The organism is Tamilnaduibacter salinus, from assembly GCF_003096655.1.
GTDB lineage: Bacteria > Pseudomonadota > Gammaproteobacteria > Pseudomonadales > Oleiphilaceae > Tamilnaduibacter > Tamilnaduibacter salinus.
The window spans coordinates 228,061-285,180 of record NZ_QEKQ01000005.1; the positions used below are offsets into that span (position 1 = coordinate 228,061).

The following is a 57,120-nucleotide window of genomic DNA, read 5'->3' on the forward strand; positions in this document are numbered from 1 at the left end:
AACAGTGAGCGTCGGCACCAGCGTGGCAGGCGGGTGCGATTGATCAGCATGCTGGGCTGATGGCCGCAGGCGGACAGCTCCGTCAGCAGCTCCTGCAGGTCCCGCTCGACGCGGGGCGGAATCAGGGTCGGCTCGCGGGCATTCATCGTTCGGCTCCCTGGCTCGCCTGGAGCTGTTCGTCCAGTGCCCGCAGCCGTTCGGGCGTGCCGATGTCGTGCCATTGTCCCGAGTGGTGCCATCCGGCGACGCGGTCGTTCGCCATCGCCTCGCGCAGGATGGGGGCCAGCTTGCGCACACCCGGGCCGACGCCGTCGAAGAGGCGTTTATGCAGCAGGCTGATGCCCGCGAACGTCAGCCGCGGTTCGCCGTCGGCGCGGACCCGGCCGGCGTCCGTCAGGTGGAAATCGCCGTCGGGGTGCTGGGGCGGGTTGTCCGTCAGCACCAGCAGGGCATCGGCGTCGTCCGGTGGCGAGAGCCGGCTGAGGTCCAGATCGCACCAGATGTCGCCGTTGATCACCAGGAACCAGTCGCTGAGCAGGGGCAGTGCCTTCTGGATGCCGCCGGCGGTTTCCAGCGGCTCGCCTTCCCGCGACCACTCAATCTGCAGGCCCTGACGGCGCCCATCGCCCAGGTGCGCCTCGATCCGGTCGCCGAGCCAGGCGTGGTTAATGACCAGCTCGCGAAAACCGGCGGTGCGCAGGCGTTCAATGTGCCAGTCGATCAGCGCCCGTCCCCCGACCGTCAGCAGCGGCTTGGGGTTGGTGAGGGTCAGTGGGCGCATGCGCTCGCCCTTTCCGGCGGCGAGAATCATGGCCTTCACGATGGGTCTGGCTCCCCGGTCAGGGCTGGAATGACCCGGTCGGTCAGCCAGTCGTGAAAATGTCGCAGGGCGGGCTGGCGTTCACTGGCCTGGCGGAGGTAGTTCACGGTCCGGGGAATGTCTGCCAGATACCGGTCCTTGCCATCACGGCGGTAGAGCCGGGCAAAAATGCCGGACGCCTTGAGGTGGCGCTGCATGCCCATCAGTTCCGTCCACTGGCGGAAGGTGTCCGCGTCGGCGGCGTGCAGACCGGCGTCGCGGCTTTGCTGTCGGAACTGTTCGATCCAGCCGCTGACCCGCTCTTCCGGCCAGGCGATGTAGCAATCCTTGACCAGCGACACCAAATCGTAGGTGACCGGCCCCATGACGGCATCCTGAAAATCGATGATGCCCGGATCGTCGGGCGCGTCGGTGATCAGCAGGTTGCGCGAATGGTAGTCCCGGTGGACCGGGGCCTGCGGCTGGGCCAGCGCGGATTCGCGCAGGAAGTTGAAGGTGGTGTCGAGTAGGCAGTGGTCCTGATCGGTCAGTGCCAGACCCAGGTGCTCGGTCAGCAGCCAGTCCCGGAACAGGTTCATTTCCCGGTCCAGCAGTGCCTCGTCGTAGGGCGGCAGTGGGTAGCCTGCCGGCTCGGTGGTCTGCTGGATGGCACACAGGCTGTTCAGCGCGTCGCTGTAGTGCCGGTCCGCGTTGTCCGGGGTCAGCTCGTCCAGCAGCAGCCGGTCGCCGAAGTCCTCAAGCAGGATCAGCCCCTGGGGTTCGTCGGCGTCGATAATGGCCGGTACGCGTACGCCCTCGGCGCGCCAGTGGCGGGCCACGGCAAGAAACTCCGATGTGCTTTCCTTGCCGGGTGGGGCGTCCATGACGATCCGGGGCTGGCCGTCGGTGTCACGGACCCGGAAATAGCGGCGGAAGCTGGCGTCGCCGGCCACGGGTGCGGGCTCGGCGTCAGCCAGTCCGGCGTGCGCGCGCACCCAGTCGGTAAGCTGTGACAGTCGACGGTCCATGATGCAGTGATTTCCCGGTTCGCGATGGGTTGGGAGGAACGTATCAGAACCCGCGAAAACCGGCAAAGGAACTCTGGGTGGCGCGTCGGTAACCGTGACGTTTCCGGTCGTGCTCTGTAAACTACGGCCTCTCTTCGTCATGTCTTTTTCCAGGGGTTTGAGCAAGGTGTCCTCCCGTTCCGCAGACAGGTGGCCAGACCGGGCCCGGCGGGGGCTGGCCGGTATCGTCCTGGCCCTGCCCCTGGCTGCCCATGCCGGTCCGCCGCCGACCGCCGCCGGGATCGACTGGCGCGAGCGGTCCGAGCTGCCGCCGGCGCAGGCGGCTGCCCTGCCGGAATACTGCAGTGGCGCTTATCTCCCGCCCGACGGCCCGTCCACAACGGTGCCAGGCTTGCCCGGGCAGTCACCCGATTCGGACCGGGAGGCGCCGATTGAGGCCAGCGGGCAGGCCGCGCGTTACGAAATGGACACGTCCCTGACGCTGACCGGTGACGTCCACGTCCGGCAGGGGGCGTTTTCGGCCCAGGGCAGTCAGCTGCGCTACGACCAGACTTCGGGGCAGATGGCGCTGGACGGGCCCATGCGGAGTCGCGGCGAGGGGGTGCTGCTGACCGGCGAGTCCGCGACCTATCAGTCCGACACCGGCAACATGCGGATCAATACCGCCAGTTTTCTGGTGCATGCCAATGAGATGCGCGGCCAGGCGGCGTCGCTGAGCCGCCCTTCGGAAAATCGGCTGCTGATCGAGGAGGGTCGGTTTACCACCTGCGCGCCGGACAGCAATGCCTGGCAGGTGCGCGCCTCGCAGATTGACCTCGACCGGGCCGAAGGCTTTGGCACCGCACGCCATGTCCGCCTGGAAGTGAAGGATGTGCCGGTCTTCTATTGGCCGTGGATCTCCTTCCCGATCGATGACCGCCGCAAGACCGGCTTCCTCTACCCGTCCTTTGGGACGTCCAATGCCGGTGGCGGGGCCTATGTGTCGGTGCCGTATTACCTGAATCTGGCGCCGCATTACGACGCGACGCTGACGCCGCAGTACATCCACGGTCGCGGGCTGTTCACGGAAGTGGAGGGGCGTTACCTGAGTGATTTCGGCCAGTCCGATCTTCAGTTGGGCTATATCGCTGACGACGATGAGTTTGTCTCCGAAAACCCGGGCGTGGATAACGGCGAACGCTGGGGACTGGACTTCCGCAGTCGCGCATCGTTTGGCAGTGGCTGGCGCGGCTATGCCGACTATTCGGCCGTCTCCGACAATGACTATCTTGGCGACCTGAACCGCTCACTGGACATCAACACGGCCACCCATCTGCGCCGCCGGGGCGGTGTCCGTTACGACGGTGGTCGGCAGTACTTTGAGGCCTATGCCAACGGCTACCAGACCGTGCGGGACAACTTTCCGCTGGCCAACAAGCCCTACGACCAGCTCCCTGAGATTCTGTACGGCGCCGATCTGGACTGGGGCGTGCCCGAGCTGCTGGTGGAATCCCAGTACACCTATTTCCACCGGGATAACACCGGGCTCACCGGCTTGGACCGGGCCAATGGCCACCGCTGGCGTGTCGCGCCGGAACTGGCCCTGAATGCCAGTGAAGTGTGGGGGTACGTCCGTCCGTCGGTGACACTGGATCACACGCTGTATCAACTTGAGGACCTGCCGGGGCAGACCGAGCGCATCGACCGCACGGTGCCAATCTACGAGTGGGACTCCGGGCTGTACTTCGATCGCCAGTCCTCGCTGTTCGGGACGCGTTACAACCAGTCGCTCGAACCCCGCCTCTACTACGCCTACTCCGAGGCCGAGGACCAGAGCGACATCCCCGATTTCGACACCGCGCTCAAGTCCTTCAGCTTCGATCAGCTCTTCAGTCCGCATCGGTTCAGCGGCGGTGACCGGGTGTCCGATAACAACCGCCTGACCGCCGCCGTGACAACGCGTTTCAACGACCTGGAAACGGGCGCGGAGCGGGCCCGATTGAGCGTCGGCCAGGTGTATTATTACGATGACCGCGAGGTCGGGCTGAACGGGGGTGGAACCGGCACAGGCGCCGAGTCGCCGCTGGCGGGTGAGGCACTGCTGCGGCCGCTGGATAATCTGGGCATTCGCGCCTCCGGGCTCTGGGACCCGCAGACCGGGGAAACCGTCCAGGGGCGCAGCCAGCTCGTCTATCATTCGCCCGGCTACCGCTATCTGGCCACGCTGGGGCACACCTATGACAAAGACGGCCTGGAACAGTCGGACATCGGTGCTGTCGTTCCCGTGACGGATCAGGTCAGCCTGATCGGCCGCTGGGTGTATGATGCCGAAAACGACCAGACCGTCGGCAGTCTGGCCGGTGTGGAGTACACCGACTGCTGCTGGAGCGCGCAGGTGGTGGCCCAGAGCTACCAGACGACCGACCGCCAGCTTGATCATCGCATCCTGTTCCAGATCCGGCTCAAGGGGCTGGGCGGCAGCGGGGGTGCGGGCGATCGCATTGGCGACGCCATCTACGGCTACGAGCAGCGCGAGGAGCGCCGGTATGGCCGGTGACCGTGAGACGACATGAATTCGATGACTGAGGTGTTTATGACGCGCAACCGCCATTTTCTGGCCAGCCTGATTCTGGGGCTGGTGGCCGTGCTGGGCGCCGGTACGGCACTGGCGGAACGACAGCCCCTGGACCGGGTGATCGCCATCGTCAACGACGGCGTGATCCTGCAGTCCGAGCTGGAAAACCGGATCAAGACGGTGACCTCTCGCCTGCGGGGGCAGGGGACCGGCGTGCCGCCCCGGGACGTGCTCGAGGAACGCGTGCTGGATCAGCTCATCCAGGACGCCATTCAGCTCCAGATGGCCGACCGGGCGGGGATGCGCATCAGTGATAACGAACTCAACGACACCATGCGCAATATCGCCAGCCGCAACAACATGACGCTCGACGAGTTCGAGGCGCAGCTCAACCGCGAAGGCCTGAGCTACCAGCAGGCCCGGGAGCAGATCCGGCGCGAAATGCTGATCAGCCGCGTCCAGCAGCGCCAGGTCGGCAGTCGGGTACGGGTGACCCAGCGCGAGATCGACAACTTCAACGCGTCGCGTGCCGACCAGGCCCAGTCCAGCACCGAGTACAAGCTGGCCCATATTCTTGTCGCGGTCGACGACACCAATGACGAGGCCGAGATGGCCGAGGCCCGTGAAAAGATCGAGCGGTTGCGCCAACGCATCGAGTCGGGCACCGGGTTTCAGCAGGTGGCGGTGGCCGAATCCGACGGCACCAACGCGCTGGAGGGCGGCATACTGGGGTGGCGTCAGGAAGGTCAGTTGCCATCGCTGGTTTCTGACGTGGTGCCGTCGCTGCCGGTTGGCGAGACGTCCAGCGTGCTGGAGAGTGGCAGCGGCTTTCACCTGGTTCAGGTCGTGGACAAGCGGGGTGGTGACCAGAGCCAGTCCCGGATGGTGGAGCAGCATCAGGTGCGCCACATCCTGATCCGCCCCCAGGAGGCCGGGTCCCCGCAGGAGGCCCGGGCCACCATCGAGGATCTTTATCAGCGCATCGGGAATGGCGCCAGCTTCGCCACGCTGGCCCGGGAATACTCCGACGATAAGGTTTCGGGCAATGAAGGCGGTCGCCTTGGTTGGGTCAGCCCCGGTGAGATGGTCCCGGCGTTCGAGGAGCAGATGATGCAGGCACCGGTGGGCGTGGTGACCGAGCCGTTCCGTTCCCGGTTTGGGTGGCACATTCTGGAAGTCCGGGACGAGCGCGAGAAAGACATGACGCGCCAGATCCAGACCAATAAAGCGCGGCAGGCCCTGTACCAGCGCAAGTTCGATTCGGAGCTTCAGACCTGGCTGCGGGAGATCCGCGCCGAGGCCTTCATCGAGATCAAATCCGACAAGTTGGCCGACGATCGCAAGCAGGACGACAGTGGCGCACCGGATGGGGAGGACGCCGCCTGATGCGTCCTCCCGTGCTGGCGCTTACCGCCGGTGAACCGGCGGGCATCGGTCCGGATCTGTGTCTCTCACTGGCAACGCAGGCTCGTGACGCCGGCCTGGTGGTCGTGGCTGACCGGGATCTGCTGGCCGAGCGGGCCGCGCAGTTGGGTCTGGATGTGACCCTGAACGACTGGTCGGATGGTGACACCCCCGCCATGGCGGCCGGGCAGCTTTCGGTGCTGACGGTGCCGGGGCTGGCCAGCCGCCAGGCAGGCACACTCGATGCCGCCAACAGCGCCTATGTGCTTCGCACGCTCGAAACCGCCGTTCAGGGGTGCCAGAGCGGGCGCTTCGACGGCATGGTGACTGCGCCGGTGCACAAGGGGGTGATCAACGAGGCGGGCATTGCGTTCAGTGGGCACACGGAGTTCCTGCAGGCGCAGTGTGGCGTCGACCGGGTCGTGATGATGCTGGCCACTGAAGGGCTGCGGGTGGCGCTGGTGACCACACACCTGCCGCTGCGGGATGTGGCCGATGCGGTGACCCCCGAGCGACTGACGCAGGTCACCCGGATCCTCGATCAGGATCTCCGCCGCTTTTTCGGGCTCGCATCGCCGCGGATTCTCGTGGCCGGACTCAACCCCCACGCTGGAGAAGGCGGTCATCTGGGGCGCGAGGAAATGGACACCATCGAACCGACACTGGCGCAGCTCCGGAGTGAGGGCATTGCGTTGACCGGACCACTGCCGGCCGACACGCTCTTCACGCCCAAGTGGCTGGATGAGGCCGACGCGGTGCTGGCGATGTATCACGATCAGGGCCTGCCGGTGCTCAAGTTCAAGGGCTTCGGTCGGGCTGTGAACATCACCCTGGGGCTGCCCATCGTGCGCACTTCGGTGGATCACGGCACCGCTCTGGATCTGGCGGGCACCGGGCAGGCGGACAGTGGCAGCCTGCACACCGCCATCGATTACGCGGTCCACATGGCCCGCCAACACAGGAACCAACGCCGTGGCTAAACCGCACCAGGCCCGAAAGCGCTTCGGGCAGAATTTCCTGCACGATCAAGGCGTCATTGAGCGCATTGTCCGGTCGATTCATCCGAAGCCGGAGGACGCGCTGGTGGAAATCGGTCCGGGGCAGGGCGCGTTGACCGAGGAGCTGATTCAGGAAGCGCCGGCGCTGCAGGTGATCGAACTGGACCGGGATCTGGTGCCCGTTCTGCGCACCCGCTTCTTCAACTATCCGGAGTTCCGGATTCACGAAGCGGACGCGCTGACCCTGGATTTCGCGGCGCTGGCGCCGGCGGGCAAGCGCCTGCGGGTGGTTGGCAACCTGCCTTACAACATCTCGACGCCCCTGATTTTTCACCTGCTCGGCCAGGCGGAGACGGTGGAAGACATGCATTTCATGCTGCAGAAGGAGGTGGTGCAGCGTCTGGCCGCCGTGCCGGGTGATCCGCACTATGGCCGGCTGAGTATCATGACATCGTACCATTGCCGGGTGCAGCCACTGTTCGAAGTGGGGCCGGGAGCGTTCCGGCCGTCGCCGAAAGTCGATTCGGCCATCGTCCGACTGATCCCGCATCGCGAGCTGCCGCATCCGACGACGGATTATAAGCAACTGCAGATCGTTGTCCGTACCGCCTTCAACGCCCGGCGAAAAACCCTGCGCAAGGCGCTGGGGGCGCTGGTATCGGCAGAGACGCTGCAGTCGCTGGGCATTGACGATGGCCTGCGCCCGGAAAACCTGACGCTCCAGCAGTACGTTGCCATTGCGGACTGGCTGGCCGATCACGCACCTGATACTGACACCTGATATGACGGATTACGCAGTAGGCGATATTCACGGCTGTTTGCCCGCCCTGGAGCGGATGCTCGACCGGGTCGGTTTCTCCCCGTCCCGGGATTGCCTCTGGTCGGTGGGCGATCTGATCAACCGGGGGCCGGATTCGCTCGGGACCCTGCGTTACTTCGAACGGCTCGGTAACGCCACGAAGGTGGTGCTTGGCAACCACGACCTGCATCTGCTGGCGGCCGTTTTCGGCGGTCATGGCGTTCGCTCCAAGGACACGATCGGGCCGATTCTTGAGGCGGAGGACGCCGACCGACTCGTGGGCTGGTTGCGGCATCAGCGGGTGATGGAATATGACGCCAACCGCGATCTGGCGATGGTGCATGCCGGGCTGCCTCACGTCTGGTCTGTGGATGCCGCTCAGCGGTATGCGCGGGAACTGGAAGCGGTGATTCAGGGGCCTGAGGCCGAGGCGTTCTTCCGTGAGATGTATGGCAACGAGCCGGGTCGCTGGGACGACGGTCTCGCGGGTGTGGCGCGGTGGCGGCTGATCACCAATTACTTCACGCGCATGCGGTTCATTGCGGCCGATGGCACCCTGGATTTGGCCACCAAGGAAACCGGCACCGATGGCCCGGCCGGTTACGCACCCTGGTTCCAGTATGAGCGCCCCGACCAGACGCGAGTCGTCTTCGGGCACTGGGCCGCCCTTAACGGCGCGACCAACAGCGACCGCTATATTGGCCTGGATACCGGCTGTGTCTGGGGCGGTCGACTGAGTCTGATGAATCTGGACACCGGCGAGCGGCTGTATGAACCCGGGCGCTGATGCCGTCCCGCGCTGGATGGTGGTGGTCGCGGCGCTGCTGGGGCTGACCGGCGTCGTTGCGGGCGCCTTCGGTGCTCATGGGCTGGACGGTGCGGTGGCGCCGGACCGGCTGTCGGCGTTTGAAACCGGCGCCCGTTATCAGGTGTTTCATGCCCTCGCATTGCTGGCCGTTGGCGTGCTGGCGGGGCAGGGGCTGGCAGGCCGTTGGCTGACGGCATCGGCCCTGTGTTTCACTGTGGGTGTGGGGCTGTTCAGTGGCAGCCTGTATGGCCTGGTATTGTTGAACTGGGCGTTTCTCGGCCCCATAACACCCCTTGGCGGCCTGTTGTTGATGGCCGGCTGGCTGCTGCTCGCAGTCGCAACCCTGACATCCCAATCACATTCCGGAGGTGAGCGCCGGTGAAGATCGAACTGAACGGCGAAGCCCATGAATGCCCGGACCAGACGTCCGTCGCGGCCCTGCTGGATCAACTGTCACTGACCGGCCGTCGGGTGGCCGTCGAAGTCAACGAGGACATTGTGCCGCGCAGCCGGCACAGCGATCACGCCCTGAACCCGGGTGACCGGGTGGAAGTGGTGCACGCCATCGGCGGCGGCTGAACGCCGCCCAGCCCAGCGCGGATCAAACCAAACGAGAGGACCCCTTATGACCGATGCGGCGCATGATATGCCCCTGACCGTTGCCGGCCGGACCTACCAGTCCCGTTTGCTGGTGGGTACGGGCAAGTATCGCGATCTGGAACAGACCGGCCAGGCGCTTGAGGCCAGTGGCACCGAGATCGTCACGGTCGCGGTGCGGCGCAGCAACATTGGTCAGAATCCCGACGAACCGAATCTGCTAGATGTGGTGTCTCCGGACCGCTACACCATCCTTCCGAACACCGCCGGGTGCTTCAACGCCAAGGACGCGGTCCGGACCTGTCGGCTGGCGCGCGAGCTGCTGGATGGTCACAACCTGGTGAAGCTGGAAGTGCTGGGGGAGGAAAAGACGCTCTACCCGAACATGCCCGAGACCCTGTCGGCGGCCCAGACGCTGATCGACGACGGCTTCGAGGTGATGGTCTACACCAACGACGACCCGATTCTTTGCAAGCGCCTCGAAGAGATGGGCTGTGTGGCGGTCATGCCACTCGGCGCCCCGATCGGCTCCGGGCTGGGCATCCAGAACCGCTACAACATCCGCATGATCGTCGAGAACGCCAACGTCCCGATTCTCGTGGACGCGGGCGTTGGCACCGCCTCGGACGCCTCCCTGGCCATGGAGCTGGGCTGCGACGGCGTGCTCATGAACACTGCCATTGCCGGCGCCAAAGATCCCATTCTGATGGCCCGCGCCATGAAAAACGCCATCCAGGCCGGCCGCGACGCCTACCTGGCCGGGCGCATCCCGAAGAAAGCCTACGGGAGCGCGTCGTCGCCGATTGAGGGGACGTTCTTCTAAAGACGTTTGTCGCCGCGGAAACCGCGGAAGGACGCGGAAGAAAAGACAAAGAGTGAATGGGCCACTGAAACCACTGAAGAACACGGAAAAACGACAAAACGATCGTGTGCCCCGGCTCAAATGACACCCGGTATTCATCGGGCCCAAAACAGGCACTTGCGACCTCTAACTTGTCACTGTCTTTCCGCGTCCAAAGGACGCTTTCCGTGTTATTCCGTGTCTTCCGTGGCTAACCCATTCTTTCTCTTTTCTTCCGCGTCGTTCCGCGGTTTCCGCGGCGAATCCCTCCTCACTCCTCCGCCAACAACCCCCGAATGGCGTCATACACCCCCGGCGCGGCAATGAGGATGTCCTGCCCCCAGAGGTCTTCCGGCTGGCCCTCGGGCACCGGGCTGAAGTGGCCTGCCCTCGCACCCGCTTCCAGGGCGATCAGGCGGGCGGCGGCGAAGTCCCAGGGGCTGACGGACTCGTAGTAGGCATCCAGCCGGCCGCAGGCCACCCAGCAGATATCCAGTGCCGCCGAGCCGATACGGCGCAGGTCCCGGCAGTGGTGGATCATGGTCTCCAGTCGCTGGAGCAGGGGCGCGAGATTGTCTTTGCCATAGGGAAAGCCGGTGGCGAACAGCGATTGGCGGGGGTCCGTGGCGCCGCTGTGCCGGATTGGATGCCGGTTGAGGGTCGCGCTGTCTCCGCGCACCGCGCGGAAGGTTTCGTCACTGAATGGCGCATGGACAACGCCGACCCGCACATGGCCCTGATCGGCATACGCCACCGACACGGCGACCTGGGGATGCCCGTAGGCGTAGTTCACGGTGCCGTCGATGGGATCAATGATCCACAGCGGCGTGTCGAGATCATCGGCGAGTTCCCGATTGGGGGCCGTTTCCTCGGACAGGATGCGGTGGTCGGGATACCGCGCGCGAATCGCTGCCGTGATTTTCCGGTCCGCCATGACATCCGCGTGGGTCACCAGTTCGGTGTTCTGCTTGTAATTGGTCTTGAGCCGGTCGCCGTCGCGTTCGCGCCGGATCAGTTCGCCGGCTTCCCGGGCGATGGTTTCAGCAAAGTCGGCAATCTCGGTGAGTGACAAGGGGCACCCTTCGTTTTGGGAAATGGTACCCCTACTATGCCAGAGATGAGCGTCAGAGGCGTTCCAGCCAACCTTCGAGTTTGTCCATCGCCAGTTTCAGGCGCGGGCAGGCGCGGTCGATGAAGGCCTCATCGAGTGGTTTGTCGGCATACTCGCCGCCGGCCAGTTCCAGCGCCTCACCACCGTTGAAATCCACGAACGCCAGCCGTGCACTGAGCTTGTCGGGCACAAACCCGAAGTCGCTGGCGGGCAGTACGGCAATGCCGGTGTCTTCCAGCAGCGCCGTACACAGGGCCTGACTGGTTTTGATGTCCCAGCGGGCCAGAGCGTCCTGATAGTGGGAGAAGTCCGGGAACAGGTAGAAGGCCCCCTGGGGCTTCTGGGCCCAAACCTTCATCTTTTCCAGGCGGTGATGCAGGTACTCCCCAACCAGCTTCAGCACCCGGCGTGACTGGATCAGATAGTCGTCCAGATCCTCGCCACCGTCGAACGCCGCGATCGCCGCGTGCTGGATCGGCGAGGCGGTGGCGGTATAGGTCTCGCTGGCGATGATTGCCATGGCGTCCTGAAGTGGGCGCAGTTCTTCCGGGAACACGAAGCAGCCCAGGCGCCAGCCCCCGGCGCCGGCCCACTTGCTCAGGCCGGTGCTGATGATGGTGCCTTCCGGGTAGTAGCGGGCAATGGACTTATGCTGTCCCTCGAAGTGCACCTCGCCGTAGATCTCGTCGGACAGGAGGATGACGCCATACTTGCGGGCCACGTTGGAGATGGCCAGCAGCTGGTCATCGGTATAGGAGCAGCCGGTCGGGTTGCACGGGTAGTTCAGCACCAGAATGCGCGGGCGCGTCGGGTCGTCCCGGCAGATGATGTCCAGCTCTTCGGCGGTGAGCTGCCAGTTGTTCTCGGCATGGGTCGGCAGCCAGTGCACGGACCGGCCGATGATTCGCGCCTGGGGCGCATAGGAGACCCAGCTCGGGCGCGGGATCAGCAGGTCGCCGTAGTACGCCAGCTGCAGGATGAAGAGCAGCTCCTTGGAACCCGGACCGATGAGCACGTCTTCCCAGGTAAAGCGCATCTTTTCGCTGCGGTTGATGTAGCCGGCGATGGATTCACGCAGCCCCCGCAGCCCTTTCACCGGCAGGTAGTCCTTCTCGTTGGCATGATCCCGGAGCGCCTGGGTCACCCGTTCCGGCACCGGGAATGGCGACTGGCCAAGCCCCAGCTTGATGATGTCCCGGCCCCCGGCCTTGAGTTCGTTGGAGAGTTCGTTGATGCGAAGGGTGGCGGACGGCTGGATGCCCCGCACGTTCAGGTTGATCGCGTAGCGATGGTCGGTCTGGATATCCATGATCCCGGAAGTGTGTCAGATGCGTTTCGGGGCAAGCCCCTACGGCGTCCGGTCAACGTCGGTAAGCCCGCGTTTGCCGGGGCCTCACAAATCAGTATAGGCAAAGGCCGGAAAACGCCGCGTAGGGGATTGCCGTAAGGGAGGCCGCGTTTGCCGCGGAAGCGCGCGGAAAAGAACAGTGATTGACGTGGCCACGGAAAGTCACGGACGAACACGGAAGCGTCCTGCGGACGCGAAGAGCAATCGGTTAGGGCGAAAGAAGAAAGCCCAACACGGCCGTCGTGCCGCTCCATGGTGTGTTGGGATCCCTTAGTCAGCCGAACCGACGCCACGTCTTTTCGCGTCCGCAGGACGCTTTCCGTGTTGTTCCGTGGCAAATACCCCCATCAAAGCTGACAGGTCAGGTTCGCCAACTCTTCATTGAACACCCGCTGGTTCTCGCTGTAGTCCACCGGCACGTCCACCAGATGCACGCCGCCGGCATTGAGGGCATTGCTCAGCGTGTCGGACAGTCCGTCCGCGCTGGTGACTCGGTGGCCGGTGGCGCCGTAGGCGTGGGCGTAGTCGACAAAATCCGGGTTGTCGTAATCGAGGCCGTAGTCTGGGAACCCGTCCTGGGCCTGCTTCCACTTGATCATGCCGTAGGCGCTGTCGTTGATGACCAGGATGACCAGGTTGAGATTGAGCCGGACGGCCGTTTCCAGTTCCTGGCTGTTCATCATGAACCCGCCGTCGCCGCAGACCGCCATGATTTTCTGATGCGGGTAGAGCATGGCCGCGGCCATGGCACTGGGCAGGCCCGCGCCCATGGAGGCCAGTGCGTTGTCCAGAAGGACGGTGTTGTTGTCGTAGGCCTTGTAGTTGCGCGCGAACCAGATCTTGTACATGCCGTTGTCGAGGGCAATGATGCCGTCCTCGGGCATGACCTCGCGAACGTCGTGCACGATCCGCTGGGGAATGATCGGGAAGCGGTCGTCGTGGATGCGCTCGGACAGGTGCTCTTCCACCGACCGTTTGACCGACATGAACGAGCCGAAATCGTGGTTCTCGCAGGTGCCACAGTGCTCGGCGAGCCATTCAACGCTATTGGCGATGTCACCGACGACTTCCAGCTGCGGGAAGTAGACCGGGTCCACGTCAGCGCCACTGAAGTTGATGTGAATGACTTCCTTGCCGCCCGGCTGCATGAAGAAGGGCGGTTTCTCGACCACGTCATGCCCGACGTTGACCACCAGGTCCGCATGGTCGATCGCACAGTGCAGGAAATCGCCAGCCGACAGGGCCGCATTGCCCAGATAGCGCGGATGGCGTTCGTCCACGACGCCTTTGCCCATTTGTGTGGTGAAAAACGGAATGCCAGTGCTTTCCACAAAGTGGATCAGCGCCCGTGATACCCGTTTGCGGTTGGCACCGGCACCGATCATGATCAGCGGTCGCCGGGCGCCCCGGATCATGTCGGCTGCCCGTTCAAGACTCTTGACGCTGGCCGTGGGGCGGCGGGCATCGCTGGGGTTGAAGATGTGGGTGTCCGTTTCCGCATGTTCCGCCGCGATGTCCTCAGGCAGTTCCAGGTGCACCGCGCCCGGGCGCTCTTCCTGAGCCAGCCGCACCGCCTCGCGCAACTTCGCGGGGATGGTGTTGGCGTTACTGATCTGCCGGGTGTACTTGGTCAGCGGCCGCATCAGGTCGACCGTGTCGATGATCTGGAACAGCCCCTGTTTGGAGGATTTGATGGGCTTCTGGCCGGAGATCATCAGCATCGGCATGCCACCGAGCTGGGCGTAGGCGGCGGCGGTGACCAGGTTGGTGGCGCCGGGGCCGAGCGTGGACAGACAGACCCCGACTCGACCGGTCAGCCGTCCATAGGTGGCGGCCATGAACCCGGCGGCCTGCTCGTGACGGTTAATGATCAATTCGATGCTGGAGTTTCGGAGCGATTCCAGCAGGTCCAGATTCTCCTCGCCCGGAACGGCGAAAATGTACTGGACGCCTTCGTTTTCCAGCGCCCGGACAAACAGATCGGAACCTTTCAGGGGCATGCGTTATTCCTCCGGCGGGTCAGCGTGTTGCTTACTATGGTGCAGATAACAGGCGGCGCACAAGTACGACGGCGGCTCAGGATTCGGGCATCCGGTGGGCGTCCAGCTCGATGTTGAGGATGCGGCTGCCGAGCATGATGATCCGGCCCTGATAGCGTTCCTCCCCGGTGGAGGTGAAATCGAACAGGAACCGTCGCCAGACACGGAGTCGCCCCTCGTGGTCGCGCTTGAACCAGACGCCTCGCAGATAGACCGCATCGTCGAGCAGCATCACATCCATGGTCCGGCAGTGGCGCCGGGCCGCCGTCAGTACAAAATCACTGATGGCCTTGGCGCGCCACCAGTACCACGCCAGGAAAAAGGCCAGGAACAGGAAAAACAGGGTCTGGAGCGTCATGAGCGGATCACATCACCTCGACGCGGACGCGGACCGAGCCCGTGTCCCGCTCCGACCCGGTGGTCTTGCGCACGATGCCCGTCTGGCTGCCGGACTGGGTGGTCTGGCGCTGCCCCAGCATCACCCAGTCGCCCGGGGCGGCGCGGCGTTTGGTCATGACCGCCTCCGTCTCGTAGCCGTCCGGCACTTCGTCGCTCTGGACGTTGTCGAACGCGTAGATGGTCAGGGCGACCTGCTCGTCTGAGAGGACCCGGGCACTGACCAGAAAGCCCGATCGAATGGCGACCTGGTCGAGAATGGCGGCCGGGTTTCGTCCGCCCTGAATGGCGACCGGCAGCGTGCGGACCTGTCCGGAGGTGATGTGCGCGTACTGACCCTCCTGCACCACCAGTGTGCGTTCGCGGTTGCGACGGGTGGTGGTGACCTTGCTCTCGGCCCCCACACGCACCTCGCCATCCGAGATGGACACCCCGCCGCTGGTGCGCTGCTGATCCGTGCTCGTCCCAGACCGCACCGTGACACGGAGCTGGCGGGGCGCGACGTCAATGGTCTCTAGCAGTGTATCAATCTCCTGTTGCACCGACGGCTCGGCGCGGATGACCAGGGACTGGCCCTGGGCGGTTGCTGTCATGGCGTCGTCCGGGTAGAGCTGGCGCAACTGCTCGGCGACGTCCGATGCGGGACGGTTCTGCAGCGTGTGAGTCTGCAGTTCCGGCGCCGCGAAGGCGACTCCTGAAACCAACAGAAGTAAGAGGGTCAGGATGCGGGGCATGGATACTCCGGTGTTGCAAAACCGTGTGTCTGCGTTATGATCTCAGACATGATGACATTATCCACAGTCCATACGTTAATCAATGCGATCACTGCTGGTGTTCCGGCGGGTGCGCGTGCGACTGTGTATTTTGCGTGGTTTGGCTTCTATTTTAGCGGAACGCCGGGCCACGCGTAGCGACCTCACACCCCAGGAGGCGGCCCGGCACAGACCGAGGCTGCCACCGGACCGAAAAGACCCCGACTGGCAGCCAGCCGTCGGGGTTTTTTATTGGTATCGGAGAACGGAGCAACACCATGAACATGGCATTGATGGACACCACGGAACCGGCCTCGACGGCCAGTCGGGCACTGCCGACCCCGGCGCAACTGCGGGAGTCGCAGCCGCGGCCAGCGGCTTTGGCGGAGCAGATCGAAGGGCATCGACGCGCCATTCGCCGGATTCTCACTGGCGAGGACGACCGGCTTCTGATCGTGGTCGGCCCCTGTTCCGTCCACGACGAGGTCGCCGCACTTGAATACGGTGAGCGACTGGCGACGCTGGCGGATCAGGTCAGCGACCGGTGCCTGCTGGTGATGCGCGCCTACCTCGAAAAGCCTCGCACGACCGTGGGCTGGAAAGGGCTGCTGTACGATCCGGAGCGCAATGGTGAGGGCGATCTGGAGCAGGGGTTGATCCGCTCGCGCCGGCTGCTACTGAATCTGGCCGAGCTGGGCCTGCCGCTGGCGACCGAGGCGCTCAATCCCATTGCGGCCGATTACCTGGGGGATCTGGTGAGCTGGACGGCGATTGGAGCCCGCACCACCGAGTCGCAGATCCATCGGGAAATGGCGAGCCAGATGCCCATGCCGGTCGGTTTCAAGAACGGTACGGACGGCACGCACGGGATGGCCCTCAATGCCATGAAGTCGGCTGCCGGTTCTCACCATCGGTTGGCAACCGACGAGCACGGCCGTCCGGCCATGCTCCGGACCCCGGGGAACCCCGATACGCATCTGGTACTGCGCGGCGGACGGGGCATCACCAACTACGACGCCGACAGCGTCGCGGCGGCCACCGCTCAACTGCGCGAGTCCGGCCTGAATCCGGCGGTGATGGTCGACTGCAGCCACGACAATGCCTGCAAGGATCACGAACGCCAAGCGCTGATCGCCAGGGACGTCATGGCCCAGAGACAGGCGGGCAATCGCGACCTGGTCGGGCTGATGCTTGAAAGCTTCCTGGTACCGGGCAAGCAGAAAGACGAGGGAGAACTGACCTACGGCCAGTCCATCACCGACCCGTGTCTGGGGTGGGAAGCGACCGAGGCGTTGATTCGCGAGCTGGGGTGAGTGGTTGGTTTCAATGTAGCCGATGTCTCCGACTTCGGAGTCGCCCACCAGGGCGACCGGTTTCGGCTCTCGACGAAGGTGCCTGGGACCGGCTGGTAATCATTGCCTACGCTGCATGCGTGCCCCGTTTGGTCCATCTGCCAATCGCCTGACCAATGCTGAGGGCGCTGGACAAGGCGCCTGTCCGCAGGTGTGGTGGCGCCACATCAAGGGCAGGCAACGCAGTCCAGCGTCCTCAGCATTGGGCCCTTTGGGAGCCTCTGAGAACCTCGATAGCTGCGTTGTGCGTTCTCGGTTTGGAACCACCAAACCGTCGCCCCCACGCCTTGCTCTCAAGGTTCTCAGAGGCTCAGGCGGTTGGCAGATGGACCAAACGGGGCACTTGGTCGTCCCTGACGCCAAATGCGACCGCGACATCCCTGTCGCTCCTCCGGCAATGACCACCAGCCGATCCCGATCAGACAACGGAGTTACCGCTGGGAGGTGCCTTTAACAACACCCTCTAAATGTTCGGTTACATTTGACGTGATCGTTGTCCGTGCTTTCCCTGTCTTTCAGTGGCTGATTCTTTCTTTCCGCGTCCTTCAGCGGATGCCGCGGCGAACAATCACTCCCCCGCCGACACACTCGACATCACCAGCCGCCCGGCCAGCAGCAGCAACACGCCGCCCATCAGCCGGTCCAACCAGTGCCCGAACCGGGCGAATGCCCGACGAACCGCCGGCAGCGTGAAGAACAGCGCGACCAGGGCGAACCACAGCCCCGTGGCCAGCGCCATGTAGACGCCGTAAAAGGTCTGGGTGGCGATCGGTGTGGCCGGGCTGATGACCACCGAGAACAGGGAGACGAAGAACAGGGTGGCCTTCGGGTTGAGCAGGTTGGTGAGAAACCCGAGCCGGAACGCTTTGCCGGCGCTCTGGGCCGTCGGCATTGTCTCGCCCGTGTCGAGTGTTGCCGGACCGGAGCGCAGGCACTGGATCGCGATCCACGTCAGGTACAGCGCCCCCACGGTTTTCAGCGCCGTGAACAACATGACCGACTGCTGGATGATCAGCCCGATGCCGAGCAGCGAATACGCCACGTGCACGAGAATGCCGAGACCAATCCCGACGGCGGTCCAGAGCGCGTTGGCCCGGTGCTGCATCAGGGCCTGACGCAACACCACCGCAAAGTCCGGCCCCGGACTGGCCACCGCGAGCAGGTGAACCAGGGCGACCGTGGCGAATTCCGCTCCGTCGATTGGCATCTCTCTTCCTGTATAAGTTTATGGTCGGGCAAATGTCGCCGCACTCTTTTGAAAGGTCTCGCCGTCTTTGACGTGGCCGAACATTTCGAGGGAGTTGCAAGCGGCGCTGCCCAGGCACCTTCGCCGAGAGCCGAGACCGGTCGCCCTACGGGCGACTCCGAAGTCGGAGACATCGGCTACATGTTCACCGATGGTCTTTTGCAACATCCTCTCTATGTCCGGCTACGTGGATGGCGTCAGGGCTGGTCGCGTCTCATCCATCAATCCGGTACGGCGCGCCGTGTTCCGCCCACTGGCTGTCCGGCACCACCACGATTTTCCCGAGATAGCGGCTGCCCCGGTCCACGAAGTATGCCTCCGCCTGGTGCAGTTCGGACAGCCGGAAGGCACCGTGCAGAACCGGCTTGAGCTGACCGCTGCGAATCCACTCAATGAGCTGATCGGCTTCCTCCCGGGTGCCGTGGGAGACCCCAAAGATCTGAACCTGATACAGATAGATCCGGGTCCAGAGAATCTCACTGATGTTACCACCACTTGCGCCCGCGATGCTCAGGCGCGGGTAGGTGCTGCGGGCGTTCATGTCGAAGATCATGGCGTCGATGAAGCGGTCGGTCATCTCCCCGCCCACCAGATCCATGACCGCATCGATGGGCTGGTCGCCGGTTTCGGCCTTCACGCGATCCACGAACCCCTCGATGTGGGAGCGGTCAAAGACGGCTTTCGCACCCAGTTCCAGCAACTGGTCCGCCTTTTCGGGCTTGCTCAGGGCATACGGGATCGCGCCCATAATGCGGCAGAGCTGGATCAGCGCGGTGCCGACACCCCCGCTGGCGCCGGTGACCAGCACCCGCTCACCGGCCCGCACGTTGGCGGAGGTGAGCATGTGCATGGCAGTCTGGTAGGAGCACATTCCCATGGCGGCCAGTTCCGCATCGGCCAGCGCCTCGTTGGGCACGTGATGAAACTGGTCGGAGGGCAGGGCCACGTACTCGGCATACCCGCCATCGGCCCCGTGTCCGTAGTAGTCCGGCGTCAGATTGATGTCGCGCCGGTCGTTGGCGTACAGGTTGAAGTCCAGCAGGCCGCGTTCGCCAACGCGGCTCTCGTCAACGCCGTCACCCACGGCGACGACCCGACCGGCAATGTCTGCGCCCTGGATGCGTGGGAACGTCAGGGTCGGCTTGCCCCCCATCTGGAACGACGTCATTTCCCCTTTCTTTGTCGGGTACAGACCCTCCCGGGCCTTGCGGTCGGTGTTGTTCTTGGCCGTTGCGGTCACCTGAACCAGCACCTGACCCGGCCCGGGTTGCGGGGTGGGGACGTCCTGGTATTCCAGTTTGTCGATACCACCGTGACCGGTGAGAACCATGGCTTTCATCGTCTCGGGAATCATGGCTGCTCGGCCTCCGTCGCCTGATCAGTGGGTATCCGTTCAGGATAGGTGAGTCCGACGGGGGTGTCAGGAGGGGTGCGGGAATTCCACTATTTGGTCGAGAAGCGGACTCCCTGGTCGAAATCATAATAATCCAAGCTGCTCGCCGCCGGGCCGGCGGAACCGGTCCGTGCGGAGTGGCTCGGCCTCGTGCAGGCCGAAGCCGAGGTCGCGGGCCTTTTTGTTGAAGCGTTGGCGGATCAGGTCGGCGTAAAGGCCCTGACCGGTCATCCGTGTGCCAAATCGGGCGTCGTTCGTTTTTCCGCTGCGCAGGTCACGAATGCGGTTCAGCACATGGTCTTTCCGGTCCGGAAAGTGCCGCTCCAGCCAATCGGTAAACAGGTCCGTCAGTTCCAGCGGCAGCCGCAGCATGATCCAGCTGGCGCGGGTCGCTCCGGCCTCGGCGGCCGCCTCCAGCAGCCGCTCAATCTCATGGTCATTGATGAACGGAATCACCGGCCCGAGGATGATGCCGGTGGGCACGCCCGCTTCGCTCAGCGACCGCAGGATCTTCAGTCGGGCTTTGGGGCCGGCGGTGCGTGGCTCCAGCCGGCGTTTTAGGTCACTGTCCATCGTGGTCAGGCTGACGCGCACCGAACACAGGCCTTCCGCTGCCATGTCGGCCAGAATATCCCGGTCCCGCAGGATCAGTCGCCCCTTGGTGATGATCGAGACCGGGTGGTGGTAGTCCCGAAGCACCTCCAGAACCTCCCGTGTGATGCCGCGCTGTTTCTCCAGCGGCTGATAGGCGTCGGTGTTCACTCCGAGGGCAATCGGGGAGACCTGATAGTCGGGGTGGTCGAGGCTCTCGCGCAATCGCCGTGCGGCATTGGGCTTGGCGATCAGCCGGGTCTCGAAGTCGAGGCCCGGTGACATGTCCCAATAGGTGTGGGTCGGACGGGCGAAGCAGTACACGCAGCCGTGCTCGCACCCACGGTAGGGATTGATGGACTGATCGAACGGCACGTCCGGCGACTGGTTGCGGCTGATGATCGACCGCACGGACTCGTCAATGACCTGCGTCGCCAGACTGTCCGGCGAGAGCTGGTCGTCCGGGTCCTGATACCAGCCGTCGTCCCAGTCCCGGTCGGTCGCGATCGGCTGGAACCGGTTATTGGGATTCCGCGCTGTGCCTCGGGTGCGCATACGGCCTCAACAAAGCTGTATTTATATACAGTATATGGTGAACCGCACCGCGCGACAACCCGCATTCAATGACGGACGCCGGGGATCGCGTTACGGTGGGAGAAAGAATGCCAACGGGAGGTCGTCGCCATGACCGCACACCATGATCCGCTGATCGTTTTCTACGATGGCGACTGCCCTGGCTGCGTCTCGGACCGGCGGCGTTACGAATGGCTGGCCGGTCGCGCCGGCGACTCGGTGACCTGGTTCGATATCACCGATCAGGATGAGACGCTGCGGGCCCGGGGCATCGACCCGCTGCGCGCCTTGCAGGAATTGCACGTGCAGGACGCGGACGGCGTCATCCACAGCGAAATGGATGCCTATATCCTGCTGATGCGACGCGTCCCGGTCCTCAAACCGCTCGCCGTCCTGATCAGCCTCCCCATCATCCGCCCGGCGCTCGCACGGTGGTATCACGCCTGGGTCGAGCGGCGATTACGACGTCGCGGGGTTTTGTCGGATGGGTAAAAGAGGTATTGGCCGCGGAAACCACGGATTGGCGTTATGTCCCGCGTTGGGCTTCCCCCGTCAGCCCAACCTACGTTCTTGCTACTTTTTTCTGTGTCCTTCCGTGGTTTCCGTGGCAAATAAGTCCGTTTCCGCGTTGTTCAGCGGATTCCGCGGCGAACCCCTCACCCAGCCATCAACCCCTGCCACAGCCCCACCGCACTGATCGTCAGCAACACCCCGCCCAGCACCCGGAAGAAGACCGGCGTTTCGGCTTTCAGGATGCGTGCGTGGGCCTGAAGGCCAATGATGTGACCGATGGCGGCACAGGGCAGGAGCCAGGTGTGGTGAATCAGCTGCAGGTCCACACCCACGTAGATGAACGCGGCCATCTTGATGGTGACGAGGATGAACCAGAGCGCGAACAGCGAGTCCCGCAGTTGCTCCTTTTTCAGGTGTTGCGCGGCGACGGCGATGATCAGCGGCGCACCGATCAGCGAGGTGCCGCTGATGTAGCCGCCGAGCATCAGGAAGACCGTGTCCAGCGCCCGGCTGTTGCTGCGGAATGGGCGGTTCAGCAGGTAGGAGAGGGAATAGACCGCCACGATCGTGAAGATGATGACGCTCATGATTGTGTTCGGCAGCGTGATCAGGCCAAACACGCCGACCAGTTTTGGCACGATCATGATCGCCAGGATGCGGCCCAGATAACGCCAGTCGACCGTACCGCCAGCCGGTCGCCCGGCGTTTGATCCGGATCGGTTGTTCATGGCGATGGTCAGGGACGAGAACACCAGCAGGTGGACCGAGATGATCGGCAGGTACGCCAGCGGATCATTGTGAATGAGCAGCAGGAACGGCAGCGACAGGACGGCGCCGCCAAAGCCGAGCCCCGAGCGGACGAACCCGCTCCAGACAAACGTCAGTCCGATCAGCACATACTGAATCATCGACAGGTCGGCCATGGCGTTCTCCGGCTGGCAGGCGGGAAAAGGGCGGTATTCTACGCGGCTATCCTGCCGTCGCCCAGACGGCCCTGTCCTTGGACCGCACCGCCGGCTGGGGCAGAATACCCGCCATGTTGCCCATCGACGATGTTCTGCCCGAACTGCTTGCCACCTTCGAAGACCGGACGACGGCGCTGCTTCAGGCCCCGCCGGGTGCTGGTAAGACAACGCGCGTTCCGTTGGCGCTGTTGTCGGCCGGCTGGCGCGGTGAGGGCCGTATTCTCATGCTGGAACCACGCCGGCTGGCGGCCCGGTCGGCGGCCCGTTTCATGGCGCATCAGTTGGGGGAGTCGCCGGGAGAGACAGTGGGGTATCGCACCCGGCTGGACACCCGGGTGTCCGCCCGAACCCGCATTGAGGTGGTGACCGAGGGCATCCTGACCCGTCTGATCCAGTCCGATCCGGCGCTGGAGGGCTACGCCGCTGTTCTGTTCGATGAATTCCACGAACGATCTCTTCAGGCGGATCTCGGGCTGGCACTGGTCCGGGAATCCCAGCAGGCCCTTCGGGACGATCTGAGGCTGCTGGTGATGTCGGCGACGCTGGACACCGAGCCGTTGGCGCAGTTGCTGGGAGGCGCGCCGGTGATCACCAGTGAGGGGCGGGCGTTTCCGGTGGATGTGTTCTACCGGCCGGCGCCCCGTCAGCGATCACTGCCCGACCATGTTGCGGCGACGGTGTCCGACGCCCTGTCGGAGCAGGCTGGCTCGGTGCTGGTGTTCCTGCCCGGGGCCGGCGAAATACGACGCGTTGCCCGGGCGCTGGACGGCGCGGTGCCAGAGGACGTACAGGTGATGCCCCTTTACGGCAGCCTGAAAGCGGCGCAGCAGGATGCCGCCATTGCCCCGGCGACTTCGGGCACCCGCAAGGTGGTACTGGCCACCGCCATTGCTGAAACCAGTCTGACGATCGAGGGCATTCGCGTGGTCGTGGACGCGGGACTGTCCCGCCGTGCCCGTTTCGACCCCAACAGCGGCATGACACGACTGACCACGGACCGGCTGTCCCGCTCATCCGCTGAACAGCGCCGGGGCCGGGCGGGGCGTGTCGAGCCGGGCGTCTGTTACCGCCTCTGGAGCGAGACGGAACATCAGGGGCTGGCCGGGCAGGCGCCACCGGAGATTGCCGAGGCCGATCTGGCCGCGCTCGTGCTGGAGCTGGCCGGCTGGGGTGCCCGGTCGCCGGACGATCTGGACTGGCTCGATCCGCCGCCGGAGGCCCACTGGCGACAGGCCCGTGACCTCCTGCAGTGGCTGGACCTCGTGGATAAGGACGGCGGCGTGACCGAAGCGGGACGTCAGGCGCTGGTGCTTGGCGTTCACCCACGGCTCGCGCACATGGTGCTGCGGGGACGTGAGTGGGGGTATCCGGTGACGGCGGCACGTCTGGCGGCGCTGCTGGGCGAACGTGATCCGCTGGGCCCCGGCGCGGGCGCGGATCTGGAACACCGTCTGAGGGCGATGACCGGGGAGTACGAGACCCGGGCTGACCTGAAACCGATCCGCCATGCCACCGCGCGCCTGATGCGCCGAGGCGATCAGGATATCGATGACCGGATGCCGGTCGGTCGCCTGCTGTCACAGGCCTATCCCGACCGGGTTGCCCATCGGCGTCCGGGTGACGCCAGCCGCTATCGGCTGAGCAATGGTCGTGGGGCCCGTCTGCGTGACGATGACCCAATGGGCCGGGAAACCTGGCTGGTGGCGGCGGAGCTGGACGGTCAGGCGCGGGAAGCCCTGATCTATCGGGCAGCGGTTATTGATCGTCCGACGCTGGATGAGGCGCTGGCGTCCCATATCCGAACGTCCGACGAGGTGGGTTGGGACGACCGGAAAGGCACGGTCGTGGCCCGACGGGTGACGCGCCTAGGTGCACTGGTTCTGGAGGAGACGTCGCTGCCAACGCCCGGACCGGAGCGTGTCGCGGAGGGGCTGCTGGATGCGGTGCGTCAAAAAGGCCTGGCGGCGCTGCCGTGGACAGATGCGGCGCGGCAGTGGCAGGCCCGGGTGCAGACATTGGCCACCGTTTGGCCGGACGACTGGCCCGATGTGGGCGATGCGACACTGCTCGCCTCTCTCCCGGAGTGGCTGGGGCCGTTTCTGGCGGGCGTGGGGGACTGGCAGGGCGTTCAGCGTCTGAACCTGATAGACGCGCTCACCAGTTGCCTGCCCTGGGACGGGCAATCGGCGCTATCGCGGCTGGCCCCCGAACGACTGACGATCCCAACGGGCCAGTCCGTCCGGCTGGATTACACCGGTGAGCAGAGCCCGGTGCTGGCCACCAAGCTTCAGACCGTGTTCGGCTGGACGGACACACCGACCATTGCGGACGGACGCCTGCCGGTGGTGCTGCATCTGTTGTCTCCGGCGGGCCGGCCGCTGGCGGTCACCAGCGACCTGTCGAGCTTCTGGCGCCAGGCTTACCCGGAGGTCCGCAAGGACATGCGCGGTCGATACCCAAAGCACCCGTGGCCGGAAGACCCGTTCACCGCCGAGCCGGCCATGGGCACCAAGAAGTCGGGCCGATAGTGGTCGGTTGGGCTGCTCATTTTTCCGTGTTCTTCCGTGTTTTCCGTGGCCAATAAATCCGTTTCTTCGGCAGCCCAACCGACGGCCCCGCTTTATAGGGCCTGTGCATGATGCGCAATATGGTCCTCGATAAAGCTCGAGATGAAGAAGTACGAATGATCGTACCCCGGTTGCATCCGCAGATTGAGATCCACGCCCGCCTGTGAACAGGCGTACTGCAGCGCCTCGGGTCGGAGCTGGCCGTCGCGCAGGAAGTTGTCGTCGTCCCCCTGATCCACAAGAATCGGCAGCTCGCTGCCGTGAGCGGCGATCAGTTCGGAGGCGTCCCATTGTTTCCAGGCCTCGCGATCATCGCCCAGATAACCGGAGAAGGCTTTCTCCCCCCACGGGCACTGCACGGGATTGCAGATTGGAGCAAAGGCAGACACCGAGCTGTATCGCGCCGGGTTGCGCAGGGCGCAGACCAGCGCGCCATGACCGCCCATGGAGTGGCCACTGATGGCCTCCCGGCCATTGAGCGGGAAATGGGCTTGCACCAGCGCGGGGAGTTCCTGGGTGACGTAGTCATACATCCGGTAGTGACGGCTCCAGGGCGACTGAGTGGCGTTGACGTAGAAGCCGGCGCCGGAGCCGAAGTCGTAGGCCTCATGCTCGCCGGGCAGGTCGGTGCCGCGCGGGCTGGTGTCCGGGCCGATCAGGGCGATGCCCGCTTCGGCGGCCGCCCGGTGGGCACCGGCCTTCTGCATGAAGTTCTCGTCGGTGCAGGTCAGCCCCGACAGCCACCAGAGCGCCGGCACCTTGCGGTGTTCGGCGGCCGGCGGCAGGTAGACCGCGAAGGTCATGTCGCAGTTCTGGACGCCACTCCAGTGGCGGTAGCGGCCGTGCCAGCCGCCAAAGCTTTTCGTCAATGACAGACGTTCCGGTTGGGTCGGGGCCATAGTCGTCCTCAGAAGTGAATGACCGAGCGGATGCTCTTGCCTTCGTGCATCAGGTCGAAGGCGGTGTTGATCTCATCGAGCGGCAGATCGTGGGTGACGAATTCGTCGATCTTGATCCTGCCCTGCATGTAATCCTCAACGTAGCCAGGCAGTTCGGTGCGCCCCTTCACGCCGCCAAAGGCGGAGCCGCGCCAGACCCGGCCGGTGACCAGCTGGAACGGGCGGGTGCTGATTTCCTCACCGGCGCCCGCCACGCCGATGATGATGGACTCGCCCCAGCCCTTGTGACAACACTCCAGCGCCGAGCGCATGACGTTGACGTTGCCGATGCACTCGAAGGAGTAATCGACACCGCCATCGGTCTTATCAACGATGACGGCCTGAATGGGGTCGTCATACTCGGTCGGATTGATAAAGTCGGTCGCGCCGAACTGTCTGGCGAGGGGTTCCTTGTTGTTATTGATATCGATGGCGATGATGCGCTCTGCACCAGCCATCACGGCGCCCTGGATGACGGACAGGCCGATCGCGCCGAGGCCGAACACGGCAATGGAGGAACCCGGCTCGACTTTCGCCGTGTTCCGCACCGCGCCGATGCCGGTGGTGATGCCGCAGCCCAGCAGGCAGACCTTGTCCAGCGGGGCGGTCTTGCTGACTTTCGCCAGTGACACCTCCGCCACCACGGTGTACTCGGAGAAGGTGCTGGTGCCCATGTAATGATTCAGCTCGGTGCCGTTCAGGGAGAACCGGCGGGTGCCGTCCGGCATCACACCCCGACCCTGGGTCGCGCGCACGCTGGAACACAGGTTGGTCTTGCCCGAGCGGCAGAACTTGCACTCGCCGCACTCGGCGGTGTAGAGCGGAATAACATGATCGCCCGGCTGAACGCTGGTCACGCCCGGACCGACGTCTTCAACGATGCCGGCCCCTTCGTGACCAAAAACGGAGGGGAACAGCCCTTCGGGGTCTTTGCCCGAGATCGTAAACGCATCGGTGTGGCAGACGCCGGTCGCGACGATTCGCACCAGAACTTCGCCCGCTTTCGGGCCCTGCACGTCGATGTCTTCAATAGTCAGGGGTTGGCCGGCTTCCCAGCCAACGGCGGCTCGCGATTTCATGGTGGTTCTCCTTTTCCGGGCAGGATGACATCCAATCAGTGTAGTTCGTGTGTCCGTTTTGTCCGTCTTGTGGTGTGCGAGTTCCGCTGTGGGAAAAACGATTGTCGTTTCTGGTGGATCGGCACAAAAAAGGGGCGACGCTGGCAGCGCCGCCCCCTTTTCGGTCATGCCCTGGCGATCAGAAACTGACCGGTTCCTTGCTTGCGCAGACGGTCTGCACGTTGTACTCGTTCAAAAGGGTTAGAAGGCCTCCGGTGCCGCCGTTGATGACCTCGACGCTGTCGAAGCGCCGGGAAGTCTGGAACACCAGATAGTCCCTTCCGTCATTGCCGATCAGTCCCAGCAGGTCCAGATCCACGCCGGCTTCGCCGCCGCTGCTCTCCTGAACCGTGCCGTCCAGCAGGGTTCGCACGACGAGTTCGCCACTGGTCAGCAGGTCCAGCTGCAGAATCGGGCTCCCCTCCTCAATGGCAACGCCAACGGCATTCTGTGCAGGGTACGCAAAGCCATCGGTCTTCGTGACGCTGAGGCTGGACTGACCTCCGAGCAGGCCACCGAGAAGTGCCGTGTTGATCAGGGTTGCCGAGTTGTTGAGGTCGGCATCAATGACCGCCTCTGGGTTATCCACCCGGCATGTCAGTCCGAGGCCGACCTGGCATTCGGACTCGTCTTCGGACACAAGAGCGTTGTCACTCGCCAGGAAGGGAGAGAAAGTTTCGTCTCCAGTTCCGCAGGCGTATTCATCGTTATTGACGACGTCGCAGGCATCCCCAATGCCGTCACCATCCGTGTCGGTCTGATTCGGGTTCGGGATGGTCGGGCAGTTGTCGTTGCCGTTGTCAGTCCCGTCGCCGTCTGCATCCGAATCGCAGGCGTCACCCGCGCCGTCATCGTCAAAGTCGGACTGGCTTTCATTGGCGGCCGCCGGGCAGTTGTCCTGACTGTTGGCAACACCGTCGCCATCGTCGTCATGAGTTGCCTCGCAGTCGTCTCCTGTGCCATCCCCGTCAGAGTCGGTCTGGTCGGCATTGGCCGTTCGTGGGCAGTTGTCGGCGTCGTTGTTGACGTTGTCGCCATCAAGGTCGTCGTCACAGGGGTTTCCGGTGCCGTCTCCGTCAATATCGGCCTGTGTCGGGTTGGCATTCACTGGGCAGTTATCCGCTCCATCCTCAACGCCATCCCCATCATTGTCCGCGTCGCAGGCATCCCCTGCGGGGTCCTGGTCCGAGTTCGTCTGGTTGGGGTTGGCGGTGTTCGGACAGTTATCGGGGCCATTCAGAACGTCATCCCTGTCCACATCGTCGCTGTTCGCGATGGATTCGTCACAGGCATCGTCAATCCCATCGGCATCCTGATCCCGACCGCTGTTGACGGTGTTTGGACAGGAATCCTGATTGTCGGCAATGCCGTCGTTATCCGAGTCCACGGTCTGGCTCTCGGCTTCGTCGATCGCATCCTGCAGACTGTTGGAATTGCAGCCGGCCAGCGCCAGCCCACCCATGATCGCCAGCGCGATCAGTCCTTGCTTCCAGATTGTTGTTGTCATGGCGACCTCCTGGTCATTGCTATTGCCCGTCGTCCCGGACGCCGGTTGTACGTGTCACGGTTTTCTCGACAACTTTCGTCTTCTCGCGGACCACGGTCTTACGCTCGGTCACACCCAACGGCACTGTGATTCCCAGACCGATCTGGACGTCCTGCATGTCGCTGTCGAAGGTGTCGTGTAGGTAACTCTATTTTTAAGTGCCATGGACCTACACGCTGAATACCTGTGTCTGGTTCCGGTTGTTTCGCTTGGCCTGGTACAGGGCCTCATCGGCCTGGTTAATGAGGGTGGTGGGCTCCATCCGATGGGAGGGTGTCGCCGCGGCAACGCCGAGCGAGACGGTAACCACCTCGTCGTCCGGCATCGGGATGCCGATGCTCCAGACCGACTGCCGGATGCTTTCGGCGACTTTCACGGCGCCTTCGGTGTCGGCATCCGGCAGGACCAGCAGGAACTCCTCGCCGCCGAGACGGGCAGCCAGATCCCCAGGGCGACCGGCGGCATTGTCGATCACCGCGGCCACTTGTTTCAGGCATTGGTCGCCCTCTCCGTGACCATAGGTGTCGTTGAAGATCTTGAAGTGGTCAATGTCGATCATGATGAGCGCGACCGGACGCTGGTCTCGCTGGTTGCGTTGCCAGATCAGGTTGATGGATTGCTCGAAGTGCCGCCGGTTGGAGAGGCCGGTCAGCGGGTCCCGGAACGAGAGTTCGGTCATCTGGGAGGCGTACTCGGCGGTTCTCTCCACGTTCAGCGATAGCGCCGCCGCCTGCAGGAAGTTGCGCCGATGGCTCATGTCGAGCGTGTAGGCGATCATCATGGCAATCAGGCTGCTGCCAACATAGCTGCGTAACAGCACTTCCCAATTCGGCGTGCCATCGGCCACAAGGGTTCCCAGAATGCCGACGAGTCCACCAGACCAGGCGGCCAGCGTGGCGGTCAGGAACGAGAGACCGACCAGTGGGTAGATGATGAAGACCGCGTACATGATGGCGGCATGGGTCAGTTGATTGGCGAGCGCCGACTCCGCCAGGCCCGATGCCACTATGGAAATGGCGATAGCGACCGCGCTGCCAATCCCGGCGTAGACGGGAAACCAATGGTGCCAGCGGGAGACCGTCGTCAGCAGGGCAAGCATCAGAATGATTGCGCCGACCCAGCCATACAGGGAAAGCCACTCCAGGCGTTCTGCCTCCGGCATCAACTGGTAGATGCCGGCGCTCAGGAACACGTAGATGCCGGCAATGAAGAGCGAGCGCGCCCGGAAGCCCTGGGCGGCCTCGTTGCGCTGTCGCCAGCGGTAGGCGGCTTTGAGGTGATCCGGAATCCGAACCCAGAAGCGACCGTCTTCCAGGTTCGTGTTGATGGCCGCCAATTGACTGGCCATGCGGTCCTCTGATCGGGAATGACGCCTCACATCCATGGCTCAACTCTGACGCGATTCACATCGGTTTTACGAGGACTTTAGGACGCTTGTTCCAGGAATGCCATCGACCTTACAGATTGTCACCAAGGGGCAACCCAACGTTATTCAGCGATGGGTGAGGGCGCCCGCCCCGGCGCGTCGCATCATCGGCATGTGCGTGTCAGAATGGCCGGGCAATCTCTCCCCGGTGATTCAGGAGTCTGTGGATGAACATTGCCGTGTTCTGTGGTTCCAGCGAGGGTCATGATGCGGTCTATCGCCTTGAGGCAGAGCGGCTTGGAAGCTGGCTGGCCGGAGCCGGTGTCCACCTTGTGTTTGGTGGGGGGCGTGTGGGCCTGATGGGCGCGATTGCGGATGCGGTTCTGGCCGGTGGTGGTGAAGTGACCGGGGTTATCCCGGCATCGCTGGCGGAGAAGGAAATCGCGCACGAGGGGCTGACGGACCTGAAAGTGGTGCCGGATATGCACACTCGCAAGGCCACCATGGCGCAACTGGCTGATGCGTTCATCGCCATGCCGGGAGGTGCCGGCACGCTGGAGGAACTGTTTGAGGTGTGGACATGGGCCCAGCTCGGCTATCACGGTAAGGCCTGTGCGCTGTTCAACGTCAACGGCTATTACGACCCGTTGCTGTCGTTTGTGGAGGGCATGACCGATGCTGGTTTCCTATGGCCGGATCATCGGGACATGTTGTTGGTGGAGTCTGATCCGGCCAGCTTGGTGGAGCGCATCCGGACGTATCGGGCGCCGGTCGGGAAGTGGCAGAGCGGGTAGTCATCCGGCGATGGTGTTGTCGGTCTGACTGAACCAATACCGGCCCCTGGGCCAGAATGGGAGGAATGAGTATGAGCACTGTTTTGATTACGGGCGCCAATCGGGGTATCGGCCTTGAGCTGGCGCGGCAGTTTGCCGCCCGTGGAGACGATGTGATTGGTGTGTGTCGTCACTCGTCACCGGAGCTGGACGCCACGGCCAGTCAGGTTGTCAGTGGCATTGACGTTACCGGGGAAGCGGATGTCCACACCGTCTCGGAATCACTGGAAGGCCGGTCTCTGGATCTACTGATCAATAATGCCGGCCTCCTTCAGGATGAAAAACTCGGCGAGATCGATTTCGACTCCATCCGCACCCAGATGGAGATCAACGCCTACGCCCCACTGAGGGTGGTGGAGGCCTTGCTGCCGAACCTGCGTTCCGGCAGCAAGGTGGCGAATATCACCAGCCGGATGGGCTCCATTGCCGATAATGACTCCGGCGGTCGGTATGGTTATCGGGCATCCAAGGCGGCCCTGAATGCGTTTGGCCGGTCGCTGGCAATGGATCTTGAACCGCGCGGGATTGCCGTGGCTCAGCTCCATCCCGGCTTCGTTCAGACGCGGATGGTGAACTTTGGCGGCTTTATCTCGCCGGAGGAGGCGGCCAGAGGCTTGGTGGCGCGCATCGATGGCTTGAGTCTGGACAATACAGGGTCATTCTGGCATAGCAATGGCGAAGCGTTGCCTTGGTGATATCGCGCAGCGCTCGCTCAATCCTATCCGTGCCTGACAGCCAACCGGTAGCCGCGGTAGGCCCTGTGGCCAGCGTGAAGGCAGAGGGCGGAATGTCGCCGTCAGGCGTTCATGCCGTCGGCTGCCGGGTAGCAGGGGCAGCCTTCCGGTGGCCTCACGTCGGCCGGATCGACGACTTTCACGGCACCGTCTTCCGTGCCACCTGAGCGCGACCACAGCTTTTCATGAAAGAAGTAGGCAATGGTGTTGATCGCCGGCTCGATCATCGCCAGGAGACTGCCGATGATGATGTCCCCGGTCAGCAGGTAGGCCACCGTGAACGCGACGGTGAAGTGCGTGCACGCAAAGGTGATCGTTTTCACCAGCGATTGATCGCCTTGGCTGCCGTGGTGGTGAATGAATTGCAGCAGAACGCTCATGATCGGTGGACTCCCGGTGTTTTTAATTGCTCTTTCGAATAGCTTAAAAGCATTTGATAGGCTTGGTATGTGATTTATAATAAGAATCAGATCTCTTAAGATCAATTTCTAAAAACTATGGAGCGCATTGGCTGGCTGATCTTTAACAGCGGATGTGGCGTACCCATATCCGTTCCATGAGCCGTATGACCCGAAGAAAGGAGTCCATGATGAGTACCAACCTGATCGGTCTTGATACCGAAAAAACCAAGCAGCTGGCTGACTCACTGAACGAGTTGCTGGCGAACTATCAGATTTTCTACATGAACGTCCGTGGCTATCACTGGAACATCAAAGGGGACAACTTCTTCGAGCTGCACACGAAGTTCGAGGAACTCTATGATGATCTGTTGCTGAAAATCGACGAAGTGGCAGAGCGAATCCTGACGCTGGGACATCGTCCGGTGCACGCCTACAGCACCTACATGGAGATCGCATCCATTCAGGAGAAAAAGAACGTGACGGACGGCAAGACGGCTGTCGGACACATCGTGGAGAGCCTGGCCGAGCTGATCCGCAAGCAGCGGGAGCTTCTGTCGGTGGCAGGCGATGCGGAGGATGAAGGCACCGTCGCCCTGATGAGTGACTACATCTCGCAGCAGGAGAAAAGTGTCTGGATGTACCGGAGCTATCTGGGCGAGTAATGGTCTCTTGAGAGGATCGAGTAAGCGACAAGGCCCGGCGGTAACGCCGGGCCTTGTCGTATGGGGCAGGATTACTGCACGGCGTAGATTGTTGTGGTTCCGCTGACCTCGTTGCCAACGACCAGCAGGGGCTGATCGGACGGGCTCTCTGACGCCGGGACAAACAGGACACTCTCCGGTCCGAGGTCACCCGCGGCAAATGCCGGTTGGCTGCCATCATCGATGTCGTCCTCGATGTTGGCGTCAAAGTCGCGGTTGTTGATGTACTGGACATGTTCGGGGGCCGCGGGGTTGGACACGTTATAGACCATGATGCCGCCGACTCGTTCCAGGCCGATAAAGGCGTAGGTCTGGCCATCGATCTGCGCTGTGGTGACCGCTTCAGGCTCGGGGCCTTTGGCGTCGCTGCGGCTGTCGCCGTCATTCTCATCGTTGTCGTTGTTGAAGTTCTCACCCAGCTGCTGTGCGGTGATGACTTCAAGCTCATTGCCGCTATCGGCCACCAACTGCCCTTGCGAGCCCCAGATGCTGAAGCTCCGTGCACCGAAGACGAGTGGCTCATCCAGTGCCCCGTTGCCATCGGTATCCGCCGTCAGCGTGGTGGCAATGTCGCCAAGCTTCTCGTCGTTGTTGAATGCGCTGTCAGAAAGGGCCCCTTCCTTTGGCGCATCTTCCATCCCGATTTCCTCGACAAACGCATCGTACTCGCGGGAGTCGCCTTCGTTGGCCGTGATGTAGTAGGTCTGCCCGTTCTGTGTGAACGCGCTGATGGCATCCGGCATGAACATGCCCTGAAGTGGCCAGCTGGCAATGTTGAGGCCATCGTCATTGTCTGAGGGGTCCAGCTCGTAACCAGGAATGCTGTGGTCTTTGGTGCCAAGCGCCTGGATGCGGTCAATACGTTGATTTTCCAGATCGATGACCGCCACCGCGTTATTCTCCTGCAGCGTGGCCCAGGCGGTGGTGCCATCGGGTGACACCGCAATGTATTCCGGCTCGAGGTCCTGAGCGACGGAAGAAGCGCCGTCATGCAGGTAGACAGTGAGACTGGCTACGCCCGAATCACTCACCTCGGAGTCACCGTCGAAGTCAGTGGTCAGTGTCAGCGTGTTGCCGTTGATGGTGTCGACCTGATAGGGCAGAGGGTCCCCTTCCGATGAGGCGAGGGTGAACCAGTCGTTGGCGGTTATCGGAGTCGCATCTCCGACCGTAATGGTGGCAGGGTCGGCGTCGGTGAATCCCGCCACTGTCAGTTCAGTGCGACCAAAATTACCGAAAATCCGCACATCCTCCGGCAACTCGTCTGATCGGCTGCCGCCCTGGTTAAAGTCGGCAAAGCCGAGGCGTTTAACGGTGGGCGTGTCAGGGTTGTTCAGGTCAACGATTGAGATCGAGCCCTCGGGATCCTCGCTGTAGTCGTCACTGGGTTCGCCTTCGTTCGCAACCACAGCCTGTTGTCCGTTCGGGGTGAAGGCCACCATGTCTGGCAATACCCCAACGTCCGCCTGGCTCCGAAAACTCAGGTCCGAAGCATTGTAGATCTGGACGCGTCCCTTGTCGGCTCCGGAGTCGTTCTCAACGGCAACCGCGACGAGCCCATTGGCGACCGCCACACTGTTAACGCCACCGGCATCTGGCCATCGTTCGGAGGCGTCGATGCGACCGGCCTTTACGGGCGAGGCCGGGTCCTGAAGGTCGAGCACATCCACCTGACCGGCCTGGGAGTTGACAACAAAGAGTCTGGCGGAGGAAGGGTCAAACGCCACAATTTCTGCAGCACTCTCATCAAACTCGTTTGCCTCGTCGGTGTATCGCCCGATCTGTGCCAGCTGGATCTGATCCGCAGTTAGATCCTGTCCATCAACACCGTCCTGGCCGGGTTTACCATCACGCCCGGCAGTGCCGTCGTTACCGTCATCGCCACAGGCACTGAGCGTCAGAGCCAGAATGAGGGGGGATAAGATCTTGATATTCGCAGAGTTCCGCATGCCGTGCTCTCTCCGTTGAGTGGTGGTTACGCAGAGACGCCACCTTAGAGCACGGTATTTGCGGTTTCATGACAGCCCAGGAGTCTGCGCGGTAGAAAGTCGCACCGCTGCGATCTCGCCTGGCACGATTTCTACCGCGCAGACTCCTAGACAGCCTTCTTGAGGGTCGGCACATCCTGGTGCAGAAACCATTTTTCAGTCACCACCCGCTTCGTAAACCAGTGCGATCGCATCAGACCACTGGCAACCGTGGTTTTGACCCAGTCCGGAAGCTGCAGGTTGATGCCCGAGCCTTCCATTGCCCGATGTCCAAACCGTGCTGAGATCTGTTCGCCGTAGGGAGCCAGACTCTCGGCGCTGGTGTCCCGGGCGTGACTGATGACATCCGCCGCGAGCAGGGCGGATTCAATCGCCGGGCGGATGCCTTCGCCACTCTGGGTGTAGGCCAGTCCTGCGGCATCACCGATCAGCAGGACGCCGTCGTCCACCAGCGGGCGCTCGGCGTGGTCGTACAGCAGGTAGGCATGGCCTTTGAAGCGGCCGGGTAGCTCGGCCGGAATCCGGCCCTGGCGCTTCATCTCGTCAACAAAGGCCTGCAGGTGATCCTTCAGGCGATGGTTGTCCTCGCGGCCCAGGCCGATGTTGAGGTATTGCCCCTTGCGGAACACCCAGGCATAGCCCTTCAGGTCGCGGCAGAACCACAACTCCGGGCGTTCGCCTTGTGCCTCGCAGCTCTCGGCCTGTTCGGGCGTCATCTCGAATTCGACTTCCTTGGCGGCGACCACCGTTTCGTGGCCACCCGGCCCTTCGCCGAGCTGGCTGGCAACGGGGCAGAAGTGACCGCCTGCACCGACCAGCAGCGGCGTGCGCCATCGGTCGTTGATCAGCCATGAGGCGCCATCCCGCTCGATCTGTTTGACCGGTGTGCCCAGGGCTTTGTCCACATCGGCACGCTCAAGCAGATAGTGGTCGAATTCGCAGCGCCGGATGCCGTAGCTGACCGGTTGATTGCCATGGTCGTTGTCCACCGGTGCCTGGCCCATCATGCCGATCCGGAACTTGGTGATGGGCTGGAAGGTGCGGCCCTGGCGATAGTCCTTGGCATCGATGCCAAGACTATCGAGAACGGCCGGCGTGACCCAGCCCGCACAGGTCTTGTCGCGAGGGAAACTCTGCTTGTCGATCACCAGCACGTTCTGGCCACGCTTCTGCAGCGATCGGGCCAGCGTTGAGCCAGCCGGGCCGCCACCGACGATGATGGCGTCATAGTATTCAGCCATGATCAGGCGTCCTCCGGAGCGGCTGGTGACTGATAGAGGTGTTTTCGGTTGCGGGGCACCTCGTTATTGGTGCCGTGGGTCAACACCACCTGGAACAGCTGCAGGGAGCTGGCGCGGAAGGCGGCAATGGAGCCCGCCAGGTACATGCGCCAGGCGCGGACGAAATCGTCATCATAGTAGGCGCGCACCTGTTCTTCATTGGCCTCATAGCGGGCCAGCCAGTGTTCCAGGGTTTCGGCGTAGTGCAGACGCAGGTTCTCAACATCGAGGACCGAAAATGACTGGGTCTCGCACAGCCCCATGAATTCGCCAATGCTGGGCGGGTAGGCGCCCGGGAAGATGCGTTTTTCGATCCATGGGTTCATCGGGCGCGGACAGTTGCGTCCAATGCTATGGAGCAGCGCCAGGCCGTCTGGCTTGAGTGATCGATGGATGACGTCGGCCATGTCGTCGTAATGGGACGTGCCCACATGTTCGAGCATGCCGACTGAGACGAAGGCGTCGTACTGGCCTTCGATATTGCGGTAGTCGTCTTCGATGTAGTCGATCAGGTGATCCAGTGACTGGCGTTTGGCCTCTTCCCGGGCATAGGCCAGTTGTTCTTTCGAGATGTTGTAGGCGTGGACGCGAACGCCGTAATGCCGCGCCATGTAACGGGCCAGGCCGCCCCAGCCGCAGCCGGCCTCGACCACAGTCTGCCCGGGCTGGAGTCGCAGTTTACGGCAGACGTGTTCCAGCTTGGCGAGCTGGGCCTGCTCCAGGCTTAGTCCTTCTTCTTCAAAGTAGGCACAGGTGTATTGCATCTCGGCCGTATCGAGCCAGAGCCGGTAGAAATCATTGCCGAGATCGTAATGGTGATGAATGTTGGAGCGGGCATCATCAATGCCGGTCGATCGTGGTGTGTGACTGTCCCAGAGTTTGCGGATCCAGGCTGGCCAGTGTTCACGGGCCCCATCGGCCGCCTGATAGAGCATGGTCAGCAGGTCCGGCAGGTCGCCGTCGACGTCCAGCCGGCCGCTGCTGTAGAGATCCCCGAACGCCATGTTGGGGTTGGAGAGCAACTGGTAAAGCGCCCCCGGATCTCGGAGCCGGATCTGGTAGGTGTTGTCCGGATGATCGCCGGTGATGACCTCGCCATCCCAAAGCTCGAGTGTCAGTGGGGGATGACCAATCAGCGACAGCAGCTTGCGCACCATCCAGCGTTCGATCGCGAATGGCGCGCGATTGCTTTCGTGGGCACCGGAGGGGATGGACAGTCGATTGCCTGTGGTGGCTTCGTCCCCTTCGGCGTCGTCATGAAAACGCGTGCTGTCATGGGCCATATCGCTGTGCCTCCTTCATCCCTGCTGCCATCCACTCAGTATAGAAAATAAGCAATGTTTGTCATCTCTCCAATGACAGCAGGCCAATCACGCTGATAGAAGGGCCTGATTGGCAGGAATGACACCGGGATGGGGCGGGTCGGACACGGCATGGCATCGAGTCCGGCGGTAGCGTGTGAGTGATGGAATAACAACAAACACTCGCAGGATGGATCATGACAGTACAGCCTCTTGGGTACGGCGTTCTGCCGGCCATTGTGACCCTGTTTTTCGTTGTCTTCGCCCCGGCGGCCGTCGCGCAGGATGACCAGTCCCTGCGCGAGCAGGTCTATGACACGGACCTTCCCCTGGCCCAGCGCCTGGAGGCGATGCAGGCGCTGACCGGCCTGTCGCCCGACGACGATCGCACCTATCGCATCTGTATCTGGGACCTGTTTGGCCGTTCCGGGCCGATTTTCCAGGCTGCCAAACAACAGCGGGTGCGACTGATGGAGTATGGCGTCGATGTGGAGATGGTGCCCTACACGAGCGAGTCGGTGATGGTCGAAGAGCTCAAGTCCGCCACCTGTGATGCCGCGTTGATGAGCGGTCTGCGGGCGCGCCTGTTCAATCGTTACACCGGCACACTGGACTCCATCGGCGGGCTGATCCGGCCACAGCAGATGAAACTGGCGCTGCGCCTGATGGCCGACCCCCGCAGCCGTGACCGGATGGTCGACGGTGAGTACGTCGTGATGGGCATCGCGCCGGGCGGGGCGGGTTATGTGTTCGTCGATGACCGGTCGATCAATACCCTCGCCAAGGCCTCGGGCAAACGCGTGGCGGTGCTGGACTACGATCCGACCCAGGCCGAGATGATCGCCGGTGTCGGTGCCACGCCCGTTGTCACGGACATCGTCAATGCACCCAACATGTTCAATAACGGCGTTGTGGACGTCCTGGCCGCTCCGTTGGCCTCCTACGAAGTGCTTGAACTCTATAAGGGCATGTCGCCGGATGGTGGCATCATTGAGATGCCCCTGGCCCAGATCACCATGCAGCTGATCGGTCGCCGGGACGTTTTCCCCAACGCCCTGGCGCAGCTCGTACGCGAGGCGTTTTACGACAACTATGAGCGCATCCGGGGCCGGCTCCGGAAGGAGACCGACAAGGTGCCGGACAAGTGGTGGATCGACATCCCGGCGGATGACCGGCGCGAGTACGAGAAGATGATGCAGCAGGCCCGTATTGAGCTGCGCGATCAGGGCTACTACAGCCCGGACATGCTGACCCTGCAACGCAAGATCCGGTGCCGGACGGACGATACGCGCGCCGAATGCACCAACCCGGTCGAATGACGGCCGCCCTTTCCATGGCCGGGTCCGGGGGGCGTCGCGCCCGACAGTTGGCCACAGTGCTGCCGGTGCTGGGCGTCCTTCTTGCCAGCCTGCTTGCCTCCGTGGGTGAAACACTGCATTCGCGCCTGCTGGAAGTCGGCGAGGCGAACTGGCCGAACTACTTCGAGCTGCGGCTGGCCGAACGGGTGGAGAAACCCGCCTGTGATCCCAGCCCCGATATGGCGCGGATGGTGGACGAGGCGATGGCGCGCCAGTCATCCGGCGATGTGGGCACATTTGGCGACGTCTTCGGCGACGGACCGGACCGCGCTTCCGTACGGGCGTCAGTGGAAAAACAGGTGGCCAACTGCCGTGCCAGTTGGGAGACCTACCGGACCGTCCAGTCCCGCAACACCTGGCCCGTGCAGCTGTTTGCCGCAATCGAGGTCGGACTGTCGCAGGCGGTGGTGCTGGTAACCAACAACCGCCGTACCATGCTGTGTCTGCTGTTGCTCCTGTGTGCCGCCACGGCCACCTTCCGCCGACAGCACATCGCGCTCAGACCGGTGCTTTCGACCCGGGATGATCGCGTTGCGACGGTGGCACAGGCCCTGGCCAACGGGTTGCTGACCGTGTCCGCCTGGCTCTACCGGGAGCAGGAACTGGCGCAGGCGGCCGCTGGCATGCCATTGGCCCACCTCTATCTGCACGATCTCTGGGTGGCCGGCTTTGGCGGGCTGACCGCCATTTCGGTGTGCCAGCTCATCCGATCACCTGTGGGCGCACCGGCCGGTGGGCATTGGACGCGCTCGCTGCTCTGCATCCCCCTGTACAGCATCATGTGCCTGACCGCATCGGCCCAGTTTGCCGCCTATGGGTTCTATCACGGGATTGCCGTCTACCTGAACATGATGGCGGAGCTGTCCAGCCTGTTCCTGAACCTGGGGCTGTATGTCTGGGTCGGCATGCTGCTGGGTCGCTCACGGCTGCCCCACCGGGTCTTTGATCTGGTCCGCCCCCTGGAGCTGCCGCCACGATTGCTGGGGGTGCTCGTACTGGCATTGACGGCGTTACCCACCGCTTACACCGGCGCCTCCGGCATCTTCATCCTGGCGGCCGGCATGACGCTCTACCAGGAGATGCGCCGGGCGGGGACGTCCGAGCCGATGGCGCTGGCCATTACGGCCATCTCCGGTTCCATGGGGACCATGTTGCGGCCCTGCCTGCTGGTGGTGATTGTCGCCACCCTCAACAGCGCCGTGACCACGGACGAGCTCTTTGGGGCCGGGGCACGGGTTCTGATCCTCACGTTGACCGTGTTTGCGGTGGTCGTCACCTGGCTGGGCGGGCGGGAACCCATCCGGATCGCGCCTGCCCGGCGGTGTCTGCCGGCCATGGCCCGGGCGCTGGGACGGCTTCTGCCTTATGTCGCCATTTTCGCAGCCGTCATGCTGCTGTGGGAATGGGGCCTCGGGCGTGGGCTGGATGAATTCTCCGCGCCGGCCATGCTGCCGGTCATCATGCTACTGATTCTGGGATATGAGCGACTTGCCGGGGGCGGCGATGACGGAGTGAAGCCCGCGCCGGTCCGCCACCAGATGGTATCGGCGACGGACGAGGCCACCACCCTGATTGGGGCGCTGCTGATGCTGATGGCGCTGTCCGTCAGTATGGGCGGGCTGATTGAACGTTCAGGCGTGCTGGATCTGTTCCCGATGGGCGGCTCGATCTGGGTCAGCATCGCGTTGCTGATGGGCTGCCTGGTGGTTATCGGCATGATCATGGACCCGTACGGCGCGGTGCTACTGGTCAACTCGACACTGGCGCCGCTGGCCATCACCCAGGGGATCGATCCGCTGCACTTCTGGACCATGACGATCCTGGCATTCGAGATGGGGTATCTGACGCCCCCGGTGGCCCTCAATCACCTGCTGACCCGTCAGGTGGTCGGCATGCCCACAAGCTGGGAGAGTCTGCATGGCACATTCTGGCAGCGGCATTTCCGGATCATCGTGCCGGTGATCGTCATGGGCATTACGCTGGCGATCGTCACCTTCACACCACTGCTCCACGACGGCTGGCATGGTTGGCTGTTTCAGCGGGTGGCCGTCGCCGGCTGAGGTCATCGGGCTCACCATCTCGCTGACCTTACTGAACATTCAGGCCGAGAATATCGAAAATACACAATATAAATTTCAATGATGGCAGGACTGCTCGTAGAATGGCCGCCATCGTCCGCCGGTGCCGTTTGAAACGGTCGGATGCGACGACGGTTCAATCAACCCGACGAACAGGATCGACCATGTCACAGTACAACCAAGACATTGAGGCCATTAAGGCCCTGCGTGAGAAGATGACGGGCTGGGACGCCATCAATCCCGAGTACGTTGCCCGCATGCGCGCCCAGAACCGCTTCAAGACCGGTCTGGACATCGCCAAGTACAACGCGGCCATCATGCGTCAGGACATGGCCGAGTATGATAAGGACCACTCTCAGTACACCCAGTCCCTGGGTTGCTGGCACGGTTTTGTTGGTCAGCAGAAGATCATCTCCATCAAGAAGCACTTCGGCACGACCAACAAGAAGTACCTGTACCTGTCTGGCTGGATGGTTGCCGCGCTGCGCTCCGAGTTCGGCCCGCTGCCGGACCAGTCCATGCACGAGAAGACGTCCGTACCGGCTCTGATCGAAGAGCTGTACACCTTCCTGAAGCAGGCGGATGCCTGGGAACTGAACCACCTGTTCCGTGACCTGGACGCTGCCCGCGAGGCTGGCGACAGCGCCAAGGAAAAGGAAGTGCAGGACAAGATCGACAACTTCGAAACCCACGTTGTGCCGATCATCGCCGACATCGACGCTGGCTTCGGTAACGAGGAAGCGACGTATCTGCTGGCGAAGAAGATGATCGAAGCCGGTGCCTGTGCCCTGCAGATCGAGAACCAGGTGTCTGACGCCAAGCAGTGTGGTCACCAGGCTGGCAAGGTCACCTGCCCGCACGACGAGTTCATGGCGAAGATCAACGCCTGCCGCTACGCGTTCCTGGAAATGGGCGTTGAAGACGGCGTGATCGTTGCCCGTACTGACTCCCTGGGTGCCGGCCTGACCCAGAAGCTGGCCGTGACCAAAGAGCCGGGCGACATCGGCGACAAGTACAACAGCTTCCTGGCCTGCGATCCGATCGAGAAGCCGGAAGACATCGACAACGGCGATGTTGTTATCAAGCGTGACGGTCAGCTGATGCGTCCGCGTCGTCTGCCCAGCGGCCTGTTCGAATTCCAGGAAGGCACCGGTGAAGACCGTGTTGTACTGGATTGTGTCAACAGCCTGAAGAACGGTGCTGACCTGCTTTGGATCGAGACCGAGAAGCCGCACGTTGGCCAGATCGCTGGCATGGTGAATCGCATCAAGGAAGAAGTGCCCGATGCGAAGCTGGTCTACAACAACAGCCCGTCCTTCAACTGGACCCTGAACTTCCGTCAGCAGGTGTTCGACGCCTGGAAGGAAGAGGGTAAGGACGTGTCCGAGTACGACTACAACGACCTGATGAACGCCAAGTACGACGATTCCGAGCTGGCGAAGGTCGCCGACCAGTGGACCGCCGAGTTCCAGCGTCGTGGTTCCGCCGAAGCGGGCATCTTCCACCACCTGATCACGCTGCCGACGTACCACACCGTCGCGCTGTCCACCGACGAGCTGGCCAAGGGCTACTTCGGTGAGCCGGGCATGCTGGCCTACGTCGATGGCGTTCAGCGTCAGGAGATCCGTAAGGGCATCGCCACCGTGAAGCACCAGGACATGGCTGGTTCCAACATCGGTGACGACCACAAGGAGTACTTCTCCAAGGACAACGCCCTGAAGGCTGGCGGCAAGGACAACACCATGAACCAGTTCTAAGAAACCGGTCTGGTGGTCACCGGGTCGCGGCGCGGCCCGGACGCCCTCAAAACCCCCGTCTGTTCGCAGGCGGGGGTTTTTTGTTGTCGGGTATTTCTGCCGTGCAGATGGCGGCGTCCTGTTATGCTTCATGGTTCAGCCCGCAGGGAGGGATACTATGCCGTTCCGGTTTGTGGACCGCCTCAAGTACATGATTGAGCGTCAGTTCGTGAAGGGAGCGCTGTTCCAGTTGATGGTGGTGGCGCTGGTCATCGGGCTGATATCGCTGGTAGGCGGGTTGTTGGTGTTGCCAACGGCCGGGACCTTTGCAGACCTCGGCGATGCCATCTGGTGGGCGTTTCTACGGCTGACCGACCCTGGATACCTGGGCGATGATGAAGGCAGTTGGCGGCGGTTTGTCTCCACTCTCCTTACGGTCAGCGGCTACGTGGTGTTCATGGGCACGCTCGTCGCCATCCTGACGCGGTCACTGTTCGCCCTTATGACCGATCTTGAGCGGGGCCTGACGCCGGTCACCATGCGCCATCATGTCGTCGTACTGGGGTGGACCAGCCGTACTCTGCCACTGGTGCGGGAGCTGATGGCCGCGAGCGGCCGTGTGCGACGTTTTCTGGAGCGTCACGATGTGCGCCGGATGCGTCTGGTGATTCTGTCGGAATCCGTCTCGGCCGCCCAGTCCCTGGAGCTGCGGAACGACCGGCAGATCGGTCGTCGCTCGCGCCACATTGTGTTGCGTTCCGGTTCGGCCCTTCAGCCTGAAGCGCTGCACCGGGTAGCTGCGTTGCAGGCGGCCGCGATTATCGTGCCGCGCACCTACCATGGGCCGGATAGTCGGATCGGCGCGGACGTGGAAACCGTCAAGGCGTTGATGTCGATGGCCTCACAGGCCGGGGCCACTGGGCGATCACTACCCTATGTGGTCGCGGAGCTGGAGGATAACCGTCGCCAGCCGGTCGCCGAGCGGGCATACCCGGGCCCGCTGGAAGTCATCGCCGGGGACGCGGTGATGGCCCGAATGATGGTGCAGACATTGCTGCATCCGGGACTGTCATCGGTCCTGAATGAGCTGCTGACTGATCGCGGTCAGCATGACCTGTTCATCCGCTCCGGGGAGAACCTGGCGGGCACCCCATTCGGGGATCTGCTTGGGCGCTGGTCCACCGCCCGGGCCCTCGGGGTGCTTCGGCCTCAAGGGGAGGGCTGGCTGCCGCTGCTCTGCCCGTCGCCGGAAGAACGGATTCAGCGGAACGACCGGCTGGTCATGCTCGCCCGGGACTACGATGACACGGCGGAGATGCGTGACGTCGCCCGGACGGCGGCGGATCTAGCTGCGGGGTCCGATTCAGCGCGGGTTGTGCCGGAGGTGACCCGTCATCGGGTCCTGGTGCTCGGGTGGAACCGGCGCTTGGCCTGTCTGCTGTCGGAGATGGGGCAGTACCCCAGTCATCAGTTCACGGTGGATGTGGCCTCCGTTCTTGATGAACGGGAGCGGGACGAAGAGCTGGCGCGTTACGGTGGATGTCCCGAGTCGGTCACGCTGAATCAGCGCTTCGCTGATGTGGTTGTGCCGGTGGATCTTCAGGGGCTGCATCCCGAGCATTACGACTCGGTATTGATGCTGTCCAGTGATCGGCTGGCCTCCGGTGAGGAGGCTGACGCCCGGACCATGATGGCCTACCTGCAGCTGGAGGAAATCCTGGGCAATGGGCCGGATCGGCCTCAGGTGGTGATGGAGCTGAGCGATCCTGATAACGAATCGCTGTTACTGACGGATCACAGTGAGACGCTGGTCAGCCCGATGATTGTCAGCCACATTCTTGCGCAGGTGGCATTGCGCCGGGAATTGAGAGTGGTGCTGGACGAGCTGTTTACCGCCGGCGGGGCGGAGATCATGCTGCGGGGAGTGGACGTACTCGACCTGCCTGACGCGCCGACGTTCGCGACGGTGTGCGATTGTTTTCAGGGGCGGGGCGAGATCGCGCTCGGCATCCTCTGGGCCGACGCCCGCAGGGGCCTGACGATGAACCCGCCGGCGTCAATGGTCCTGACACTGGCCCCTGGGGACCGGGTCGTGGTGCTGGCCCATCCGGGTTAGGATAAGGGCATGCGTATAGGTGAGCTGGCCCGCCAGACGGGCTTTTCCCAGGAAACCATCCGCCACTATGAACGGATCGGACTGATCCCCGCCCCGGCCCGCGGTGAGTCCAACTATCGGACCTACGGACCGGAGGCGGCCAGTCGCCTGCAGTTTATTGCCAACTGCCGGGCGCTGGACATGACCCTGTCTGAAATCCGGCGTCTTCTGTCATTGCGGGACGACCCCGCTGCACGGTGTGGCGCGGCAAGCGAACTGGTATCGGATCATTTAAATCACGTCCGGGCGCGGATCGGCGAGTTGCAACAGCTGGCGGAGCAGCTTGAGGTCATCGAGAGCCAGTGCCAGGCCGATGCCGACACCACCGACTGTGGCATTCTCAATGAGCTGGATCGCATGGGGCCGGTTGGGCGGGACGATGCCGAGTCCAGTCATGTGCCGGGCAGCCACGGCCCCATCCCCTGATGGCCCGGGAGGTTTGGTCCGGCGCGCGCGGTGTGGCGTAGACTGAATGGAACGGCGACCGGTAGATGCGTGACGATGGATAAAACCCAACTGATACAGCAGCTCAACGACGTACGCGCACGCGCCCTGGAACTGGTGGACTCGCTGGGTGAGCGGGCGCTGGATGTGCCTTACGATCCGGGCATCAACCCGCCGTTGTGGGAAATGGGGCACGCCGCGTTTTTCTACGAGGTGTTCGTCTTCAACCTTCTGGATGGAGCGCCCAGCTACGATCCTTCCATGGATGACCTTTGGGATTCGTTCCACGTGGCCCACGGTGATCGCTGGTCCCGTGAGCTGTTCCCCGGCCGGGAAGCGACCCGGCAGTACTTCAATACCATCTACGACCGGATGCAGGCGCGCATCGAAAGAGAGCCGCTGAGCGAAGAGGCCCGCTACCTGTACCGGTATGCGATTGCCCACCAGACCATGCATCTGGAATCCATGACCTGGTGTCGGCAGACGGTGGGCTACCCGGCACCGCCCTGGTTCGGTCACCAGACGCCGTCGGCAGAGCCGGTCGAGTCCGATGATGTGACCGTACCGGCCGGTACCTACCGCATTGGCATGCCGGCTGATTCGCCGGACTACGGTGGCCACGATTTCTCCTTCGACAACGAGAAGCCCGGTTTTGATCTGGAAATGCCGGCGTTTCGGATCAGCCGCACGCTGGTGCGCAACAGCGATTTCCTGCGCTTCGTGGAAGCGGGGGGCTATGAGAACCCCGACTATTGGTCGTTTGGGGGGCGCACCTGGCTGGCCTCGCACCAACAGGCGCCCCGGCACCCGCTGTATTGGTCGCAGGGGGATGATGGCTGGTATGAGCGGCTGTTTGATGGCTGGCACCGGTTGAGTCCGGACTACCCGGTCACTCACGTGTCTTACTGGGAAGCGGAGGCCTGGGCGAACTGGGCAGGCCGCCGACTGCCGACCGAGTACGAATGGGAAGTCGCCGCCCTTGGTAACGTTCCGGACGCCCCGTTCCGCCGTTTTCCGTGGGGCGACGCAATGGAGGCGGGCTGCGCCGATCTGGACGGCCACCTCATGGCCCAGCTCCCTGTGTCGGCCCTGTCGAAGGGCGACAGCCCGTTTGGCTGCCGCCAGATGGTGGGCACCGCCTGGGAGTGGACCCGCAATGAGTTTCTGCCCTATGACGGGTTCAAGGTCGACATGTACCCATTCATGTCCACCCTGCAGTTTGGTGATCACAAGGTGACCAAAGGCGGCGGCTGCGCCACCGCCAGCCTGCTGATCCGCGGTACCTACCGCCAGGCCTACGCGCCCGGACGCCGGGATGTGTATACCGGATTCCGGACCTGTGCTGTGGATGATTGACCGTTTTTGTGAGCCACGGAAAAACACGGAAAGCACAGAAGAACGGTTTTAACGTTTTAAAGTTTTAAAGCCGGTCAGTGTCGGCGAGGTATGCGTTCCCGGCTCTAAAACCTTCAGGCTTTAAAACGTTCAGACATTCTAGCTTTCGCCCGCAGGGCGCTTTCCGTGATTTCCGTGTCGTTCCGTGGCTAAGATCCTGTCTTTTCCGGTGGAGCCGAGCATGAGCTACTACGAATCCGATGAGCAACTTGGCCAGTACATGGCCTTCCATTACGGCGACACCGAGTATTTCGGCGTGCCGAATTACCCGGTGGCCTGCGTCGAGCGTTGTCTCGCCCGCCATGGTGAGCGGCCACGACGCCGGGCGCTGGACCTTGGCTGTGCTGTGGGGCGCAGCACCCTGGAGCTGGCGCGGTCGTTTGATGACGTGGTGGGCATCGATCTCTCCCGGCGTTTTATCGACAGTGCCGAACAGCTCCGCCGAACGGGTGCATTCAGCTACTGGGTCCGGGATGAAGGCGATCTCGGCCGGGAGCAGCGGGTGACGCTGGCGGCATTGGACTTATCGGACGCGGCACGCCGGACGCGGTTCGAGGTGGGCGATGCGCAGGCGCCAGGGCCATCCCACACCGGTTATGATCTGGTGTTTGCCGGCAACCTGCTGGACCGTTTACCGAGGCCGGCGGACTTCCTCGAACACGTGCACGAACGGCTCCTTCCGGGTGGCGTGCTGGTGCTCACCTCGCCCTATACCCTGTTGCCGGATTTTACGCCCCGGGGGGAATGGATCGGTGGTTATGAAGACAATGGGCAGGCTGTGACGGTTCGCGATGGCCTGTCGCATCATCTGTCCCGACGGTTTCGCCCGTTGGGCGAGCCGGAGGATGTGCCCTTCGTGATTCGCGAGACACGCCGCAAGTTCCAGCACACCGTCGCCGAGCTGACGGCCTGGGAGTGCTGTTAGGAGGCATCCGGCTGTCTTCCGGCCAGGTCAGTGATGTGGCTGGCCAGAGCGACCCCGGTTTCGTTCATGGTCAGGTACGCGGCATTGACGCCCGCCTCCTGGATTTTTACCGCCTCGTCGGCGTACATGGTGTGGGCGACGATGTATCCAGTGAACCCTTTCTTGCGCAGCATGCGTGCGGCCAAAAGCTTGCCCTCAATTTCACTCATGGCCAGAACCACCGATTTCAGATTCGGCATGTACAGCCCCTGCCAGAAGCTGTCGTCTTCGGCATCGGCGAAGACGACATTACGTCCCTCGTTGATGTGCTTATCCACTTTGGATGGGTCTGAGTCGATGGCCATCAGCCGCGGTTCGGTATCAATGAGTCGATCATAGGCGGCGGTTCCGGTCCGGCCCATCCCCATGACCAGTACTTCAGTATCGCCCAGTGAAAGAGGCTGCTCATCCGGATGACGCTGGTGGCGCTCGAAACGCGCCAAGTGGCGTCCGAAACGGCCGTGGAGGTTGTGGGACAACCGGTTGAGCGGTGCTGAGATCACGAATGACAGGGCCACGGTAATGGCCAGGGGCACCAGCCATTCAGGCAACGCGACGCTGGCGACGATCAGCCCGAACTCACTGTAGTTGCTGAGTGACAGGCTGGTGAGGAAGCTGCTGCGTGCCCGCAGACGGAAGGCGATCATGAGTAGGAAGAACAGGACGCCCTTGAGGGGGAGCAACAGCGCAGCGCCCATGGCAAACAGCAGTGTCGTCTGGTCGGGGAGCCCTTCCATGCCGATCTGCAGGAAGAAGCCGACCAGGAAAATCTCCTTGACGCTCCAGAGCGATTTTGACAACTCCTGGGCCCGTGGGTGATTGGCCAGCAGGGCGCCGATCAGCAGGGCGCCCAGTTCAGAGCTCAGTCCCATCGCTTCGAACCCCATGCCGCCAACCGCCAGTGCCAGCAGCATGCCGAGCAGTACGAGCAGCTCGTCGTGACCGCTGATGTCGAGCAGCCGGAACAGGAGCGGGCGCAGCAGGGGCAGGGCGAATACCAAGAGGGCCCAGGCGGACGGCGTGTGGCCGGCGGTGACGCTCATCACCACCAGCGCAATCAGGTCCTGGACGACGAGAATGCCAATGGCCACCCGACCATGGAAGGCCCGGAGCTCGTTCTTGCTTTCCAGTACCTTGGCGACAAGTACTGTACTGGAGAATGACAGCGCGATCGCCAGAAGAACGGCTTCACGGGTGCCCAGGTCCATCAGGAGCAGCAGCCCCGGGGCGACGACCGCCACGGTCAGGCCAAAATGCAGCAACCCGCCGCCGATGACCTCGGGCCGCAGCAATGCCTTGAGCTTGAGTTTCAGTCCGACCGTGAACAACAGCAGCAAAACACCAAGATGGGCGAGGTGATCGAGAATCGCCGTGCTGCCGGCGGGCAGCCCCAGGGCCTGCCCGGACGCATTGAGAAGAAAGCCGGCGACCAGAAAGCCAACGAGTGGTGGAAGCGCGAGGGTACGGGCCGCCAGGCCCAGACTGAATGCGAAAAGGATCCAGATGGCTTCGGTCATGGTCCGTCGTCTACTGCCGCTGAATGTCTTTCAGGAACCCGGTAACCAGTTCCGCGGATCGCTCGGGGACTTCCATCATGGGCACGTGGCCGACGTTGTCGAGCTTGACGACGCGGGCGTTTGGGATCAGGCGCTCGAAAATGTCTGCATTGCGCACATTCAGTGCCCGATCCTGTTGTCCCCAGATGATCAGTACCGGTGCCTGAATCTGCCTCATCTGCTCTGTGAAAGACTGATCCATGCCGGCGTCCGGATCAATAATGTCCGCGAAAATCTGCTCGTTCAGATCCTGACGGGCGATGGCCTTCTCCTCCATGACCGATCCGACCGGCCAGGGAATGAACGGCTTCTGCTCCATGACAAAGTCGATCAGCTTGTCGAGGTCCCCTTCCTTGCGGACGATCAGCGGATTCGGTCGTCCGTCCGTCACCTGTTCGGTCAGGGGGCTGGGAAATTCTGTAATGCCGCCGGGGGCGAACAGAATCGCGGACTGCACCTGGTTCGGGTGGCTGGCGGTATATAGTGCCGTGATGGCGCCGCCCATGGAATTGCCAATCAGGTGGAAGCGTTCCAGACCAAGCTCGGTAAAGATCGCCTCAAGGCTCTCCACCTGTGCCTTGTGGGTGTAGGCGCGGTCCCGCGGCTGGGCGCTGTCACCGTGGCCCGGCAGATCCAGAGCGTAGAGGGTCGTGGATTCGGGCAGGGCGTTGGCCAGTCGGGTCCAGTTGTCCTTGTTGGCCCCGAAACCGTGCAGCATGACCAGCGGTATGCCGTCGCTCACTGTCTCGCTGCGCAGGTAGGCGTACTCGGCGCCATCGACGACCACCCGTTTCTCCTCAAGGTCCGCACGACTGCGCTCCATAGCGATGGCGGATTCGTAGAGGTCGTGGCGGGAACAGCCGGAGAGAACGACCAGAGTGGCAAGCAGGGCAAACAGGGGCAACGACTTCATGAACGGTCCTTATTCCGGTGGTCGGGGACAACAGGACCGGCTCAGTGCCGGTCCTGTTCCCGGGCAATGGCATGATGCCCGATATCGCGACGACAGTGTACGTCTTTCCAGTGAATGCGGTCTGCCAACTGGTAGGCGCGCTGCTGCGCCTCGGTGACCGAGTCACCCAGTGCCGTGGCGCACAGCACCCGGCCGCCGCTGGTGACCACATTGCCGTCATCAAGTTTTGTGCCGGCGTGAAAGACCTTCTCGCCGCCCGTCTCGCTCTCCGGCAGGCCGCTGATCGGCAGCCCTTTTTCGTAAGAGCCGGGATAGCCGCCGGCAGCGAGCACTACGCCCACGGCCGCGCGGGAGTCCCAGGTGGAGTCGCACCGATCCAGGGTGCCATCGATCCCGGCCTGGCAGAGGCTCACCAGATCAGCCGTCATCCGCAGCATGATCGGTTGGGTTTCCGGGTCGCCGAAGCGGCAGTTGTATTCAATGACCTTGGGCGCACCGTCCGGGTCGATCATCAGGCCGGCGTAGAGAAAGCCGGTATACGGATGCCCCTCCGATGCCATCCCCTGGACCGTGGGGACAATCACCTCATTCATGATGCGCTGGTGGACGTTGTCGGTGACCACGGGTGCGGGAGAATAGGCGCCCATGCCGCCGGTGTTCGGCCCCGTGTCGCCATCGCCGACCGGTTTGTGGTCCTGGCTGGTCGCCATCGGCAGGATGTGCTCACCGTCGACCATGACGATGAAGCTCGCTTCCTCGCCCACCAGAAATTCCTCGATCACGACGCGGCTGCCCGCATCGCCAAAGGCGTTGCCCGAGAGCATGTCCCGGATCGCGTCTTCGGCCTCGGGGAGCGTCTGCGCGACCACCACGCCTTTGCCCGCCGCCAGACCGTCGGCCTTCACCACAATCGGCGCGCCCTGTTCGCGGACGTAGGACAGCGCCTCATCCACGTCTGTGAAATTGCCGTAGGCGGCGGTGGGTATCCGGTGCCGTGCAAGGAAGTCCTTGGTGAATGCCTTGGAGCCCTCAAGTTGCGCGGCGCCCTGGTCCGGGCCGAAGATGCGCAGGCCCTGATCCCGGAAGTGATCGACGATGCCCTCGACCAGAGGCGCTTCCGGGCCGACGATCGTCAGCTCAACCTCGTTGTCGCGTGCGAAGGCGGCGAGACCGGCGAAATCGAGCACGTCCAGTCCGACATTCTCCAGCGCTGGCTCCCGGGCCGTCCCGGCATTGCCGGGGGCGACGAACACCCGGTCGGCGGTCGGGGACTGGGCGGCCTTCCAGGCCAGGGCGTGTTCGCGGCCGCCGCCACCGATGATCAGAACGTTCATACCAACCTCCTCAGTGGCGGAAATGGCGCATGCCGGTGAAGACCATGGCGATGCCGTGCTCGTTGGCCGCGTCGATTACCTCCTGGTCGCGGCGGGAGCCGCCGGGCTGGATGACGGCGGTAATGCCCGCTTCGGCCGCGGCATCGATGCCATCCCGGAACGGGAAGAAGGCGTCGGAGGCCATGACGGAGCCCTTCACTTCCAGGTTCTCGTCTGCCGCCTTGATGCCGGCGATCTTTGCGCTGTAGACCCGGCTCATCTGGCCGGCGCCAACGCCAATGGTCCGACCCGCACGGGCGTAGACGATGGCGTTGGATTTGACGTACTTGGCCACCTCCCAGGCGAACAGCAGATCGTTCAGTTCGCTCTCGGTGGGCTGGCGCTCGGAGACCATCTGCACATCGTCCATATCGACCATGCCCAAGTCCCGGTCCTGAACCAGCAGGCCGCCGGTGACACGCTTGTAGTCCAGTGCCTTCTCGCGCTCACCACTGAGATCGCCGCAGGCGAGTAGCCGCACGTTCTTCTTGGTGGCGACCGCTTCGGCGGCTTCGGCGCTGACGGTGGGTGCGATGATCACTTCAACGAATTGCCGGTCGACGATGGCCCGGGCCGTGTCCGCGTCCAGCTCTCGGTTGAAGGCAATGATGCCGCCAAATGCGGACGTCGGGTCGGTGGCAAAGGCCAGCTCGTACGCCTGTTTGAGGTCCGCGCCAATCGCGACGCCGCAGGGGTTGGCGTGCTTGACGATCACGCAGGCCGGATCGGCGAAGGGCTTGACGCATTCCAGCGCCGCGTCGGTGTCGGCGACGTTGTTGAACGACAGCGCCTTGCCCTGGATCTGGTCGGCCGTCGCGACGGAAGCCTCTTTCGGGGCACGCTCGGCATAGAATGCAGCACGCTGGTGCGGGTTCTCGCCGTAGCGCATCTCCTGCACCTTCACGAGCTGGGCGTTGAAGGTGCGGGGGAAGTCCTCGTCGCTGCTGTCGGCGGTGCGCCCGCCAAGATAGTTGGCAATAGCGGCGTCGTAGCCGGCTGTGTGTTCGAACGCGCGGACGGCCAGGTCGAACCGCGTGGCGTAGCTGATGCCACCGCTGTTGGCGTCCAGCTCATCCAGAATCCGTTTGTAGTCGCCGGTGTTGACGACGATGGCCACATCGTCGTGATTCTTGGCCGCAGCGCGCACCATTGTGGGGCCGCCGATGTCGATGTTCTCGATGGCGTTGGCGAGCGTGCAGTCGTCCTCCGCCACGGCGGATTCAAACGGGTAGAGGTTGACCACCACCATGTCGATGGGGTCGATGCCGTGCTCGAGCATCACGGCGTCGTCCGTGCCCCGCCGACCGAGAATGCCGCCGTGGATGGTGGGGTGCAGCGTTTTGACGCGGCCATCCATCATCTCTGGAAAGCCAGTGTGATCGGACACTTCCTTGACGGGAATGTCGTTTTCCTGAAGCAGCCGGAAGGTGCCGCCGGTGGACAGCAGTTCGATGCCACGATCGGCAAGGCGACGGGCGAAATCCACGAGGCCGGTCTTGTCGGAAACGCTGAGCAGGGCGCGTCGAATCGAGGTGTTGTCCTGGTGTGCCATGGGTCTCTTACGTTGGTTGAAAGGCTTGCATACCGGTATGCCGGGCTCTGAACGAATGAAGGCCTCTCGTGGAGGCCTTCGGGGGCTGTTTCGGCTTACAGCAGTCCGTACTGCTTGAGCTTCTTGCGCAGGGTGCCCCGGTTCAGGCCCAGCATGTCGGAGGCGCGGGTCTGGTTGTTGCGGGTGTAGGTCATCACCTGCTCCAGCAGGGGCGCTTCCACTTCGCTCAGCACGAGCTGGTAGACGTCGGTCACCGGAGCGCCGTCCAGCTGTTCAAAGTAGTTCTTCAGGGCCAGCTCCACGCTGTCGCGCAGGGTGACCGAATGGCCCCCTTGAGCGGTGGATTGCAACTGCTGGCTGCCGGACTCCGGCGGTTGGTTTTCGTTGGCCAGTGTGTCAGCGCTCATGCTGCGAATACCTCTCCATTTCGTAAGTCTGAAAAGTACTGTTGAATGCCGTCAATCTGTTCCGCCGCGCTCTCCATGGCATTGAAGCGGCGACGGAACCGTTTGTCGGGGTCGTGGGACTGGAGGTACCAGCCCACATGTTTGCGGGCGATTCGCACGCCCATGAATTCTCCGTAGAAACGGTGCAGGGCCTCCAGATGTTCCAGAAGAATCGTTTCCACTTCGACCAGAGCGGGCGGTGCGCACCGCTGGCCCGTGGTCAGGTAGTGGTGGATTTCCCGGAATATCCAGGGGCTGCCCTGAGCGGCCCGGCCGATCAGCAGACCGTCCGCGCCCGTGTGCTGCAGAATCCGTGCCGCTTTTTCGGGGCTGTCCACATCGCCGTTGGCAAACACCGGTATGTTCCGCTCGGCCTTCACACGGGCGATGGTGTCGTACTCGGCCTCCCCCTGGTAGCTGTCCGCCCGGGTCCGGCCGTGGATGGACAGGGCCTGAATCCCCGCCTCTTCGGCCATGCGGGCAATCACCGGCGCATTGCGGTGTTCGCGGTCCCAGCCGGTGCGCGTTTTGAGGGTGACAGGCACATCCACGGCCCGGACAACCGCATGAAGAATGTCGCCAACCAGGGTTTCGTCCTTCATCAGGGCAGAACCTGCCGCCTTATTGCAGACCTTCTTGGCGGGACAGCCCATGTTGATATCAATGATCTGGGCGCCGTTGTCGACATTGACCCGGGCAGCCTCCGCGAGCATGTCCGGGTCTCCGCCAGCAATCTGTACGGACCGGGGCTCCGGTTCGCCCGTGTGGTCCAGTCGCAGTCGGGATTTGCGGGTATGCCAGAGCCGCTGGTCGGCGGTCACCATCTCGGACACCGCCAGCCCGGCGCCAAGTCGGCGACAGAGTAGCCGAAACGGGCGATCCGTCACCCCGGCCATGGGCGCGACAATCAGCGAGTTGGGCAACGTGTATGGACCAATGGTCGCCTCGGGCATCATCCTTCCGCACCTTCCGGATCTGGTTAAAACTCGACCAGCTCAATAAGGGCCGACAATGATACCCCCGCGCCCGGGTGGATTGAAGGGGACAGGGCCGGAAAAATCTGATTATTTTTCGCGCAGTTCTCTTGACAACACGGGTGGCCCCTTTCAGCGCGCATCGCGATTGGTGGCGCGGCGGGGCAGAAACTCAAGGTTGTAGTTGACCGCGTCCCGGCCGGGATCACGGATAGCGATGGAGATGCGCACGGGGGTGGCGGTCGGCATCTCAGTGAGGTCGGTTGCGTTGCCGCGGAGGTACTCCGTCGGTTCAAAGACACTCTGGGCCACCACCTCACCGCTCAGGTTGGAGAAGCTCAGCCCGATGGCGGGGAAGGGTTGGCGGAACTCGGCGTTATTGACGAGGACGGCGTCAACGATCAGTGCTTTGCGCTGGTCCGGGTCATCCCGCACGACGAGCTTGCGACTGTTGATGCGGTCCAGTGCAATCAGCGGCGGCAGGTCGCACCCGGCATATTGGCAGGCTTTTTCATACCAGGGGCGAAGCTGGGGGACGCTGGCCAGGCGATCGAACTGGAACCAGGTGACCTGAGCAATCAACAGGGCAATCAGGGCCAGTGTGACGAGGGTCCAGAGTGTCCGGCGCAGCCAGGGGCGTTCTTTCGATGCGACCGCGATGGGCTCGGAGCGGAGGTTGTCCCACTGGCCACCGTGGCTGCTGCCCGGTCGGGCAGGCGACGGGGTGTCGGCGCGTTCCATGGCGTCGGTGGCGGTGACACCGGGGTCGTCTTCCGCCATGGTCAGCGTGTCACGGTTGGGATGCTCGTCGGGCCAGCCGATGGCCTCGTCCATTGCGCTGTCGAAAAGCGGCGTGTCGTCAGGGGCCGGTTCCGTCGTGTCTTCCGGCTCCGGAGGGGCCTGCTGTGGCTCGTCCTGTTCTGACGGGGCACTGTCCTCCTCTTTGAGCATGGCCTCGGCCCAGCTCTCATCAATGGCCTCGTCGCCGGACTCGCTCTCGTCTTCCGGATACGGATGCTCCGGATCATCCTCGTCCATGGCGAGGAAGCTGTCGCTGAGCTCTTCGTCCGGGATGGCCTTTTTGCCCGCGTAATTGCCGGCGGCGGCGTCTTCCTCCGGGTCGTCCTCAAAGACCAGATCGTCTTCCGGCTCTTCTGGCTCTTCCGGCGTCTCCGCTGACGACTCGTGCTTGGTTGCAGACGCTGTCTGGTCGGGAGTCGGGTGCTCTGGCTCCGGCCCGGTCGGGTCTGGCGTCGGCTGAGGAACGGGCTCTGGCTCGCGGTGATCCAGCGCATTGAACACTTCCATGCATTGCCCACAACGGACCTTGCCACCGGCGACGTTGAGCTGTTCACCGGTGACTCGGAATCGGGTGCCGCAATGGGGGCAGCGGGTCAGCGTACTGCTCTGGCTCATCCTGAACGTCCTGTCTTAGGCCGCAAATACTGAAGCGCAGTCTAGCCTTTCCGGCGGCGCTCCGTCACCTGTCGCGGCGCCGGCCTGTGATGCAGACCCACCCCTCCTTCTCCGTCGGGGGCTGCATGTCGAACCAGGGGTCGTAGGCGTCAGCCACCTGAACGGCCTGTTCGCTGAGAATCCCCGACAGCACGATCCAGCCGCCTTCGCGGACGCGAGAGGCCAGTTTGCCGGCCAGCGACATCAGCGGCTGTGCGAGGATGTTGGCGAGCACCAGGTCTGCCTCCATCTCCGGATCGTTGTCCGGCAGATAGAGGGCGACCCGGGATTCGTCGATCTCGTTGCGACGGGTGTTTTCCCGGGTGGCTTCCAGGGCCTGCGGGTCGGTGTCCACGCCGACAAAATGGCGGGCGCCGAGCAGCAGCGCCGCCAGCCCGAGAATGCCGGAGCCACAACCGTAGTCGATCACCTGCTGGCCGGTCAGGTCCTGGCCGTCAAGCCATTCCAGACATAGGGCGGTGGTCTGGTGAGTGCCAGTGCCAAATGCCAGGCCAGGGTCGAGGACGAGGTTGGCGCCGTCCGGGTCCGGGGCGCTGTGCCAGCTGGGCACGATCCACAGCCGCTGGCCGAAGCGGATGGGCTGGAAATCGTCCATCCAGGCCCGCTCCCAGTCACGATCCTCGAGCAGCTCCACCTCGATGTGGCCCAGCGTCTGCTGGGTCTGCTGGTGGTACTGATCCTGCAGCAGGGCGCGGATGCCTTCCATGTTTTCGTCGGTCTGGAACAGACCCGTGACCCGGGTCTGATTCCACAGCGGCGTTGTACCCGGTTCGGGCTCGAACAGCGGCTGATCGGCCGCGTCTTCCATGGTCACGGCTTCGGCGCCGGCGCCCATGAGCAGTTCCTCCACCAACTCCGCATGATCCGGGTCGGCGGGGACGTGAAGCTGGATCCAGCGCATGCTACTCCCGGATCAGTTTTTCGAGGTAATGGATGGTGAAGTCCACGGTCTTGAATCCGCCATCACGGACCAGCCGCCGGTGCAGGGCCTGGTTGGTCTTGATGCCTTCCACCACCAGCTCGTCGAGGGCGATTTTCATGCGCCGTCGTGCGGTGTCCCGGCACTCGCCGAACGTGATCAGCTTGCCCACCAGCGAGTCATAATAGGGCGGAACCGTGTAGCCACTGTACAGGTGCGAGTCGACCCGCACGCCGTTACCGCCGGGCGGATGGTAGTGCTTCACATGGCCCGGACTGGGCGCGAAGGTGTTCGGGTCTTCGGCGTTGATCCGGCACTCGATGGCATGGCCGCGGGTCTCGATGTCGTCCTGGGTGTAGGACAGGGGCATGCCACTGGCAATCCGCAGCTGTTCCTTGACGATGTCGACGCCAGTGACCATTTCCGAGACCGGATGCTCCACCTGGACCCGGGTGTTCATTTCGATGAAGTAGAAACGGCCGTCCTCATAGAGGAATTCAAACGTGCCGGCGCCGACGTAGCCGATCTCCTGGCAGGCGTCGACACAGGCCTTTAGGACCTGGGCCCGGGCGTCCGGGTCGATCTGAGGCGCCGGCGCCTCCTCAATCACCTTCTGGTGACGGCGCTGCATGGAGCAGTCCCGGTCGCCCAGATGAATGACGTTGCCGTGTGTGTCCGCCAATACCTGCACTTCCACGTGGCGCGGCTTTTCCAGGTACTTCTCCAGGTAGACCGTCTCGTCGCCAAAGTTGTTGCGGGCTTCCGAGCGTGTGATCTGGATGGATTTGAGCAGGGCAGCCTCGGAGCGGACCACCTGCATACCTCGTCCGCCACCGCCGGAGGCCGCTTTGATGATGATCGGGTAACCAATGCGACGGGCGACTTCCAGGGTCTGCTCGTC

51 protein-coding genes (2 of these 51 cut by a window edge) are annotated in these 57,120 nt (G+C 63.1%); 21 read left to right on the forward strand and 30 right to left on the reverse strand.

The genetic code is table 11. The annotated features are described in order from the left end of the window. The 3 genes in view from C8D92_RS09320 to C8D92_RS09330 are tightly spaced (each overlapping or abutting the next) and all read right to left on the reverse strand, a layout consistent with a single transcriptional unit that may run on beyond the window. On the reverse strand, window positions 1-146 hold the 5' portion of the coding sequence (locus C8D92_RS09320) for a DnaJ domain-containing protein (RefSeq protein WP_116919184.1). It extends 601 nt beyond the left edge of the window; the window shows 146 of its 747 coding nt (coding positions 1-146); it begins with the start codon at window positions 144-146; its stop codon lies beyond the left edge, outside the window. Then, a complete protein-coding gene (murU, locus tag C8D92_RS09325; RefSeq protein ID WP_116919185.1) occupies window positions 143-820 on the reverse strand; it encodes an N-acetylmuramate alpha-1-phosphate uridylyltransferase MurU in 678 nt (225 codons plus the stop codon). The genes C8D92_RS09320 and murU overlap by 4 nt, the downstream gene beginning before the upstream one ends. Continuing rightward, complete coding sequence (locus C8D92_RS09330) at window positions 817-1,827, reverse strand: aminoglycoside phosphotransferase family protein (protein WP_116919186.1); 1,011 nt, start codon at window positions 1,825-1,827, stop codon at window positions 817-819. Before C8D92_RS09330 ends, murU begins: the two co-directional genes overlap by 4 nt. A gap of 166 nt (window positions 1,828-1,993) precedes the next feature. On the opposite strand from C8D92_RS09330, the gene C8D92_RS09335 reads away from it, so the two are divergent. The 8 genes from C8D92_RS09335 to C8D92_RS09370 are packed head-to-tail and all read left to right on the forward strand — an operon-like array spanning window position 1,994 to window position 9,810. Next, a complete protein-coding gene (locus tag C8D92_RS09335) occupies window positions 1,994-4,363 on the forward strand; it encodes an LPS-assembly protein LptD (protein ID WP_423837075.1) in 2,370 nt (789 codons plus the stop codon). A 12-nt stretch (window positions 4,364-4,375) separates the two neighbouring features. Continuing rightward, complete coding sequence (locus C8D92_RS09340; protein ID WP_243402415.1) at window positions 4,376-5,767, forward strand: peptidylprolyl isomerase; 1,392 nt, start codon at window positions 4,376-4,378, stop codon at window positions 5,765-5,767. Next, on the forward strand, window positions 5,767-6,765 hold the full coding sequence (pdxA, locus tag C8D92_RS09345; RefSeq protein ID WP_423837076.1) for a 4-hydroxythreonine-4-phosphate dehydrogenase PdxA: 999 nt from the start codon (window positions 5,767-5,769) through the stop codon (window positions 6,763-6,765). Before C8D92_RS09340 ends, pdxA begins: the two co-directional genes overlap by 1 nt. Next, window positions 6,758-7,564: a 16S rRNA (adenine(1518)-N(6)/adenine(1519)-N(6))-dimethyltransferase RsmA gene (rsmA, locus tag C8D92_RS09350; RefSeq protein WP_116919188.1), complete on the forward strand. Its 807-nt coding sequence runs from the start codon at window positions 6,758-6,760 to the stop codon at window positions 7,562-7,564. The genes pdxA and rsmA overlap by 8 nt, the downstream gene beginning before the upstream one ends. Window position 7,565: 1 nt before the next feature. After that, window positions 7,566-8,369: a symmetrical bis(5'-nucleosyl)-tetraphosphatase gene (locus C8D92_RS09355; protein ID WP_116919189.1), complete on the forward strand. Its 804-nt coding sequence runs from the start codon at window positions 7,566-7,568 to the stop codon at window positions 8,367-8,369. Continuing rightward, entirely contained in the window at window positions 8,353-8,772 is a 420-nt protein-coding gene (locus C8D92_RS09360; RefSeq protein ID WP_116919190.1) for a DUF423 domain-containing protein, read from the forward strand. Before C8D92_RS09355 ends, C8D92_RS09360 begins: the two co-directional genes overlap by 17 nt. Continuing rightward, window positions 8,769-8,969: a sulfur carrier protein ThiS gene (gene thiS / locus C8D92_RS09365; protein ID WP_095611207.1), complete on the forward strand. Its 201-nt coding sequence runs from the start codon at window positions 8,769-8,771 to the stop codon at window positions 8,967-8,969. Before C8D92_RS09360 ends, thiS begins: the two co-directional genes overlap by 4 nt. 46 nt (window positions 8,970-9,015) lie before the next feature. After that, window positions 9,016-9,810, forward strand: coding sequence for a thiazole synthase (locus C8D92_RS09370; RefSeq protein WP_116919191.1), 795 nt, complete (start codon window positions 9,016-9,018; stop codon window positions 9,808-9,810). A gap of 289 nt (window positions 9,811-10,099) precedes the next feature. Here the strand turns inward: C8D92_RS09370 and C8D92_RS09375 are convergent, their stop codons facing one another. From C8D92_RS09375 to C8D92_RS09395, 5 genes are all read right to left on the reverse strand, one after another. Then, window positions 10,100-10,900: an inositol monophosphatase family protein gene (locus C8D92_RS09375; protein WP_116919192.1), complete on the reverse strand. Its 801-nt coding sequence runs from the start codon at window positions 10,898-10,900 to the stop codon at window positions 10,100-10,102. 52 nt (window positions 10,901-10,952) lie between these two features. Continuing rightward, complete coding sequence (locus C8D92_RS09380; RefSeq protein ID WP_095611204.1) at window positions 10,953-12,248, reverse strand: pyridoxal phosphate-dependent aminotransferase; 1,296 nt, start codon at window positions 12,246-12,248, stop codon at window positions 10,953-10,955. 386 nt (window positions 12,249-12,634) lie between these two features. Then, window positions 12,635-14,287, reverse strand: coding sequence for an acetolactate synthase large subunit (locus tag C8D92_RS09385; RefSeq protein WP_116919193.1), 1,653 nt, complete (start codon window positions 14,285-14,287; stop codon window positions 12,635-12,637). Between the two features lie 76 nt (window positions 14,288-14,363). Then, window positions 14,364-14,684 carry a DUF3301 domain-containing protein gene (locus tag C8D92_RS09390; RefSeq protein WP_095611202.1) on the reverse strand — a complete coding sequence of 107 codons (321 nt, stop codon included), beginning with the start codon at window positions 14,682-14,684 and terminating at the stop codon, window positions 14,364-14,366. Between the two features lie 7 nt (window positions 14,685-14,691). Next, entirely contained in the window at window positions 14,692-15,456 is a 765-nt protein-coding gene (locus C8D92_RS09395; RefSeq protein WP_116919194.1) for a secretin N-terminal domain-containing protein, read from the reverse strand. Window positions 15,457-15,752: 296 nt separating this feature from the next. Here C8D92_RS09395 and C8D92_RS09400 point away from each other — a divergent pair, with 296 nt between their 5' ends. Further along, window positions 15,753-16,787 (forward strand): 3-deoxy-7-phosphoheptulonate synthase, encoded by a 1,035-nt coding sequence (locus tag C8D92_RS09400; protein WP_279338315.1) that lies wholly within the window; start codon window positions 15,753-15,755, stop codon window positions 16,785-16,787. 607 nt (window positions 16,788-17,394) lie between these two features. Here the strand turns inward: C8D92_RS09400 and C8D92_RS09405 are convergent. The 3 genes from C8D92_RS09405 to C8D92_RS09420 all read right to left on the reverse strand — a co-directional run bounded on the left by C8D92_RS09405 (window position 17,395) and on the right by C8D92_RS09420 (window position 20,611). After that, window positions 17,395-18,033 carry a LysE family transporter gene (locus C8D92_RS09405; RefSeq protein ID WP_207775151.1) on the reverse strand — a complete coding sequence of 213 codons (639 nt, stop codon included), beginning with the start codon at window positions 18,031-18,033 and terminating at the stop codon, window positions 17,395-17,397. 253 nt (window positions 18,034-18,286) lie between these two features. Next, a complete protein-coding gene (locus tag C8D92_RS09415; protein WP_116919196.1) occupies window positions 18,287-19,426 on the reverse strand; it encodes an alcohol dehydrogenase catalytic domain-containing protein in 1,140 nt (379 codons plus the stop codon). 123 nt (window positions 19,427-19,549) lie between these two features. Next, window positions 19,550-20,611, reverse strand: coding sequence for a PA0069 family radical SAM protein (locus tag C8D92_RS09420; RefSeq protein WP_116919197.1), 1,062 nt, complete (start codon window positions 20,609-20,611; stop codon window positions 19,550-19,552). Window positions 20,612-20,740: 129 nt separating this feature from the next. Between C8D92_RS09420 and C8D92_RS09425 the strand changes: the two genes are divergently transcribed. Then, a complete protein-coding gene (locus tag C8D92_RS09425) occupies window positions 20,741-21,121 on the forward strand; it encodes a thiol-disulfide oxidoreductase DCC family protein (RefSeq protein WP_116919198.1) in 381 nt (126 codons plus the stop codon). Window positions 21,122-21,285: 164 nt separating this feature from the next. Here C8D92_RS09425 and C8D92_RS09430 read toward each other — a convergent pair whose 3' ends face one another. After that, window positions 21,286-22,065: a TSUP family transporter gene (locus C8D92_RS09430; protein WP_116919199.1), complete on the reverse strand. Its 780-nt coding sequence runs from the start codon at window positions 22,063-22,065 to the stop codon at window positions 21,286-21,288. A 113-nt stretch (window positions 22,066-22,178) separates the two neighbouring features. Here C8D92_RS09430 and hrpB point away from each other — a divergent pair, with 113 nt between their 5' ends. Further along, window positions 22,179-24,635, forward strand: coding sequence for an ATP-dependent helicase HrpB (gene hrpB, locus C8D92_RS09435; RefSeq protein WP_116919200.1), 2,457 nt, complete (start codon window positions 22,179-22,181; stop codon window positions 24,633-24,635). 92 nt (window positions 24,636-24,727) lie between these two features. Here hrpB and fghA read toward each other — a convergent pair whose 3' ends face one another. From fghA to C8D92_RS09455, 5 genes are all read right to left on the reverse strand, one after another. Then, window positions 24,728-25,573, reverse strand: coding sequence for an S-formylglutathione hydrolase (gene fghA, locus C8D92_RS09440; protein WP_116919201.1), 846 nt, complete (start codon window positions 25,571-25,573; stop codon window positions 24,728-24,730). Window positions 25,574-25,581: 8 nt separating this feature from the next. Further along, window positions 25,582-26,691: an S-(hydroxymethyl)glutathione dehydrogenase/class III alcohol dehydrogenase gene (locus C8D92_RS09445; protein ID WP_095611194.1), complete on the reverse strand. Its 1,110-nt coding sequence runs from the start codon at window positions 26,689-26,691 to the stop codon at window positions 25,582-25,584. Window positions 26,692-26,869: 178 nt separating this feature from the next. After that, the gene (locus C8D92_RS09450) at window positions 26,870-28,237 is read right to left on the reverse strand and encodes a thrombospondin type 3 repeat-containing protein (RefSeq protein WP_116919202.1); all 1,368 of its coding nucleotides are present in this window, start codon (window positions 28,235-28,237) and stop codon (window positions 26,870-26,872) included. A gap of 19 nt (window positions 28,238-28,256) precedes the next feature. Then, entirely contained in the window at window positions 28,257-28,394 is a 138-nt protein-coding gene (locus tag C8D92_RS15675) for a hypothetical protein (protein ID WP_165819262.1), read from the reverse strand. Window positions 28,395-28,445: 51 nt separating this feature from the next. Then, the gene (locus C8D92_RS09455; RefSeq protein ID WP_165819263.1) at window positions 28,446-29,624 is read right to left on the reverse strand and encodes a GGDEF domain-containing protein; all 1,179 of its coding nucleotides are present in this window, start codon (window positions 29,622-29,624) and stop codon (window positions 28,446-28,448) included. Between the two features lie 245 nt (window positions 29,625-29,869). Between C8D92_RS09455 and C8D92_RS09460 the strand changes: the two genes are divergently transcribed. Both C8D92_RS09460 and C8D92_RS09465 read left to right on the forward strand, forming a co-directional pair. After that, on the forward strand, window positions 29,870-30,436 hold the full coding sequence (locus tag C8D92_RS09460) for an LOG family protein (RefSeq protein WP_116919204.1): 567 nt from the start codon (window positions 29,870-29,872) through the stop codon (window positions 30,434-30,436). Between the two features lie 65 nt (window positions 30,437-30,501). Beyond that, window positions 30,502-31,170, forward strand: a complete 669-nt coding sequence (locus tag C8D92_RS09465) for an SDR family oxidoreductase (protein WP_095611191.1) — start codon at window positions 30,502-30,504, stop codon at window positions 31,168-31,170. 101 nt (window positions 31,171-31,271) lie between these two features. On the opposite strand, the gene C8D92_RS09470 is transcribed toward C8D92_RS09465, so the two are convergent. Beyond that, window positions 31,272-31,589, reverse strand: a complete 318-nt coding sequence (locus tag C8D92_RS09470) for a DUF2061 domain-containing protein (protein ID WP_095611190.1) — start codon at window positions 31,587-31,589, stop codon at window positions 31,272-31,274. Between the two features lie 209 nt (window positions 31,590-31,798). Here C8D92_RS09470 and C8D92_RS09475 point away from each other — a divergent pair, with 209 nt between their 5' ends. Then, window positions 31,799-32,272 carry a Dps family protein gene (locus C8D92_RS09475; protein WP_095611189.1) on the forward strand — a complete coding sequence of 158 codons (474 nt, stop codon included), beginning with the start codon at window positions 31,799-31,801 and terminating at the stop codon, window positions 32,270-32,272. Between the two features lie 71 nt (window positions 32,273-32,343). Here the strand turns inward: C8D92_RS09475 and C8D92_RS09480 are convergent, their stop codons facing one another. From C8D92_RS09480 to C8D92_RS09490, 3 genes are all read right to left on the reverse strand, one after another. Beyond that, window positions 32,344-34,260, reverse strand: coding sequence for a choice-of-anchor I family protein (locus C8D92_RS09480; protein ID WP_116919205.1), 1,917 nt, complete (start codon window positions 34,258-34,260; stop codon window positions 32,344-32,346). 146 nt (window positions 34,261-34,406) lie between these two features. Continuing rightward, entirely contained in the window at window positions 34,407-35,540 is a 1,134-nt protein-coding gene (locus C8D92_RS09485; protein WP_116919206.1) for an NAD(P)/FAD-dependent oxidoreductase, read from the reverse strand. Window positions 35,541-35,542: 2 nt separating this feature from the next. Then, window positions 35,543-36,862 (reverse strand): SAM-dependent methyltransferase, encoded by a 1,320-nt coding sequence (locus tag C8D92_RS09490; RefSeq protein WP_095611186.1) that lies wholly within the window; start codon window positions 36,860-36,862, stop codon window positions 35,543-35,545. A 215-nt stretch (window positions 36,863-37,077) separates the two neighbouring features. Between C8D92_RS09490 and C8D92_RS09495 the strand changes: the two genes are divergently transcribed. From C8D92_RS09495 to C8D92_RS09525, 7 genes are all read left to right on the forward strand, one after another. Beyond that, entirely contained in the window at window positions 37,078-38,199 is a 1,122-nt protein-coding gene (locus C8D92_RS09495) for a putative solute-binding protein (protein WP_116919207.1), read from the forward strand. Further along, window positions 38,178-40,298, forward strand: coding sequence for a TRAP transporter large permease subunit (locus tag C8D92_RS09500; protein ID WP_207775152.1), 2,121 nt, complete (start codon window positions 38,178-38,180; stop codon window positions 40,296-40,298). The genes C8D92_RS09495 and C8D92_RS09500 overlap by 22 nt, the downstream gene beginning before the upstream one ends. A gap of 182 nt (window positions 40,299-40,480) precedes the next feature. Then, on the forward strand, window positions 40,481-42,073 hold the full coding sequence (locus tag C8D92_RS09505) for an isocitrate lyase (RefSeq protein ID WP_116919208.1): 1,593 nt from the start codon (window positions 40,481-40,483) through the stop codon (window positions 42,071-42,073). 157 nt (window positions 42,074-42,230) lie between these two features. Beyond that, window positions 42,231-44,168, forward strand: coding sequence for a CASTOR/POLLUX-related putative ion channel (locus tag C8D92_RS09510; RefSeq protein ID WP_116919209.1), 1,938 nt, complete (start codon window positions 42,231-42,233; stop codon window positions 44,166-44,168). Between the two features lie 9 nt (window positions 44,169-44,177). Continuing rightward, window positions 44,178-44,633 (forward strand): Cd(II)/Pb(II)-responsive transcriptional regulator, encoded by a 456-nt coding sequence (gene cadR, locus C8D92_RS09515; protein ID WP_116919210.1) that lies wholly within the window; start codon window positions 44,178-44,180, stop codon window positions 44,631-44,633. Between the two features lie 75 nt (window positions 44,634-44,708). After that, window positions 44,709-46,007 carry a selenoneine synthase SenA gene (gene senA / locus C8D92_RS09520; RefSeq protein ID WP_116919211.1) on the forward strand — a complete coding sequence of 433 codons (1,299 nt, stop codon included), beginning with the start codon at window positions 44,709-44,711 and terminating at the stop codon, window positions 46,005-46,007. A 220-nt stretch (window positions 46,008-46,227) separates the two neighbouring features. Continuing rightward, a complete protein-coding gene (locus C8D92_RS09525) occupies window positions 46,228-46,971 on the forward strand; it encodes a putative 4-mercaptohistidine N1-methyltransferase (RefSeq protein WP_116919212.1) in 744 nt (247 codons plus the stop codon). On the opposite strand, the gene C8D92_RS09530 is transcribed toward C8D92_RS09525, so the two are convergent. The 9 genes from C8D92_RS09530 to accC all read right to left on the reverse strand — a co-directional run. After that, window positions 46,968-48,527, reverse strand: a complete 1,560-nt coding sequence (locus C8D92_RS09530; protein WP_116919213.1) for a cation:proton antiporter family protein — start codon at window positions 48,525-48,527, stop codon at window positions 46,968-46,970. The genes C8D92_RS09525 and C8D92_RS09530 overlap by 4 nt on opposite strands. A 10-nt stretch (window positions 48,528-48,537) precedes the next feature. Further along, the gene (locus C8D92_RS09535) at window positions 48,538-49,479 is read right to left on the reverse strand and encodes an alpha/beta fold hydrolase (RefSeq protein WP_116919214.1); all 942 of its coding nucleotides are present in this window, start codon (window positions 49,477-49,479) and stop codon (window positions 48,538-48,540) included. Window positions 49,480-49,520: 41 nt separating this feature from the next. Further along, the gene (gene purD / locus C8D92_RS09540; protein WP_116919215.1) at window positions 49,521-50,813 is read right to left on the reverse strand and encodes a phosphoribosylamine--glycine ligase; all 1,293 of its coding nucleotides are present in this window, start codon (window positions 50,811-50,813) and stop codon (window positions 49,521-49,523) included. A gap of 10 nt (window positions 50,814-50,823) precedes the next feature. Then, on the reverse strand, window positions 50,824-52,404 hold the full coding sequence (purH, locus tag C8D92_RS09545) for a bifunctional phosphoribosylaminoimidazolecarboxamide formyltransferase/IMP cyclohydrolase (RefSeq protein WP_116919216.1): 1,581 nt from the start codon (window positions 52,402-52,404) through the stop codon (window positions 50,824-50,826). A 95-nt stretch (window positions 52,405-52,499) separates the two neighbouring features. Next, a complete protein-coding gene (fis, locus tag C8D92_RS09550) occupies window positions 52,500-52,811 on the reverse strand; it encodes a DNA-binding transcriptional regulator Fis (RefSeq protein ID WP_095612299.1) in 312 nt (103 codons plus the stop codon). After that, complete coding sequence (gene dusB / locus C8D92_RS09555; RefSeq protein WP_423837077.1) at window positions 52,808-53,803, reverse strand: tRNA dihydrouridine synthase DusB; 996 nt, start codon at window positions 53,801-53,803, stop codon at window positions 52,808-52,810. The genes fis and dusB overlap by 4 nt, the downstream gene beginning before the upstream one ends. Window positions 53,804-53,956: 153 nt before the next feature. Then, entirely contained in the window at window positions 53,957-55,240 is a 1,284-nt protein-coding gene (locus tag C8D92_RS09560) for a DUF3426 domain-containing protein (RefSeq protein WP_116919218.1), read from the reverse strand. Between the two features lie 64 nt (window positions 55,241-55,304). Beyond that, window positions 55,305-56,201, reverse strand: coding sequence for a 50S ribosomal protein L11 methyltransferase (gene prmA, locus C8D92_RS09565; protein ID WP_116919219.1), 897 nt, complete (start codon window positions 56,199-56,201; stop codon window positions 55,305-55,307). A gap of 1 nt (window position 56,202) precedes the next feature. After that, a protein-coding gene (gene accC / locus C8D92_RS09570) for an acetyl-CoA carboxylase biotin carboxylase subunit (RefSeq protein WP_207775158.1) crosses the window boundary here: on the reverse strand, window positions 56,203-57,120 show its 3' portion. 423 nt of this gene lie beyond the right edge of the window; the window shows 918 of its 1,341 coding nt (coding positions 424-1,341); the start codon falls outside the window, past its right edge; it ends in the stop codon at window positions 56,203-56,205.

Coding starts and splice junctions, on each gene's coding strand:
- C8D92_RS09465 (WP_095611191.1), top strand. CDS start 30,502: ATGAGTATGAGCACTGTTTTGATTACGGGCGCCAATCGGGGTATCGGC.
- senA (WP_116919211.1), top strand. CDS start 44,709: ATGGATAAAACCCAACTGATACAGCAGCTCAACGACGTACGCGCACGC.
- C8D92_RS09360 (WP_116919190.1), top strand. CDS start 8,353: ATGAACCCGGGCGCTGATGCCGTCCCGCGCTGGATGGTGGTGGTCGCG.
- C8D92_RS09355 (WP_116919189.1), top strand. CDS start 7,566: ATGACGGATTACGCAGTAGGCGATATTCACGGCTGTTTGCCCGCCCTG.
- cadR (WP_116919210.1), top strand. CDS start 44,178: ATGCGTATAGGTGAGCTGGCCCGCCAGACGGGCTTTTCCCAGGAAACC.
- C8D92_RS09495 (WP_116919207.1), top strand. CDS start 37,078: ATGACAGTACAGCCTCTTGGGTACGGCGTTCTGCCGGCCATTGTGACC.
- C8D92_RS09480 (WP_116919205.1), bottom strand. CDS start 34,260: ATGCGGAACTCTGCGAATATCAAGATCTTATCCCCCCTCATTCTGGCT.
- C8D92_RS09470 (WP_095611190.1), bottom strand. CDS start 31,589: ATGAGCGTTCTGCTGCAATTCATTCACCACCACGGCAGCCAAGGCGAT.
- C8D92_RS09525 (WP_116919212.1), top strand. CDS start 46,228: ATGAGCTACTACGAATCCGATGAGCAACTTGGCCAGTACATGGCCTTC.
- hrpB (WP_116919200.1), top strand. CDS start 22,179: ATGTTGCCCATCGACGATGTTCTGCCCGAACTGCTTGCCACCTTCGAA.
- dusB (WP_423837077.1), bottom strand. CDS start 53,803: ATGCCCGAGGCGACCATTGGTCCATACACGTTGCCCAACTCGCTGATT.
- C8D92_RS09510 (WP_116919209.1), top strand. CDS start 42,231: ATGCCGTTCCGGTTTGTGGACCGCCTCAAGTACATGATTGAGCGTCAG.
- C8D92_RS09490 (WP_095611186.1), bottom strand. CDS start 36,862: ATGGCCCATGACAGCACGCGTTTTCATGACGACGCCGAAGGGGACGAA.
- C8D92_RS09450 (WP_116919202.1), bottom strand. CDS start 28,237: ATGACAACAACAATCTGGAAGCAAGGACTGATCGCGCTGGCGATCATG.
- C8D92_RS09330 (WP_116919186.1), bottom strand. CDS start 1,827: ATGGACCGTCGACTGTCACAGCTTACCGACTGGGTGCGCGCGCACGCC.
- prmA (WP_116919219.1), bottom strand. CDS start 56,201: ATGCGCTGGATCCAGCTTCACGTCCCCGCCGACCCGGATCATGCGGAG.
- C8D92_RS09395 (WP_116919194.1), bottom strand. CDS start 15,456: ATGCCCCGCATCCTGACCCTCTTACTTCTGTTGGTTTCAGGAGTCGCC.
- C8D92_RS09370 (WP_116919191.1), top strand. CDS start 9,016: ATGACCGATGCGGCGCATGATATGCCCCTGACCGTTGCCGGCCGGACC.
- C8D92_RS09340 (WP_243402415.1), top strand. CDS start 4,376: ATGAATTCGATGACTGAGGTGTTTATGACGCGCAACCGCCATTTTCTG.
- C8D92_RS09400 (WP_279338315.1), top strand. CDS start 15,753: ATGAACATGGCATTGATGGACACCACGGAACCGGCCTCGACGGCCAGT.
- fis (WP_095612299.1), bottom strand. CDS start 52,811: ATGAGCGCTGACACACTGGCCAACGAAAACCAACCGCCGGAGTCCGGC.
- C8D92_RS09380 (WP_095611204.1), bottom strand. CDS start 12,248: ATGGATATCCAGACCGACCATCGCTACGCGATCAACCTGAACGTGCGG.
- C8D92_RS09420 (WP_116919197.1), bottom strand. CDS start 20,611: ATGCGCACCCGAGGCACAGCGCGGAATCCCAATAACCGGTTCCAGCCG.
- C8D92_RS09485 (WP_116919206.1), bottom strand. CDS start 35,540: ATGGCTGAATACTATGACGCCATCATCGTCGGTGGCGGCCCGGCTGGC.
- C8D92_RS09460 (WP_116919204.1), top strand. CDS start 29,870: ATGAACATTGCCGTGTTCTGTGGTTCCAGCGAGGGTCATGATGCGGTC.
- C8D92_RS09560 (WP_116919218.1), bottom strand. CDS start 55,240: ATGAGCCAGAGCAGTACGCTGACCCGCTGCCCCCATTGCGGCACCCGA.
- C8D92_RS09500 (WP_207775152.1), top strand. CDS start 38,178: ATGCACCAACCCGGTCGAATGACGGCCGCCCTTTCCATGGCCGGGTCC.
- C8D92_RS09390 (WP_095611202.1), bottom strand. CDS start 14,684: ATGACGCTCCAGACCCTGTTTTTCCTGTTCCTGGCCTTTTTCCTGGCG.
- C8D92_RS09455 (WP_165819263.1), bottom strand. CDS start 29,624: ATGGCCAGTCAATTGGCGGCCATCAACACGAACCTGGAAGACGGTCGC.
- C8D92_RS09385 (WP_116919193.1), bottom strand. CDS start 14,287: ATGCCCCTGAAAGGTTCCGATCTGTTTGTCCGGGCGCTGGAAAACGAA.
- C8D92_RS09405 (WP_207775151.1), bottom strand. CDS start 18,033: ATGCCAATCGACGGAGCGGAATTCGCCACGGTCGCCCTGGTTCACCTG.
- C8D92_RS09445 (WP_095611194.1), bottom strand. CDS start 26,691: ATGAAATCGCGAGCCGCCGTTGGCTGGGAAGCCGGCCAACCCCTGACT.
- C8D92_RS09425 (WP_116919198.1), top strand. CDS start 20,741: ATGACCGCACACCATGATCCGCTGATCGTTTTCTACGATGGCGACTGC.
- C8D92_RS09530 (WP_116919213.1), bottom strand. CDS start 48,527: ATGACCGAAGCCATCTGGATCCTTTTCGCATTCAGTCTGGGCCTGGCG.
- purH (WP_116919216.1), bottom strand. CDS start 52,404: ATGGCACACCAGGACAACACCTCGATTCGACGCGCCCTGCTCAGCGTT.
- C8D92_RS09415 (WP_116919196.1), bottom strand. CDS start 19,426: ATGATTCCCGAGACGATGAAAGCCATGGTTCTCACCGGTCACGGTGGT.
- pdxA (WP_423837076.1), top strand. CDS start 5,767: ATGCGTCCTCCCGTGCTGGCGCTTACCGCCGGTGAACCGGCGGGCATC.
- C8D92_RS09430 (WP_116919199.1), bottom strand. CDS start 22,065: ATGGCCGACCTGTCGATGATTCAGTATGTGCTGATCGGACTGACGTTT.
- C8D92_RS09505 (WP_116919208.1), top strand. CDS start 40,481: ATGTCACAGTACAACCAAGACATTGAGGCCATTAAGGCCCTGCGTGAG.
- purD (WP_116919215.1), bottom strand. CDS start 50,813: ATGAACGTTCTGATCATCGGTGGCGGCGGCCGCGAACACGCCCTGGCC.
- C8D92_RS09535 (WP_116919214.1), bottom strand. CDS start 49,479: ATGAAGTCGTTGCCCCTGTTTGCCCTGCTTGCCACTCTGGTCGTTCTC.
- C8D92_RS15675 (WP_165819262.1), bottom strand. CDS start 28,394: ATGCAGGACGTCCAGATCGGTCTGGGAATCACAGTGCCGTTGGGTGTG.
- fghA (WP_116919201.1), bottom strand. CDS start 25,573: ATGGCCCCGACCCAACCGGAACGTCTGTCATTGACGAAAAGCTTTGGC.
- C8D92_RS09475 (WP_095611189.1), top strand. CDS start 31,799: ATGAGTACCAACCTGATCGGTCTTGATACCGAAAAAACCAAGCAGCTG.